The organism is Desertibacillus haloalkaliphilus (genome assembly GCF_019039105.1).
Lineage (GTDB): Bacteria > Bacillota > Bacilli > Bacillales > KJ1-10-99 > Desertibacillus > Desertibacillus haloalkaliphilus.
Map to the genome: position 1 here is coordinate 115344 of NZ_JAHPIV010000006.1, position 57671 is coordinate 173014.

A 57671-nucleotide genomic window follows, 5' to 3' on the forward strand; every position below is an offset into this window, starting at 1 on the left:
ATGCTCCTGACAAAAACGCGTCATCGATTGACTACCTTGTCGTGCGAACCTAGCTTTGAAACTACCAGGCTTATAATAGATTCCTGAGTGAATCACACCACTGTTATGTCCCGTTTGATGCTCTGCTAGTTGCTTCTCTTTTTCAATCACGAGCACCTTCGCATTTGGGTACCGTTCATACAAAGCCATTCCAGTTGAAAGGCCTACAATCCCTCCACCTACGATTGCAAAATCAAACATTGTACTCCCTCCAGTTATTTATTTTTTTAAATCAATGACTGAGTTAACTAGCGTTTCAAATCCATCAATCCGACATTCGACGACGTCACCATCACGAATCACGACCGCTCCCGGCGTACCTGTTGAAATGATATCACCTGGCAATAACGTCATTACTTGTGAGTGAAATGAAACTAAATCCCACGGTCGGAACGTCATATTTTCAACAACATTCTTTCGATGCAGTTCACCATTAATCATCGTTGATACTTCCAGTGTTAACACATCTTCAACTTCATCAGCTGTCACTAGCTGTGGTCCAAAACTAAAGAATGTATCAAAGCTTTTCGACCGAGTTAAGTACCTTGGGTTTCGCTGCAAAATATCTTCAGCAGTCATATCAATGATCGTTGTAAAACCAGCAATTACATCTTTTGCGTTTTCAGCAGAAACGTCTTTACATTCCTTGCCGATGATAATCCCAAGTTCAGCTTCAGCTGTCGTTCGCTCTGACTGCTTTGGAATGTTGATCGTATCTTTCGGGCCAATAATGGTTGTATCCGGCTTCATAAAACTTGCCGGCTCGGTATTCGGTGACTTTTCACTTAAATCAGCCGCATGCTCTACATAGTTCAGACCAATGCCCCAAATTTTTCGTGGATGACGGTATAACGGTCCGAAGTCTACGTCAGCTTGAGGAATGGCTTGCAAACCATCACCTAGAACCCCATCACGTTGGTACCACGTGTTGATTTGCTCTAACTCGCCTTTTTCAATGATCGCAAACACATCTGTCGACCAGTTCTTATCTAGTTGCTTATTAATCTCTTCAATTAGATAAACGTTTCCTCCATCTACAATAGCTGCTTTTTCTGTTTGGTTATGTTTTACAGTAGCTAATCTCATAACGATTTCCTCATTTCATTTTAGTATTAGTTTAGTAGTTGATTCATTGCTCTAACATCTACGACCCGTCTGATTCACTTTCTTGTGGCTGCATCTGTTTCATTACTGAGATTAAGTTATTTTTCGTACGCAAAATGTGATACTCGATCGCTGTACGCAACTCTTGCGGATCATCACGCATAACCGCCTCGTAAATCATCCGATGCTCCCGTTGAGTTTCAGGGTAATGATCGACAAGCAAACTCGGGGCGATTGGCGAAATCCCCAGGCTCTCCACCATTGTATGCACCCGCGTCCACGGGCAGCCTTTTCGTAATGTTTTATGGAAATTAGCATTTAAATTCACATAGTAATCATTCGTCTCAGCAGTAAGCTGTAACGATTCCATCTTTATTAAAGTACTCCCTAGTTCTTCTTTATCTTCTCGTGTTAAATACGGTAATGACTTTTCAACCGCTAATCCTTCTAAAAATGAGCGGGTATGATATATTTCTTCGATATCCTCAACCGTAATTGGGGTGACGATGGCCCCACGATGTGGTTCAATTTTGACAAGCCCTTCGATTTGCAATTGACGTAACGCTTCACGAACAGGCATACGGCTAACTCCTAACCTCGTTGCCCACTCTTCTTGTTTAAGTCGTTCTCCTTTTTTCAATGTGCCGTCTAGAATGGCTTGCCTTAAACTTGTTGTCACATAGTATAAAACCGTGGCTTTGTCTTTCATTTCATTACCCAATTACAAACCACCTCTTACAATTGAATTAGGACTCTCTCTTAATTAGAGAGCCCTTTTTTAGAATACCAAAGTTTCCGATTACTCGATAACCCCCTGCTCTTGGTAGTAACGCTCAGCTCCTGGGTGCACTGGTACATTGGCAATCCCTTCTGTTGCTAATTGGACATCAAATTGCTCAAACACACCATGAGACCCTTTAATGTCATCTAAGTTTTCCCACAATGTACTTACAAGTTCATATGCAACTTCATCAGACATTCTTGCGTCTGCCACAATAAAGTTATACTGAGCAACGGTTTTCACATCATAATCTTGGTTTTCATAGGTTCCAGCCGGAATGTCTAATTGAACGTAAAACGGATTATCTGCCATTAATTCATCAATCTTATCCTGTTCCATGCTTAATAACTTTCCATCAGCTGTTGAAAGCATCTCTGATACGGCAGATGTCGGTATCCCAGCGTTCACCATCGCCGCGTCAATTTGATTATTTCTCATTAAGTCAGTCGCTTCAGTAAAGCCAACAAAGTTTGTATTTACATCATCAAACGTTAACCCATAAAGCCCAATTGTACGCTCTGCCTCTGTCTCAGTCGCACTTCCAGTTGCACCTGGTGCAAATTGCTTTCCTTCAACATCGGCGATCTCCTCAACTCCACCGCCATCCCTTGCTACGAAATAGTTGTAGTTTGGATATAAGGCGGCAATCACTCGTAAATCTTCATATGCACGACCATCAAAGGAAGCATCGCCATTATAAGCGTCAATAGCAACCCCAGCTGTTGTCCAGCCAACATCGGCTTCACCTTGCTGGATAAAGTTAATGTTTTGAACACTCCCATTTGAAGCTTGTGAGCTTGCTGTTATATCTTCAATCTCATTGGACCACAAGTCAGAAATGATTGAACCAGATGGATAGTAAATCCCTGTTGTAGTCCCTGTTGCAAAGTTAATGCGATCTTCCCCACTACCACCTGCACCATCTGAGCTACAGCCTGCAGCTAGTAAAGAAGTACCTAAAATGAATGGAACGACTAATTTTTTGAACATAATTTCCTCTCCTCCTATGGTTTCGTATATTTTTATGTCTAACATAAAGTTAATTCATAGATTCATAGTGGCTTAAGATGCTGCCGGCTTCATACTTGCCGGTTGTCGCTTCTTCTGCCTCAACCCTTGCGAGATAATAAGCAATAGCAACAATGCAATACCTATTAAGTCATAAATGAGCGCAGGCTCAATTAATAGGAATGCACTCGTAAATAAGAGCAGGCGCTCAACAAGATTTACCCTTGTTACGAGCCAACCTTGTAAGGCTGATGCAAGTGAGACAACCCCAACAAGCGCAGTTAGCAGTGCAAGAAAGCTCGCAACGACACTCTCACCATTAAACAGTAGGACCGGATTAAATAAGAAGAAAAACGGAATGATAAACCCGGTAATCCCAACACGCATCGCTGTCCAAGAGACTTTATTAGGAGAAGCCTTCGCGATCCCAGCAGCTGCATAAGAAGCAAGCGCCACTGGAGGTGTAATACTTGATAATGCTGCATAGTAGAATGCAAACATGTGAGCCGCTAAGACAGGAACGCCGAGCTCGACTAACAGTGGCGCCGAAACTGTAGCTACAATAATGTAAGCAGCAGTTGCCGGTACACCCATCCCCATCACAATACTAACAAGCATTGTTAGTACAGCAGCTAAAAATACACTCTCTCCTGCAAAATGAAGGATGTTATTCCCTAACACTAGACCTAAGCTTGTTAATGAGACCGTCCCAACGACCACACCAACAATTGCACAAGCAACACCAACACCAACAGCTGCCTTTGTCCCTTCTTCTATCGAACGAATAATTGTTTTCATATCCATTCGCGTTGACTTTCTTAACCAACTTGCAACAACTGTGGAAAAGAGCGACCAAACAGCCGCGTATAATGGCGTAACCCCATACACCAATAAGCCAACGAGGACAACCAGGGGAATCAGCAAGTGCCCGCCTTCCTTTAATACCTTAAGCGCATTCGGGATATTTTCCTTTGAAATCCCTTCTAGTCCTAACTTTTTTGCTTCAAAGTGAACAACCATAAAGACCGTCACATAATATAAAATTGCTGGAATAATCGCTGCCAAAATGACTGTTGTATAAGGAACACCAATGAACTCCGCCATAATAAAACCGGCTGCCCCCATGATTGGTGGTGCAAACAACCCCCCTGTTGAGGAAACGGCTTCTACAGATCCTGAAAAGTGCGACTTGTATCCAGTACGCTTCATGAGTGGAATGGTCACCGATCCAGTCGTAACAACGTTACCTACAGCACTTCCATTTACCATTCCCATAAAGCCACTTCCGATAACTGAGACCTTCGCCGGTCCTCCAGCTGATCGACCAGCAATGGTTAGAGCCAAGTCATTAATAAAGTCTGTAAAACCACTATTCTTAAGAAATGCACCAAAGAGAACGAACAGGAAAATATAGGTCGCAGAAACACCTAAAGCAATTCCAAAAATCCCTTGCGTACCCCAGAACATAATGTCTATGATCCGGTTGACACTGAATCCGCTATGACCTAACGGCCCGGAGAAGTAGACCCCAACTAAATTATAGAGAAGAAAAACAGCCGCAATGATTGTCAGCGCATTTCCAATTGCTCTCCGACTCGCCTCAAACACCATCAGTATTCCGATCCCGCCAAAAAAATAATCAAGCGGCACATGAACGCCGGCTCTATTTCTTGCAAAATCATCAAACGTGAGAAGCAAGTAACCAACTGAGACCACGGTTAGCAAGATACAGACGATGTCCCATGCGGTCGGCAATTTCCGTTGCTTATTTTTCTTTTTATTTGCTGGAAATAGTAGAAAGGTAAAGACTAACAAAAAGCCAAGATGCCATGCTCGTAACTTAATCGCTTCCAACACACCAAAGCTTGTCACATAAATTTGAAACAAAGACCAAATAATTGCAATAACTGTGATGACCTTAAGCATTGGTCCAACATAGGACCTAATGTTAGAATCTGAGTCAAGCTTTTTCACCAGTTCTTCTTGATTCACTTCAGTAATGTCTTGTTTTTTCTTAAAAATACTCAAGCATTTCCCCTCCCTCTAAGCTAAATTAGATCTTTTTCACAAACGCGCTCACACCATTTCGGATCCATAACCCTCTATGTGCATACGCGGCGACCTCATTCACCCTCACCAATCTCTCTTTTTAAACCAAAAAGTATAAAAACGCTTACATTGTATCCAATAAAAACTGGAATCTCACACTATATTTAAGTGACAAAACCCACTAACAATCGTTAATAGCGATCACAAAGGGTTCTACCTCCAATTAACATAAACACCATTTCAAAAGTAGTAAATGTATATTGGATACAAAATGAAGTTTACCACACGCCGCAACACGATGCAATAATATTCAGTAAATTCCCTCATTTTTTTGTTCTAAACTTAACAAAACCAGTGAAACAGTAAGTTTAAGGATCAATTCACATGAGATAACGTAAAAATAATTACATCTCTATCATTTCTAAAATCAATACCTTTTGTAAATTGGATCCAAAAAGAGTCACAGTAGAAAAAAGTGCGAGTAAGATAACTACTTTGCTCCTCATCCTTGCCAGCGCACTCCGTCCCCTTGTCCACAACAACCAAAAACGACCTGCTGCCACGCAACAAGTCGTTTTCTCACATATCTAAATATCTAATACCGTCGTTCATTTCTTTCACAAGATCACTTCGATTGTTGCGACACCCCTTGCTGCTTACGATTTTTCCTAACCAATAACATAAACAGAATCACAATAATCACTTCTAACAATAAGCCAAGTGTTGCCCACGTAAATGTGGAGAAATAAAACAACTCCCCCGTATTTCGAAAGAAAAGATTTGCACATAACGCTAATAATATTACGATGGGTACAAGCGTGAATTTAGACTTCTTTTTTGTAAGTAGTGCGACGGCACGTTTGATCCCATATAAGACAAGGGCCATTTTTGCAAACACCGTTGGAAAATAAAGCGCAACGAGCACTAAATCAAGGCGATCAAGAAACTCGGTTAAACGAATATGTTGCACTATACGGTACGTTGGGTACAGATTATAGCGAATCACTTCTGCACCGATGACAGCAATTGAAGATAGGATAAGCACAAAGAGTAAAAAGAGGCCAACCCCTGCCCCGAGTATGACAGAACGCTTCGCATCTTTAAACGGTTTTACCGTATGAATGATTAGTAGGATAGCAACAACTTCCCCTACCCAGGCAAACCCTATAAATGACGCTTGCAATAGCGACGGGATCGCTTCCAACTGTAAAGCCGGCTCAAAATTACTAAATTCAAATTCGTTAATTAGCGAAATAGGAATGAACACTATGACTGGAATAAAAACCAAAAAAATCACTTCAGTAAATCTTGCAATCACTTCTAAACCAGACCATGCAAGATACAGTACAGCTGCAATAATCAAGATACTAATCACAAACCTTGGCGTAAGTGGCAACAAGGTGGACATGACAAACGAAGAAATGATCCGAATGTCACGAATAAATAGATGTGCAAGCAATAAAATAAACGCCATCGCTATTAACTTCGTGATCCATGAGTTTGTATCCCAAATCGTTTGTATGTCTTTTAGTTTATTCATCCCAAAGAACGCAAGTTGAATGATAATGAATGCAAACACAAACAACACGACCGGAACAGCCCATGAATTTTGCATCGCAAGGTCAGCAAACGCTTGCGGAATATTAACAAGTGCCAGCGCAACAACCATATTCGCAGACATAAAGGCGACTTGAAGGTTTGAGATCTGCTTTTTCATTTTCCAACCACCAATTCTGTCCAGGCTCCAAACGTTGCCGATAACCATTCTATATAAACAAATAGCTTATCACCTGGAATAAGGTATAGTGAAACAATCGCAACAACTGCTGAAGTCGATAAATAAAGAACCTTCTCTCCTTGGTGTTTTTTAAACGATTTTCGCCCAAACAGATAGGTGATAAGTAATGACACCCATATAAATACTACTTCTATCATTGGCTGTTCACTCCTTTACACCAATCCCTTTACTCGTTAACCCAGTCGCTTGAACAGGCGATTCCACCGTGATTTCAATTTCAAGCTCAGGTAGTAATTCTCGCCAGTGCTCCTTCCATTCCTTCCATTTGTTAGGTTCACGACGCCTTAGTAACCAACCTAATCCAAACGTATCAATTCCTCTTGAAAGGGTCGCTGTAAAGATTTCATTAACATGACCCTCAATTTCTTCTTTTAATGCTTTTTCGACTGTATCAAACACACTTGGTTCCTCTAAGTTTAAATCGGATTGGTTTTCCAAGATCATTGCTTGTGTATCAATCGTCACTAAAAACTTCGGTTTATCATTTTCAATTTCGTAATCAATGGTTGCGGTCTGATCTTTCATCCAGATATTAAGGTAGTTTCTATCACCAACAGGTAACGTGACATAATTACCATGCATCAGTTCCATCATCCATGATACACCTTTACTCTCCTTTTCTGTTGTGATAAATTCAAGCTGATCTTCTTTAAAAATGCCCACTCGCTTAATTTGCACTTGCTCGGACCTAGCTTCCGGGTTCGGATTATTGTTTTCAGCAACATCAACAACGGGTAACATTGGGTCCATCCCGTCACGCTGAAAATCCTTTAAAAATTCACCAATCGACTGTTCATAGCGGGCGTTACCAATTTCGCGAATCGCCTCAGCACCGAGCTGTTCGAGCTCTGGGTTAACAGCTATTACATCAATCGCCTGGCCCTCAGTCATAAACACATTTGTCGTCAAGCGCCCTTCAATGTTGCGAGTAAGTACATCAAGTTTTTTCCCTAATCCTGCTTTAGCAGCATCTTTACCGAACAAAATGACACGGCGATGACCATAGCGCAAGCTACGAGACAACCGTTGCTGCAGGTCATCTTGGGCACGACGAACACTTTCTCCAACACCTGCATCGACATAAAATGGATCGCCTCCTGTTGTACCACCGCCGCCACCCTCACTACCGGCACCACCCATCGCACCAGGTAATGGGATTTGTTCACCGACGATAAATTTTCCACTTTCAAGGCGGTCAATACTCGTGGCACTAACGACCGCGACATCATTTACTTCAATTCGATCCCAACAACCGACTTGTACAAATAGCACAATAAAAATGAGTAATAGCAGTAACCTTTTCTTCATGCGCTTCCCTCCAGCATTTGGAGTGTTTAATTATCATTCGTATCTGGGGATGGTTTTAAATTGACCGATTCACGCTTCATATTGTTTGCGACAATATGTTTCGGTCGTTTCTCCATTGCCCACCATGGTGTACGAATGAATACATCTTTTAATTCATTAACAGAAAGTGGTGCTAATGGTGCTAAATATGGAACGCCAAATGAACGTAATTTGCATAAATGAGTTAGTAAAAAGACCGTCCCAATGATAATGCCAAATAAGCCAAAAATCGCTGCTAAAATCATCATCGGAAACCGTAATAACCGAATCGAAATCGCCACATTAAAGCGCGGAATCGTAAACGAAGCAATCCCCGTTAAGGAGACAACGATAACCATTGGTGCAGAAACGATCCCCGCTTCTACTGCCGCTGTTCCAATGACGAGTGCCCCTAAAATACTAACCGCTTGGCCGATCGTTTTTGGCAATCGTACTCCCGCTTCACGCAAGGCTTCAAAGGCTAATTCCATTAAAATCGCCTCAACAAAGGCTGGAAACGGAATCGCTTCCCGACTTGCCGCAAACGTAAATAACAGTTTGGTCGGGATCATCTCGTAATGAAACGTCGTCAAAGCGATATATACAGCTGGTAAGAATATGGCAACTGATAAAAAGATAAAACGAACCCAGCGTAAGAAAATCGAAATATAAAAACGACTATAATAATCCTCACTTGCCTGAAATAGCTGCCAAAACGTTACTGGCATTACCATTGCAAAGGGTGTACCATCGATTAAGATCGCGACTCGCCCTTCTAACAAGTTCGCCGCAACGGTATCCGGTCGTTCTGTGATTTGAATTTGTGGAAACAAACTTGATGGATTGTCTTCAATTAACTCCTCGATATAACCACTTTCAAGCACCCCATCGATCTCAATCCGGTCAAGACGACGTTGCACCTCATCGACAAGTTCTTGGCTAGCAAGGCCATCTAAATAAGCAACAACTAATTTCGTTTGCGTTTCTGTCCCTACCTTTCGATTAAGGTATTTTAAATTTTTCGTCCGTAGCTTTCGACGTAGGAGAGCAATACTTGTTGCTAAATTTTCATTAAACCCTTCCCGTGGCCCCCGAATACTTGATTCTGTTTCTGGCTCTGTAATTCCACGCGTTTCAAAACCGTTTGCTTCAAATAAAATCGCTTCATTGATGCCATCAACAACTAACGCCGTATTACCGCTAACAACTTCATCAACGATATCTTCGATGAACGTCTTCTTTGAGATCTCCGCGATTGATACGAGCTGTTCCTCAATTGTCGCAATGGTTACGTCTTTACCTTCATACTCATACAATTCATGAATCGCATGAAACTCTAGACTCGCCGTATCGACAAGCCCATCAATAAAAATGAGATACGCATATTTCGGACCAATTTTCAGCTTACGAAAAACGACATCTGAGCAGTCTTTCAGCTTTTTTTCTAAATTGGTCTTATTTTTCACTATATCAACACCAAGCGGCTGCTTGAATATTGGCTTTTTAATATGTAAACACCTCGCTTTGCCGAGACTACTAAAAAAGACCAGCTCCCCTTTTGAATTGCACTTGATCAAAGCCACTGAAACATCCGTCTTTCTACAGCGGCTTCCCTTTCTGAGGATGTATTTGTTATCATCTCCAAAGCAAGGTAGCTTATCCATAAAAATGTCAGCATAACTGCAACTTAGAATCCTCATTAATAAGCCAGTCCAACACAAAAAAGATTGTTCCCAATAGGTAACAAATCACCATTTTTGAGAACAATCCTTTTAAAATAAATCTAGCTGTCTTGGGGCCAGTCCCTCATATTCAATGCCGAGAAGCTCAATCAATTGCTTTGCATTGCCAGCCGCATCTCCCCCTGAATTGTTGTTAAACAAGACGTAGATATCTTCTGTTTGCTGTTGAAGCTGTTCGAGGTTTTTCTTCCATTCAAGCAATTCCTCTTCGTTATACTTATACAGATAACGAACATCCCGCCAATTGCCGGTGCCCGGGTCGTTCCAGCCGTACTGATTGCGTCCATGCATCCGAACTAAGCTGACGTTTGAATCTGTCGGCTTTAAAACGGTTGGCACAGAGCCACTCCCTGCTTGCGGTTCATCACAAATGCTGTGGATCCAACCCTCTTGCTCCATAAAAGCTAATGTTTTCTCCCGAAAGTTAGTTGAGAACCATGACTGATGGCGAAATTCTAACGCAGCTGGCAATCCCTCTAACTGCGCTTTACAATACCTCAACAACTGAACATGCTCTTTCTTACAATCGAACCACGGCGGAAACTGACAGAGCACCATCGCTAGCTTCCCGGTGCGAATGAGTGGCTCTAATGAATCAACAAACGCTTCGTACATCTGCTCACGCGAATCAAATGGACTTTGCCCACGATTATGACCGGTGATTCCCTGGTACGCTTTAACGATAAAACGAAAATCATCAGGCGTCTCACGGACCCATTTTTCATAATTGCGGTGCGGCTGAACGGCGTAAAACGAAGCATCAACTTCAACGATTGGAAAGTGACCACTGTACGATTTAAGCTTTTCCTGTTGACTGCCATCACTCGTATAAAGGTCATCATGGTCTCCCCAGCCAGTCAAACCAATATAAATCATCACTGTACTCCTTTCTACTTAGTTGGTTAGGGGGGTGAGCAACTCACGGAGGCATCTTTTACTCCAATGTTTTCCTAATGACTAATGGCTAACTTAAGTTGGGTAGTTTGGTAGGCTTCGGGCAGCTCTTTGCTGCACTGTTCACCCTAATGTTTTCCTAACAACTAACTACTAACCACTAACCGACTAATCCCTAACCACTAATTACTAAAATGTGGTTTAAATTCCTCTAACCTAGAATAGATATGTATTGATGTTCACTGCTTCCTGAAATACTTCGGTAAGGGGGTTTTTTAATATGGATAAAGAGCAAATTCAATTTTATCACGAGAAAGACCAAAAAAACATCTGGCACGGGATGCGTCCAGCGAAAGTAAAGCAATCACTAATCGCTGCAAAAGCTGATGGCGCTTGGGTGACCGATATTGAGGGAAATCGGTATTTAGATGGGATGGCGGGGCTATGGTCTGTCAATGCTGGGTACGGCAGAAAAGAGATTGCTGAAGCTGCTTACGCGCAAATGCTTGAAATGCCTTTTTACCCGCTCATGCAAAGTCACACAGCAGCCATTGAATTAAGTGAAAAATTGAATGAATGGCTTGATGATGATTATGTCTACTTTTTTTCTAACAGCGGTTCAGAGGCGAATGAAACAGCCTTTAAACTCGTCCGTCAATATTACGAACAAAAAGGGGAACCAAACCGACACAAATTCATCTCTCGTTATCGCTCTTATCACGGCAATACGATCGCAACATTAGCCGCCACTGGGCAAGCCCAACGGAAGTATAAATATGAACCACTTGCACCAGGCTTTTTACATGTCTCCCCACCAGATTGCTATCGCTGTCCATTTGGAAAGACAAAGGACAGTTGTAACCTCGAATGCGCATCAGAAATCGAGCGAACGATGACGTGGGAACTAGATGATACAGTAGCTGCAGTGATTATGGAACCGGTCATCACTGGTGGCGGTATCCTCGTTCCTCATGACGATTATATGAAAAAAGTTCGCGAGATTTGCGATGAGCACGGTGCCTTATTGATTTCTGATGAAGTTATTTGCGGATTCGGGCGCACAGGGAAAAAGCTTGGGTATATGAACTACGACGTAAAGCCGGACATTATTACGATGGCTAAAGGACTCACAAGCTCTTACCTCCCTCTATCAGCAACCGCAGTAAAACGAGAGATCTATGAGGCTTTCCAAGGCGAAGACAAACACGACCACTTCCGCCATGTCAACACATTCGGCGGTCACCCTGCAAGCTGTATCGTTGCGATCAAAAACTTAGAAATTCTTGAGAGCGAAAAGCTCGTCGAACGCTCGGCCGAACTCGGTGAACGCCTGCTCGATGAGATGAGCGAGCTAAAAGATCTTCCACAAGTAGGTGATATCCGCGGAAAAGGCTTGCTCCTTGGCATTGAACTCGTTAAAGATAAGCAAACAAAACAACCAGCCGATGAAGACCTCCTAAAACGCATCGTCGCTGCCTGTAAACAACATGGTCTCATTATCAGTAAAACGTCTGACACCGTCGCCGGATTCAACAACATCCTAACCCTCTCTCCACCACTATCAATCACAGACGACGACTTCACTTTCATCGTTAAAACAATGAAAGACGCAATCAAATCAGAACTCGGAAGCTAACTGATTGAAAGCACAATTTAACCAGGGTCCCCCCTTTGCTCAAAACTTAGAGGGGCCCCAGGCAAATTTTTTAAAACGTCATCAAACTGCAACGTACCCTAGATGAAGAAAGGAAGATTGCGATTGCCATGAATGATTATCCCCAAGCTGTTATCGACAAACTAGAAAGCATTAAGGAAGAAGGTGGGATTGAACGCTACACAGACCAGCGCCACACCTATATCATCCTCGCACTCGGCATGCGTCCAACTGGAGGGTATAGCATCGAAGTTACGAGCATTCGAGAAAAAAACGACAAAGTCGTCATCCAGGCTCGCGAAATCGCCCCTGGTCCTTATGACTTCGTCACCCAAGTGATCACCTATCCAACGAAAGTTGTCAAGTTAGATCGCACAACCTTACCCGTCTTAGTCATTTGGCGAAATGGCCAACAAGAAGCTACCCTCGTCTAGCCACCGTCCACCTCAGGCACAATATGTCTTTGTCTTTTTATTGTGCCTAAACGAGGTGCTTAGGCTGACTTATCGGACAACCTTTTTGCTAGCGCACTCCGGGGCCCTTTACCCTTCAACGATATAGCTGATCTTCAGAAGGGACCTATCCCTCTAACTCAATCTAAGGCAGCGCGAGTAAGACTACTTCAATGACTTACCCTCCTTGCTGGCGCACTCCGACCCTTTACCCAAACCGCCAAACACTATGACTTAAATTTCGATATCGAAAACTCCGATGAAGCAAGCTCGCTTTTTGCTCATCTGACGCTGCTCCCATCGCATAAAAAATCGGCACAAAATGCTCGACTCCAAATGACGGTACAGCCATCTGCGCAGACGGTGCTTGCTCTCGGTAGGCAAACAGCGCATCAAGATCCCATTTTAAAAGCTTCTCTTCTAACCACTGATCAAACTGAACTGCCCATGTATCAACGACACCATCATCTTGCCCCATATTAACAACGCCAAGATTATGAACGGTACCACCACTACCAACGATTAATACATCCTTTTCTCGTAGCTCCGCCAGTGACTGTCCGATCTCATACTGACTACGAGGATCGAGGTGCGGATTCACTGACATCGATATGACCGGAATATCTACTTCTGGATACATGAGTTTCAGCACAACCCATGCACCATGATCTAAGCCGCGCTTCGGGTCAACTTCATAACTTATGCCATGCTGTTGAAAACGATCAATAATCTCTTTTGTGAGTGTCGGCTCCCCTTTTGCAGGATACTTCATTTCGAATAACTCTTGAGGAAAGCCACCAAAATCGTAAATCGTATCAAATGTCTCAACATCACTTACTTTTTGAGTGAGCGACTCCCAATGGGCTGAAAATAAGACAATTGCTTTTGGACGTGGCAGTTCATCAGCTACCTGTTTTAAATATCTCGTGTATTCATTATTTTCAAGTGCTAATAACGGTGCTCCATGTGCAACAAACAAAGATGGCATCATTTTGAATTGAATCTCCTTTCGGTTCACTGCTTTTTCTTGATTATACCGAAATATCGGTGGGCTTGTACAACAAACGGCTCTTGTGAAGGACATTTCACATGGCTCTCACTCTTATTTTGTCCTTCATTACACCGATGAAGGACATTTCTCTCGACTCCTACCCTCAGTTTGTCCTTCATTACACCCATGAAGGACATTTCTCATGATTTTCACTCTCATTTTGTCCTTCATAACATCGATGAAGGACATTTCTCATCTCTTTCACTCTCTGTTTGTCCTTCATAACCGCCATCAAAGACATTACCCTCTACTTCTGCTCTCATCTTGTCCCTCATCACACCCGATGCCCTCACGGAGCCTCATCGTCGTCTCCTCCGCTATTTTACCTCATATCCGCCTCTGCACTCCCAACCCAAAAAAAAGCACCGCATAACGCGGTGCTTCATTCCTTAACCGATTGAACCTTCCATTTCGAATTTGATGAGGCGGTTCATTTCTACGGCATATTCCATTGGTAGTTCTTTTGTGAATGGCTCGATGAATCCCATAACGATCATCTCTGTTGCTTCTTGCTCAGAAATACCGCGGCTCATCAAGTAGAATAATTGATCTTCAGATACTTTTGAAACCGTCGCTTCGTGCTCAAGCGTAATGTTGTTGTTTAGAATCTCATTGTACGGAATTGTATCTGATGTTGATTCGTTATCCATGATTAACGTATCACACTCAATCTTAGATTTTGACCCTTCAGATTTGCGTCCGAAGTGTGCAATCCCACGGTACGTAACTTTACCACCGTGTTTTGAGATTGATTTCGATACGATTGTTGATGAACAGTTTGGCGCAAGGTGTAATACTTTCGCACCAGCATCTTGGTGCTGTCCTTTACCTGCAATCGCAATCGAAAGGATCGTACCTTTTGCACCTTCACCTTTCATAATAACCGCTGGGTATTTCATCGTTACTTTTGAACCGATGTTACCGTCAACCCATTCCATTGTTGCATTTTCATAAGCAACGGCACGCTTTGTAACAAGGTTGAAAATGTTTGGTGCCCAGTTTTGGATCGTTGTGTAACGGCAGTATGCATCTTTGTTAACGATGATCTCAACAACCGCACTGTGTAGTGAGTTTGTTGAGTAAACCGGCGCCGTACAGCCCTCAACATAGTGAACAGAGCTATCTTCATCAGCGATGATTAACGTACGCTCGAATTGCCCCATGTTTTCAGAGTTAATACGGAAATACGCTTGTAGAGGTGTATCTGTCTTCACACCTTTTGGTACGTAGATGAATGATCCACCAGACCAAACCGCAGAGTTTAATGCCGCAAACTTGTTATCTGACGGAGGAATCACTGTACCGAAGTACTCACGGAAAATTTCTTCGTGCTCTTTTAGCGCTGTATCTGTATCTGTGAAAAGAATACCTTTTTCTTCAAGGTCCTCTTGCATGTTGTGGTAAACAACCTCAGACTCATATTGCGCAGATACCCCAGCAAGATACTTCTGCTCTGCTTCAGGAATCCCTAACTTATCAAATGTGTTCTTAATTTCCTCAGGAACTTCATCCCAAGATTTCTCTGATTTCTCAGATGGCTTAACGTAGTACGTGATGTCGTCAAAGTCTAATTCAGCAAGGTCGCCGCCCCATTGTGGCATTGGCATTTTGTAGAATTGCTCTAATGACTTAAGACGGAACTCAAGCATCCACTCAGGCTCTTCCTTCATTTTTGAAATCTCTTCAACAATCTCACGAGTTAAGCCTCGCTTCGAACGGAAAATCGAAACGTCTTTATCAGCAAAACCATATTTATATTCTCCGATTTCCGGCATTTTCTTTGCCATGAGAAAACCTCCCTTTAAATGTTTGCATGCTTTTTTTAAAAGCTTGCCGACAGGTGAAGTTGGGTTGCTCTGCACTCAGTAGGAATGTCAGGGCAAATCAATCTTCATTTATACGAAGCTGATTAACCATCTTATCCTTAACCAGCCCCTTCTAAAAACGTACGCTTAGTTTTCTTCTTTCAGTCCTTTTTCCATCGCTTTCCAAGCTAATGTTGCACATTTAATTCGAGCCGGAAACTTAGCTACACCTTGTAAGGCTTCAATGTCACCAAGGTCAAAGGCTTCATCGTCGTAATCTTTGCCTAGCATCATATCTGAGAAAATCTCAGACATTTTCATCGCTTCTTCCACCTCTAACCCTTTAACGGCTTGCGTCATCATTGAAGCAGATGAAAGGCTGATCGAGCAACCTTCACCGACGAATTTGGCATCTGCAATTTTACCATCCTCAACCTGCATTTGCAGTTGAATACGGTCCCCACACGTCGGGTTGTTCATGTTGATCGTGACTGAGTCACCATCAAATTCACCACGATTGCGCGGGTTCTTGTAATGATCCATGATTACTTGTCGATAGAGGGTATCAAGATTACTATTTAAAGACATCGCCAAAATACTCCTTTGTTTTCTTTAGTCCAACAACGAATTCATCAATTTCTTCCTTCGTGTTGTAAAGGTAGAAGCTTGCTCGTGCTGTTGCTGTAACATCAAGCCATTTCATTAATGGCTGCGCACAGTGGTGACCAGCGCGAACAGCAATTCCTTCTGCATCTAGGACGGTTGCGACATCATGAGGATGAACATCATCACAATTAAATGTAACAAGGCCAGCACGATGTTTTGGACCGTAGACAGTAACACCATCTACCTCTGAGAGCTGCTCAAGCGCGTACTCAGCAAGTTCATGCTCGTGAGCTTCGATTTGATCAAGGCCAATCTCCTCTAAAAAGTCGATCGCTGCCCCTAGCCCAATCGCTCCGGCAATAATTGGTGTTCCACCTTCAAACTTCCACGGAAGCTCTTTCCATGTTGACTCGTGAAGACCAACAAAGTCGATCATTTCACCGCCAAATTCAATTGGCTCCATGTCAGCAAGAAGTTGTTTTTTTCCGTAGAGAGCACCAATCCCAGTTGGTCCACCCATTTTATGACCAGAAAAAGCAAAGAAATCACAGTCAAGATCTTTGACATCGACCTTCATATGAGGTGTACTTTGCGCACCATCCACGACCATCACTGCGCCATGTTTATGGGCGATTGCCGCAATTTCTTTCACTGGATTGATCGTTCCAAGCACGTTTGAAACGTGCATCACTGAAACAATTTTCGTATTATCTGTAATTGTATTTTCAACATCACTGAGAGCAATCGTTCCGTCTTCTTGAAGTGGAAGATACTTCAGCGTTGCGCCTGTTGCTTTGGCTACTTGTTGCCAAGGGATGATATTACTGTGATGTTCCATTGGGGTAATCACAATTTCATCGCCTTCTTTAACATTTGCGCGTCCATAGCTTGCGGCAACGAGGTTAATTGCTGTTGTCGTCCCACGTGTAAAGACGATTTCCTCAGTTGACGAGGCATTGATGAATGCTCGAACCTTTTCTCTTGCACCTTCATAGCCATCGGTTGCTAACGTCCCGAGTGTGTGAACGCCACGGTGAACGTTTGAGTTATATCTACGGTAATAATCGTCAATCGCCTCAATCACTTTAATCGGCTTTTGAGATGTTGCAGCACTGTCTAGGTAGACTAGCTTGCGTCCATTGACTTCTTGATCAAGAATCGGAAACTGTTTTCTGATCTCTTGAACATTCATTACTTAACTTTCCCTTCAATAACTTCCGTTAAGCGTTCTTTTACCGTTTCAACTGGTAATTGACCAACAACCGGAGCAAGGAAACCATGAATAACAAGACGCTCAGCTTCATGTTTTGGAATCCCACGGCTCATGAGATAGAACATTTGCAACGGATCGATACGACCAACAGAAGCTGCGTGACCTGCTGTTACGTCATCTTCATCAATTAAAAGAATTGGGTTTGCATCCCCACGTGCTCTTTCACTTAGCATTAACACACGCTCTGTTTGTTCACCGTTTGATTTCGCTGCACCATGTTCAATCTTTGTAATACCGTTAAAGATTGAGCTTGCTGACTCACGCATAACACCGTGTGTTAAGATGTAGCCTTCAGAGTGCTTACCATGGTGAACGATGTTTGTTGTGAAGTTTTGCTTTTGCTCACCGCGACCGATCGATACTGTCTTACTATCAGCAAATGATCCATCACCGATTAAGTGCGTTGTATTTTCAGAAACGGTGTAGCCATCATTCATTTGTCCTAATGCCCACTCAACCTTCGCATCACGTGCTACATATCCACGACGGTTCACGTACGTTGTTACACCTTGTGCGAAGTTATCAACGGCACCAAATGACACCTTAGCACCAGGTGCTGCATAGACTTCAGCAACGATGTTAGCTACCGTTTCAACTTGATTATCAAATGAAACATAGTTTTCTACATAAGTTACTGAACTGTTATCTTCAGCAACAACGATCACGTGGTTGAAAAGACCAGCTTCAGGGTTCTCTTGCCAGAAGATCGTTTGTAATGGTTCTTCAAGTACGACATTTTTAGGGACGTACACGAATACCCCACCGTTTAATAACGCTGCATGAAGAGCTACAAGGCGGTTTTCATCAACATGAACAGCATCAGTCATGAAGTACTTTTCAAGTAAGTCACTGTGCTCACGAGCTGCTGTTGCAATGTCTGTGAAGATGACGCCTTTAGATTTTAAGTTATCGCTTACTTGCGTGTAAATTGGCGTTGCATCACGCTGAACGATTAAGTTGTGCTCTTTTACGTTCTCATCGATAAGCGCTTTTACATCCTCATGAAGTTGATCAAAAGAAGTCACTTGGTCCGCTTTTGCCACCTCATGTTTGAATCCTGTAAAATTCCAGTTATCGATTTTTGTCTTATCCGGCTTTGGCATTTCTACTTTTTCTGCTAGCTCTAAAGCTTTCAAGCGGAAGTTTAACAACCATTCAGGCTCTCCGCGGTCTTTAGAGAAATTCTTTATATACTCTTGATCGAATGCTAATTTCGTATCAACTGACATCGTAATCCTCCTTGCCGCTTACGCTTCTGTTTCGACTTTTTCGTCTTCGATTCCTAGTTCTTCCTTAATCCAATCGTAACCTTCTGCTTCTAGACGCTCAGCTAGTTCTGCTCCACCTGATTTTACGATGCGGCCTTGCATCATCACGTGTACTTTGTCTGGTGTGATGTAGTTAAGTAGGCGTTGGTAGTGTGTAATGATTAAGCAACCAAAGTCATCGCTACGCATTTCATTGACACCTTTTGATACAACTTTTAGGGCATCGATATCTAGACCTGAGTCAATTTCGTCTAAGATCGCAATTTTTGGTTCAAGCATAAGCAGTTGTAGAATTTCGTTACGCTTCTTCTCACCGCCAGAGAACCCTTCGTTTAGGTAACGTTGTGCAAACTGTTGATCCATTTCTAAAAGGTCCATTTTCTTATCCATTTGACGGATAAACTTCATTAATGAGATTTCATCGCCTTCTTCACGCTTAGCATTGATTGCTGAACGAAGGAAGTCTGCATTTGTAATCCCACTAACTTCACTTGGGTATTGCATCGCAAGGAATAGTCCTGCTTGTGCACGCTCATCAACTTCCATTTCAAGTAGGTCTTCTCCATCAAACGTTACCTTACCGCTTGTGATTTCATACTTTGGATGGCCCATTAGCGCTGAAGCAAGTGTAGACTTACCTGTACCGTTCGGTCCCATGATCGCATGGATTTCGCCACCGTTTATTTCAAGGTTAAAATCTTTAAGGATCTCTTTACCTTCAATAGCTACATGAAGATTCTCAATTTTTAAATTTGGTGCTGCCATTCTCATTACCTCCAGTTATTAAACAATTTGCATTCCTTATAATATAAACGTTGCATAGCACAACTGTTTATTCTCAATCTATTCTCATTACAATCTTATAACATATCAAAAATTTGTTCAAGGGATATAACAACATAAAAAAACTTTTTATACACTTATGTTTAAAAAGTTGAAAATAGCGATTTTTCCTTTGTTTAGTTTCCCTTACTTTGACTATGTCATACGGAATTGCTGCGTCGTTTTACGGAATGAAGAAGAGACTCCTCCGTGATCGATACCCGGAATCAGTTTCCAATAAACGACCTTCCTCTATTTTCTTATACTTTGCGATAAATGTCTAATCTTAATTGCACATGTCAGCTTACATATACCGTTTTTACTCCCATCTTCAATTAATCTCATCGTCCTTGCTCCATCTTTCTCCCTTTCTATCGTGGTCCCTGTGGCACTACACCATTCTACCCCGTGCGCGCGATCCGTCCCAATATATTCAAAAAGAGCCAGTAGCAGCTACTGACTCTTTCTCATCTCTATTTTCCCTCGTTATTGCTATAATCTTTGATTTACCTACCGTGAAACTTGTGCAACCAAACGATTACATTGCTTGTAATCCTGCTCACGTGCTTTTTCGACTTTTAATCGTTGTTCAAGACTGCGGCTATATTCTGCATAACCGACTCCGTGTGACTGTTGCATTGCTTTTTCCATTTCGCTCGTATGAGCTACTTTTAACCTCTGGATAGTAAATCAATCCTTTCAAGAATTCTTTTTTCTTACACATATTATGATAGCACGGAGCACAGTCACGACCAATCGCGATTTTGTGTGATATATTCTCACATATACCGCTATAGATTGATTTGCTTATTATGAAAGGGGGCATTTAAAAAAATACACCAAATCGCTCCCGATTTCTTAATGTTGAGAAAACGACCAAGTAATCGCCGACTACTGCTTCATCTGACCGCTTAATTCAGTCATCGCTTCTTGAACAAGTGTAACTGCTTGGCTCATTGCCGCGCCACCACCAAAGGCAGCCGTTACACCAACTGCTTCAAAAATCTCTTCTTCAGTGCAGCCTTGGTCAAGGCAACCTTTGGTATGGTAGATAATGCAATATTCATCTTGCGAATAAATGCTGATGCCAAGCGCCATCAACTGCTTTTCCTTTTGCGAAAGCTTCCCTTCTGCAAAGCATTCCTCTGTAAAATCATTATACTTACTTGCGATATTAGGCATTTTTTGGGTGAAATGACCTAATCCCTCTTTATAATCTTGAAGAGCCATTTCAATACTGTTCATTCCTTGGTTGTCTTGCACGCGATAACCTCCTACATTTTAAAATAAGTATGACAATCAATAGTATAAGTTTTGATGGGCAAAATATTCAGGACGGATCGGTGAAAGGTATGGGTCAACAACGTAATTAGGATAAAGAAGTTCGTCGGTGCGGACATTGGTTTCGCTATTTACTCTAATTCCCTGCTTTTCTGATGTGGCGCGGACTCTCAGTACCTTATTCTGCCTTGCGGTCGTGTTTTTCAACTTAGTTCAGGCCTTTAGCGAATCCTCGGTCCGTTTAGTTTCCAAAAAGGATCTGATTTGATGCAGATAAGGCATCCTATGTCCGTTTCAAAAACCTAGAGGTTTCTTCCCAGCTGGCGCCTTCACCTTTTCGACAAAAAAACACCCGGATTGATTATAATCCGAGTGTTCGAGAAGTGCTTCCCTTTGGACTTATTCGTCCATAGGGATAACGGCACCTTGGTATGTTTCTTCAATAAATGCTCTGATTTCTTCAGAACGTAGCACATCAACTAATGCTTGAATTTCTTCACGCTCTTCTTCACCTGTGCGAACAACAACTAGGTTTGGTTGTAAGACATCTTCGCCTTCAAATGCGATACCGTATTGATCGATATCAACCTCACCTTCTAGTGCATAGTTCGTGTTAATAACAACAGCATCACCTTCACCACTTTGGAAAGATGGAGCAAGCATTCTAGCTTCAACTAGTGTATCGAAGTTTAAGTTTTTAGGATTATCAACAATATCTTCACGTGTCGCTAATTGACCTTCTTCAACATCAAGCTCAATTACACCCGCACGTTCGAAGATTGGTAAAATACGGCCATGGTCACTGAAAGAGTCACTCATGATGATTTGTGCATCTTCCGGAAGATCTTCTAGGCTGTCATACTCTTGAGAGTAAACACCGATTGGTTCAGCGTGAATCGCACCAACACTTGAGAATTCATAACCAAACTCTTCAATTTGCATATCTAAATATCCTGGTGTTTGGAAATAGTTCGCATCAATGTCACCGTCACGTAGTGCTTGGTTCGGTAAAACGTAATCTGTGAACGTAACGATCTCAAGGTCAATCCCTTGCTCTGCTAATAATGGTGTCGCTGCTTCTAATACTTCCGCATGCGGTACAGCTGATGCTCCGACAACTAATGAGACGTTTTCTTCTTGTGCTCCCTCATCGCCAGTTGTCTCGTCAGCTGTATTATCTTCGTCTGCCGTTCCACATGCTACTAGTGATAATGACAATAATGTTGCACTTGCAATACCAAGTAATTTTTTCATTTCTTTCTTCCCCCTTAAACTTATCGTTTATCTGTTCTATATGTGAGAAAATCGCCAATCCATTGAATGATGAAAACAATGATGATAATAGCGATTGTTGCCACCAAGGTTACAAAACTGTTGTTACGTTGGAAACCTTCTAAAAAGGCAAAGTGCCCAAGTCCACCTGCACCGATGACACCAGCCATGGCTGTATAACTGACAAGTGCAATCGCGGTAACAGTAATCCCTGAAATTAACGCTGGCATTGATTCAGGAATTAGCACTTTACGGATAATCTGTCCATTCGTTGCCCCCATTGATTGCGAGGCTTCAATAACACCTTTATCAATCTCACGGAGTGCAATTTCAACCATTCGCGCATAAAACGGTGCTGCACCAATGATTAGTGCAGGTAGCGCTGCATTTGCACCGAGCATTGAGCCGGTAATATAGCGAGTAAATGGAATTAACAAGATAATTAAAATGATAAATGGAATTGAGCGAAAGACGTTCACAAACGTACTAACGGCTTGATTGACTAGGCGATTCTCCCAAAGGTTGCCTTTACTCGTCAGATAAAGAACTAATCCAAGCGCAAGACCAAAGATAAATGTCGCCGAGACTGAAATCACAGTCATGTATAGTGTTTCTAACGTTGCTTCCCAAAGCCTGTCCCATTTCATGCTAGCAAATGCTTCAGTCATGGTCGATCACCTCCACTTCGACTTGTTGCTCGTCGATGAATGCGATCGCTTTTGTGATTTCCGCATCTTCACCGTCGATACGGACAAACAACGTGCCATAAGAGCCTTCTTGTGTTTGCGAAATTTTACCTTGTAAAATATTGACGTCGACATCAAACTTACGAATCAACCCCGTAATTAATGGCTTTTCAGCCTCATCACCAACAAAGGTCAGTTGAATGACTCTTCCAGATGGATTTTCAGCAAGCAAATGCTCGATCGTTTCTTTCGTTTCCTCTGGTTCTGTCACTTGTTTCACAAACTCCTTTGTCATCTCTTCTTGCGGTTTGCGGAAGACATCAAGGACCGGACCTTGTTCAACCACTTTACCAGCCTCCATCACCGCAACCCGGTGACAGATTTTACGAATAACATGCATTTCGTGAGTAATTAGGACAATCGTCAAATCTAGCTTTTGGTTAATATCAACAAGCAGATCAAGGATCGCATCAGTTGTCTTTGGATCAAGCGCTGATGTCGCTTCATCACAAAGCAAAACTTTCGGATTGTTGGCAAGCGCTCGTGCAATCCCAACTCGCTGTTTCTGTCCCCCACTTAGCTGTGACGGATAAGAGTCACCACGACCTTTTAAACCAACGAGCTCAATCAGTTCATCGACCCGCTTCACTCGTTCTTCTCGTTTCACCCCTGCAATTTCAAGTGGGAATGAGATATTTTCACGGACCGTTCGTGACCAAAGCAAGTTAAAGTGCTGAAAGATCATGCTAATTTCTTGGCGCGCCTCGCGCAATGCTTGACCTCGAAGGCTTGAAAGGTTCTTACCTGCAACATTCACATCGCCTTCTGTTGGGCGTTCAAGCATATTTAGCATGCGGATAAGCGTACTTTTTCCGGCACCACTATAGCCGATGATCCCAAAGATTTCGCCTTTATTTATCGTTAAGTCAATGTTATCTACTGCCGTTACAGGGCCGTCTTTAGTTTTGAAGATTTTTCGAATCCCTGCTAATGAAATCATGGTGTCCCTACTTTCTATATAATAATAATATTTATAAATGGATTTTAAGCTTAAAAAAACCTCTCCCTCATCGTTTGAGCAGAAAGGTTTTGATCTCGGTTAGCTGTCCTTTCTCTCATTTATCAAAGCCTACTGCTTTGCAGGAATTGGCACCTTTCTAACTTGATCGTTAGCGGTTGCCGGGTTTCATCGGGCCAGTCCCTCCACCTCTCTAAATAAGAGTTATTCTTCAATTTTCGCTAATACTTGCATGTATCATAGCACGCTGCTCGTTTTTGTGTCAATAAATTTTGATAGAATAGTAGCTTGGCAGTTAATTAAACGTTTGGTTAATATTAGGATTATAGGGACGGGGCCAAAAAGGACGCTTGGGAGGGACTCCCAAGCGCCTGCCTTACGTATTAACACCAGCCCATGTCGCACCCTTCTACGTACGACTTTTCTTTTTGACCGGCTGGTTTTTCATAGCGGAACACTTTATTGTGATCAAACTCAAACCCCTCTGACATCTCATACATGTTCCCTTGGTTCGTCATGACAATCTCACCGACTTTTGCTTTGTCAACATACAAGTTCATTTTGCCATGCTCAAACTTACCTTCAACTTTCCCTGTAATATCAACCTTCTGTAGCTGCTGCTTATCCATGAAGAAAACCTCCTTTGGTTCCCTATACACATACCATTCCCAAACACCAACCACTTCACTCAAATAAATATTACCACCCAAACGAAAACTTAACACCACAAACGAGCTTGAGTAGTTAGTTGTTAGTTGGTTAGGTAAAAAATGATCATACTTCAGCATACGCAATTGGCACCACGTCTAGAGTCGAGCGACTCATTCTTTAAGGACTTCCATGAGTAAACTAAAATGAACACCATCCAACCGTCATGCGGGCACTCCCCTAGCCCTTTCACCAAATGCCGTTCGTACATCCCCAAAAAAAGATCAGACCCAAAGCAAAGGATAAGCGAGACTCCAAATGGTGCTAACCATTTGCGTCGACGCTAGTCGACGTAGTGGAGACAATGCAGAAGGCGTTGAAAGCATGGGGTTCGCTTTCATAAGTATTCGAAATTGGCTCCACGTCTAGGGTCGAGCGACTCATTCTTCATTTTCCCACGTCCAGGGGACCCCAGAGAGACTTCACTACCAAAGAACTTCCTTGAATCAACTAAAAAGATCACAATACAACTCTCATGCGGGCACTCGCTCAGCCAACACCTACACAACATTCGGACCCACTCACAAAAAAAGAGGAGAAATTCTAGATGAGCAAGACCGCAAATGGTGTCAACCATTTGCGTCGACGCTAGTCGACGTAGTGGAGACAATGCAGAAAGCGTTGAAAGCATGGGGTTCGCTTTCATAAGTATTCGAAATTGGCTCCACGTCTAGGGTCGAGCGACTGCACTCACTTGGGAAGTAAGTATGCCAAATTCGCGGGCAACCTGTTTAGCACCATTCTTTCTTCATATAAAAAGAGCAACCCCACCACGGATCGCTCTAACAACTATGATTAGTCTTCCTTAATCATTTCCTCATATTCATCTGCAGACATTAACTTATCAACCTGAGACTTATCAGAAGGCTCAACAATGATCATCCAAGCTTTCTCATACGGAGACTCATTCACAAACTCCGGAGAATCATCAAGCTCTTCATTAATCTCAACCACTTTACCACTCACAGGTGCATAAAGCTCAGAAACAGTCTTAACCGACTCAACACTACCAAACGGCTCATCCGCCTCGATCTCATCACCAACTTCAGGAAGCTCAACGAACACGATGTCCCCAAGCTCAGATTGTGCAAAATCTGTAATCCCAATACGAACGTTATCGCCTTCCGTTTTTACCCATTCATGTTCTTCAGAATACTTAAATTCCTTTGGTAAATTCATGGTAATCCCTCCAAATTATGTGTTCAACGTAACTATATTACATTTACTCATTTGAGACAACTGCTCTAGACGAGCCCCTGATTCATCATTATCGCCTTATTTCTTCCATTGTTGTTCAAACTGTTCCTCTTTAAACCCAACAGTTACATGCTCACCATCGGTTACAATTGGACGCTTGATTAACATCCCATCAGACGCTAAAAGGTCCAGCAACTCATCTTCTGGTGCCGTCTTGACTTTATCCTTTAAGCCTAACTCACGATATTTCTTACCACTTGTATTAAAAAACTTCTTTAATTCTAGTCCACTTTTTTCATACAAGTCTTGCAGCTGCTCTCTTGTCGGTGGTTCGTCCACGATATGTACTTCGTTAAATTCAACGCCATTGTCCTCAAACCACTTCTTCGCTTTACGACAAGTTCCACATTTCGGATACCAGTAAAACGTTAACGCCATCATCCATCCCCCCTCTCACTTATATGATATATTTTCCATCATACTCACTTACGCTAAAGCAGGCAAGCAAACCGCTTGCCCGTTACACTTTCGCTACTCAACTTCCTTATCCTTCTTCGACTGTGAAATTGGCTCGTCCACTTTGTAGGCCTCCTGAATATGATCAGTCGTTAACTCACCGCTCACTTCTTTTGAAAATTCCTCGACGGCTGTCACCATCTCATCATAAATGATTTCATGCTTCGGCTTTTTCAAAAAAATCGCCCCCTCTTTGTTCGTATCTGTATTATATGAACAAATCGACGGTTTCCATTCACCTGGGCTTTAAAACATAGTAGCGACTCCGCACATTGCTTTAGGGCTGCTCTTTTTTGAGAGCAGCCCTTTGGAGAAAGTACCTTGGAACGAAGGTGTTCCAGTTTTTATTGAAAACAAGTTACTTAAACGACGTAGCGCTCTGCTTCAATCACTTTTGCAGCAATCTCACGCTTTTTCGCAATTACATTAATCGGCGTATAACGCGTTAATTTACGTAAAACAGATAGCATTGTGCGGAGTTGATCGCCTTCTTCCATCGCAACAATCGATTCTTTTGCATGTGCTTCAATCTTCTCGAAGGCTTCTTGGCAATACACTTCTGTTAGCAACAGCTTTTGTTGGTTAGCATCTGCGCCCGTTGCTTTGAACGCTTTTTCCGTACGGACAATGACAGACTCCATCGCATAAATTTCGCTCACAATATCAGCGACATTGACGAGTAGCTCTTGCTCCTTTTGCAGCTCTTTTCCGTATTTTTGTGCTCCTGTACCAGCAACAAGCAAGAAAATTTTCTTCGCCATTTTTAGTAAATATTTTTCTTGTGCTAACGGCTCTGTACCAACTTCCTCTGGCATCAACGTTAGCAGCTCTTGTTGCAAGGCTGTCGCTTGTTCAAGCAATGGTAGCTCGCCCTTCATCGCTTTTCGTATAATCGTCCCCGGAACGAGCATCCGGTTGATCTCATTTGTCCCTTCAAAAATTCGGTTAATCCGCGAATCACGATAAGCTCTTTCCACTTCGTACTCAGCCATAAATCCATAGCCACCATGAATTTGTACCGCTTCATCGACCGCGAAGTCTAGCACTTCTGAACCGAAAAATTTATTTAATGAACATTCAATCGCGTATTCAGCAATCGCATCAGCGACCGCCTTTCCATCATTTTGTTCTTCTTCCGTTAGACGGGCAAATCCATCTTCAATCAGCCCACCCGTACGGTAAATGGAGCTCTCTGATGCATACGTTTTTGTTGCGATATCCGCGAGCTTTTCTTGAATCAATCGGAAGCTTGAAAGTGACGTTTTGAACTGCTTTCGTTCGTTCGCATATTTGACCGCTAGCTCAAGTGCACGCTTGGTACCACCCACACAGCCAACTCCAAGCTTATAACGGCCAACATTTAAAATGTTAAACGCAATCACATGACCTTTGCCAACTTCACCAAGCAAGTTCTCCTTCGGTACAAGCGCATCTTCTAAAATTAATGTTCGTGTTGATGAGCCTTTGATCCCCATCTTCTTCTCTTCTGCTCCCGTTGAAACTCCTTCAAACTCTTTTTCAACGATAAAGGCGGTAAAATGCTCGCCATCAATTTTAGCGTAAACGACGAACACGTCAGCAAATGCAGAGTTCGTAATCCATTGCTTCTCACCATTTAAGACGTAATGAGTACCTGCATCATTTAGGACAGCAGTCGTTTTTGCGCCTAGCGCATCCGACCCTGAGCTTGGTTCAGTTAATGCATAAGCAGCGATTTTTTCACCTGTTGCAAGTGGTGGTAAATACTTTTTCTTTTGCTCTTCATTTCCGAAGAAAACAATCGGCAAGGAACCAATCCCAACGTGAGCACCGTGACTTAATGAAAATGAACCAGCACGTGAAAATTTCTCCGTGATCACCGATGAACTAATTTTATCTAAGCCAATGCCGCCATAAGCTTCTGGAACGTCCGCTCCAAGTAAACCAAGCTCACCTGCTTCAGACAGTAAACGGCGAGAAATATCAAATTGGTGATCTTCAATCTTTTCAATTTCAGGAACGACTTCACCGACAACAAACTCTTCCGTCGTTTTGGCAATCATGTCATGCTCTTCTGTAAAATCCTCCGGTGTAAACATTTTTTCTGTTTCAATGTCCTCAACTAAAAAGCTACCACCTTTTACAAATTGCTCTTTTGTATTTGCCATCTTTCATTCCTCCGCTTCATTTTATTTTCACGTGCTATCTATTACAAAATTTCAAACACACCAGCAGCACCCATTCCTCCACCGATACACATCGTTACAACACCGAACTGTTCACCACTACGTTTTAGTTCATGAATCAAACTTAACGTTAGCTTCGCACCGGAACAGCCTAGCGGGTGACCAAGTGCTATCGCACCACCATTGACATTCACTTTGTTATGATCGAGCCCGAGCGTACGGATCACCTGTAAGGATTGCGACGCAAATGCCTCGTTCAATTCAAACAAACCGATATCTTCTACTTGTAAACCAGCAAGCTTAAGCGCTTTTGGCACGGCTTCGATCGGGCCAATCCCCATCACTTCAGGTGGAACACCAGCAACAGCGAAAGACCGGAACTTCGCCATTGGTGTTAAACCATCTGCTTCAGCCTTTTCACGGTCCATCACCAACACCGATGCGGCACCATCACTCATTTGCGAGGAATTCCCCGCTGTGACTGAGCCTTTCGGATGGAAGGCCGGTCTTAATTTGGCAAGACCTTCAACCGTAGTTTCCGGGCGAACGCCTTCATCTTTTGAAAATGTGATCTGTTTTTCTTTTAATTTATGGTCACTGCCAACAGACCGTAGGGTGACGTCAACAGGTACAATCTCATCGTCAAATTTTCCAGCCGCAATCGCTTGTGCGGCGCGCTTATGACTTTCCACCGCAAACGCATCTTGATCGGCACGGCTCACTTCGTATTTATTTGCGACTTCTTCGGCTGTATAGCCCATCCCCATGTAATATTCAGGTGCTTCCTCCACAAGGGTTGGGTTCGGTGAAATCACGTGCCCACCCATCGGGATTAAGCTCATCGACTCCGCTCCACCGGCAATGATCGCACCGGAGTGACCGAGCATAATCCGCTCAGCCGCATAGGCAATGCTTTGCAGCCCTGAAGAGCAATAGCGATTGATCGTAATCGCTGGTGTTGTATACGGCAATCCAGCAAGGGCTGAAATGTTGCGAGCCATGTTCATCCCCTGTTCTGCTTCAGGCATCGCACAACCGATAATGACATCATCGATAACGCTTGCATCAAAGTCTCCCGCCCGCTTCAAGGTTTCTTTGACTGTCAGCGCCCCTAAATCGTCCGGCCTTACGTCTTTTAACGTCCCTTTTTTCGCTTTTGCAACTGGTGTTCTCGCACCAGAAACGATAACCGCTTCTTTCAAAGACTTTCCCCTCCATTCATGATTCTTTTATGTGTGTGAACCGTCTAGTTACGTAACGGCTTTCCTTTCGCTAACATGTGCTGCATCCGCTGCTGCGTTTTTGGTTCCGCGATCAGACTTAAGAAGGCTTCACGCTCCAAATCTAATAAGTATTGTTCATCAACATATGAGCCTTTCGGTACACGACCACCTGCAATAACAAAGGCTAACTGTTCAGCGATTTTTAAGTCGTGATCACTAATCTGACCGGCGAACTTCATCGTTTTTGCCCCTAGCTGCAAGGTCGCATAACCCGCTTCACCGACAACCGGAATCTTTTTACGCTGTGGTGGATGATAGCCTGCTTCAGCTAGTTGCAATACTTTTTGTTTTGCACTATAGATGCGGTGATCTCCATTGATCACGACATGGTCACGCGGTCCAAGGAAACCGTTTTTGGCCGATTCATCTGCTGATGTCCCGACTTTTGCCATTGCAATCGTTTCAAACACTTTATTAGCGATTGGCTGTAGATCGATATTTGCCCCTTTTGGCAAGTGTTCTAGCTGACGGAGATAGAGCTCTTTGTTACCGCCGCCCCCGGGAATTAAGCCGACACCGACTTCAACAAGACCCATGTACGTCTCAGATGAGGCATGAATGCTAGCTGCTGGCATGCAAACTTCTGCTCCACCGCCGAGGGCCATACTATGTGGTGCTGCGACGACAGGCTTTGCTGAATAGCGAATGTTTGCCATCGCTTTTTGGAACTGACGGACAACGAGATCGATTTCAAAGAAGTTTTCGTCTTGTGCTTCCATTAACATCATCATTAAGTTCGCACCGACACAGAAGTTCTTCCCTTCATTGGCGATCACGAGGCCCTGATAATTTTTTTCAACCTCAGCAATTGATTTGTTAATCATCTCGATTACATCTAAGCCGATCGAGTTATTTGGCGAGTGGAACTCAAGTCCAGCGACACCATCGCCAAGGTCAAGCAGTGTTGCTCCGCTATTTTTTAAAATGACGTTGCCATTCTCTTTAACGGTTTTTAGATGAATGTTCTTTTTGTTCTCTTGCTTGATCGCATAGTCGCCGTTGTGGAAGTACTCGTTACGATTTTTATAAAATGATGTTTGCCCTGAGGCGAGCATGTCTTTTACCCAAGCAGGGACGGTTTCGCCTTCTGCTTCCATTCGTTTGACGGATTCCTCAACACCGATCGCATCCCACGTTTCAAATGGACCTAACTCCCAGCCAAAGCCCCATTTCATCGCGTCATCAACGGCTGAAATGTCATTGGCAATTTTGTCACATTTTTCCGCTGAATAAATAAGGGTCGCTTTTAACGTCTTCCAAAGGAAATTGCCGGCACGGTCATCCGCATATACAAGCGCTTTCATTTTTTCTGGTAGCGTTTTGGTTTGCTTACTAGCTTCTGTCGCTTTCGTTTTTAATTTTTTACGCGGGCCATATTCGAGCGTGTTTGGGTCAAGCTCAAGAATTTCCTTGCCCTTTTCGGTTTTCTGTTTGACGAAAAATCCTTGCCCAGCTTTGCTACCGATCCAGCCTTTCTCCGCCATTTCTTTCATAAATGCTGGTGGGTTAAAGATTTCTTTTTCCTTGCCATCGACTTGTTCATAGACGTTGTTGGCGACATGTAAAAATGTATCTAAACCGACGACGTCAAGCGTGCGGAAGGTAGCACTTTTTGGTCTGCCGATCATTGGGCCGGTGATGGAATCGACTTCACCGACTGAATAATTGCCTTCGATCATTTCTCGTGCCGAAACTAACAATCCGTATGTGCCGATGCGGTTAGCAATAAAGTTCGGTGTATCCTTCGCTTCAACGACGCCTTTGCCGAGCGTGTCTTCAGCAAATGTTTTCATAAAAGATAAAATGTCTGGTTTTGTATGTGCGGTTGGAATGATTTCTAATAATTTTAAGTATCGTGGTGGGTTAAAAAAGTGTATACCTAAGAAGTGTTCTTTAAAGTCATCGGAGCGTCCTTCTGCCATCGCTTCAATGGAGATCCCGGATGTATTTGAACTGACGATTGTTCCTTGCTTGCGGTACTCCTCCACTTGCGCGAACACTTTTTGTTTAATATCGAGGTTCTCTACAACGACTTCAACGATCCAATCAACTTCACCAAGTCGATGAAGATCATCTTCTAAATTTCCGACTTCGATCATATCTATATTATCGTTCACCGTTAACGGCGCTGGCTTTTGTTTCAGAAGCTTTTGTTTTGCTGTTGCACTTAAACGGTTTCGAACTTGAGGGTCTTGTAAGGTTAAGCCTTTCGCTTTTTCTGCCTCCGTCAGTTCACGAGGAACGATATCTAACAACAGACTTGGAATGCCTACATTTGCAAGGTGGGCTGCAATTCCTGAACCCATCACCCCGGAACCTAAAACGGCCGCTTTACGAATTTTGCCACTCATTTCCTTCCTCCTTCTCAGATCTCTTGAATGAATACTCATTCATTTTCTCTACTACTAACTATAAAAGATTCTAAGATGAATTTCAATAGAATAATGTAAATTTTCTAAAATTTTACTATGAAAATAAGAGATATTTTCCAAATGGTCGTTCGCATAGGTGATTAGCTGTGAGACAAACTATAACTGCAAATCTTTTTTACTAAGGAGGGGGAACCCATATGCAACAGCAGCAACAACCAATGAATCAGCAAGGGCTTATGCCTCAACCACCAAGTGTCGTCACAACGAAGGACCACTTGTATATTAATGACATGTTGTCTTGGAATTTACTAGCGATGAAAAAAGCACACTTCTTTGCACAGCAATGTGTCGATCCAGAGGTAAAAAATGCGCTAGAGCAAGCAGGCCAAATGCACGAGCGCCATTACCAGCAAATTCTTGGTCACTTACAAAATAACCAACAACCACAGCAAGGTACGATGCAATAACGTCTAAAGGAGGTTTCAGAGCATGAATCAGAACTCGAAAATCGAAAATCCACAAACTCAGGTGCCAAAGTCCCCACAGATGAATGATCGCGACTTCATTAACGATCAACTATCGACGGAAAAATATATGACAAGCTCTTACAGCGTGGCGATGAACGAGGCAAGTCATGAGGGGCTTTACCGTGATATCGCGACCATTGCTAATGAGACGCAAGATTGCCAACGAAATTTATTTAACCTTATGTTCAAAAAAGGCTGGTATTCATTCGAAGCTGAGCCGCAACAAAAGCTAAACCAGTCCTATCAGCAATTCTCTGGCTACAACAACCAATTCCCATACAGCTAAAGGGTGCCTGGCACCTGCCAAAGTGAGCAAATGCTCGCTTTGGTTATTTTTTTGTTATAATTTATGCCGATTTTTCCCATATTGATAGGAGAGTTCACTTTATGTATCGAGGGGGAGCACTCATGTACAAATACATCTTCCTATTTCTATTTTCAGTCGGTGTTGCTAGTTTTGGTTTATACGCCTTTTATTTTGATGAATCATCAGAAAGCGTTCATCCTCCAAACCCACCTGAAGAAGAGGCGGATGATGCTGTCGCCGTTTTTCAAAGCAATCAAACACCCTTGTCAGAGCGTGAGGAACTTCACTCCTCTGTACGCACAAAAGGAGAAAGTGCTGAAGTTGCTCGTGATCATTCGCCAGAACTCGAATATACAAATAGATCCGCAGACGAGATCAAAGCATACTACACTGAAAAGTTTGAAGCCATTCAAGAAGAGGCTCTTCTTGGCATCGAAGATTTGATTCACGATGCGGTTGATGAGTTTACCGCCAAAGTCGAGGAAGGTAACGTCCCTGCTTTTGATGTGTACACCAAATACTATCAGAGAGGTAAAGAGCTAGAAGCTGAGATTGAAGAATCGTTTCAGAGTAAGTATGATAAATTGATTCATGAATTAAACCATCATGGCTATGATCATGACTTGGCAGAGGAATTAAAAGAACAATACGAAGAAGAAAAAAGCTCAGCTTTTGAATATATCATTGAGTCCGTTAGGGAGAAGATGGGGATATAAGGGTGCCAGGCACCATAAGGGGGTGCCTGGCACCCCCTTCTTCTCTATTATTTCTCTCTATTCGCTTTGTTCAATTCTTGAATGTCAGTAACAAGCGCCTTCATCGCCTCTTTGGCGTCGGGATATTCCTCGTTCCAGTGTTTCGCTAGCGGCGGCATACTTTTTGAAATATGTGAATACAACACCCAAGCTTTAACTTTTTCCTTTAATTCTGGTGTTGCTTCACCTAGTAATAGTTCTGTGTACTTTTCAAGTAAACCGTCCAGTTGTTCATTTAACTTCTCGTCCACCTAACCACTCCTTATCTCGTTTCCACTATCATCACAGTGTTTCCAATTTTATCATATCGACTCTTAGACCGAAACGCAATCATAACCGGTGCAAGAAGTGCACTCCGTTCGCAGCAGAACCGCTCACTCCCAAAACATGCAAATAAACAGCCCAAGCACACCGAATTCATCGGAATGTTCAAGCTGTTTTATCGTAATTTAGGCGAATGCTAGCTTTTTACGGTAATTAAAGCGTGTTTGGTGGGCAACTTCTTCAATCGCTTTGATTGCACCATACAGATCATCTTTTCCGCTAGTGCCAGCCATATAATGTTCAACATCAGTGACAATACTTAAAAACTCAAATTTCTCTACCTCTATTAAAACGGGGTAATCAATTCGATCAATGGCTAATACTGCATAAAAGGCCGTATCCCCGTGAAAAACCTTCATAAATGAATATTCACTTGAACCCTTTTGGATGGAGCCGATTAAATCATGGTCCATGCCTATTAGTTTTAGTAATGCCTCATCGCTCAAGACACCTGTACTCACCGGTTCAATTCGTACGTTCCCTTCCATTTGCTTTACTAACATTTTGAAAATTCCCCCTTCGATCAACGTTTACCCACATTATGAACCTATGAAACTAGTTTTATACATGTGAATGGGAAATTTTTTAAAAAATGGGTGCCTGGCACCGTTGTTGCGGTGCCAGGCACCCTCTCTAGGCACCCACTCTTACGCAGCGTCTTTGATTGTTTCATCTAACTGGAAATCGCTCACTTCACGATTTAGCTTTATCTTATAAGCAAATAATGCAAGCACTACTACCGTTCCAATTGTTGCACCAATATATGACGTTGTCATCGGAAGCCCGAATCCGATTGGTGCACTTAAGATAAATGTTAGAGACACCATTGTCATAAATGTTGCTGGGATCGTAGCGACCCAGTGGAATTTATACTGAATGGCTAGATACATCGCTCCTACGAATAAAGCAATCGCACTAATCGCCGCATTGGTTACCCCGAAGTATCTCCATAATAGTGTGAAATCAATCGTTGTTAAAATAAATGAAATTACAAACATTGGTAACGCGATCCATAAGCGACTAGCAATTTTCAATTGCGATACGTTAATATAGTCAGCAATAATCATTCGTGCAGAACGGAAAGCCGTGTCCCCTGAAGTAATCGGAAGTACGATAACACCGAGAACAGCTAATGTTCCACCAATCGCACCAAGCAATGTAAACGCGACTTCACTTACAACTAGACCAGCCCCACCTGAAGCAATTAAAGCACTTAGGTCTGTGCCATGGAATAGACTCATCGCAGCAGCAGCCCAAATCATTGCAATAATACCTTCAACAATCATCATTCCGTAGAATACTTTACGACCATTTCTTTCATTTTTCATCGTTCTTGAAATGATAGGTGATTGCGTCGCATGGAAACCAGAAATTGCTCCACAAGCAATCGTAATCATCAAGATTGGGAAAATCGCATCCCCTGCTGGGTGCATATTCTCAAACGTTAACTCTGGAATTGGAGCACCAGTTACAATTAACATTCCACCAATCCCAATGGCACTTAAGACAAGAAGTGCACCTAAAATTGGATAAACTTTACCGATAATTTTATCAACAGGAAGCATCGTTGCAAAAATGTAGTAAAGAAAAATAACCCCTGTAACGACACCAAGCGCCACCCAACCGTTCATTAAATCATATAAAAGTCCAGCAGGTGCTGTTACGAAAACGGTTCCAACAAGGAGTAATAAAAGAACTGCAATCGCATTTACGACATGCTTCATTGCCTTTCCTAAAAACTTCCCTGCAAGCTCTGGCAAGTGCGCACCTCTGTTACGAATGGAGATCATACCCGTTAAATAATCGTGTACAGCCCCGGCAAACACACAACCGACAACAATCCAAATAAAGGCTACAGGTCCATAAAGCGCTCCCATAATTGGACCGAAAATAGGACCAACACCAGCAATATTAAGAAGTTGAATAAGCGAGTTTCGATTGGTTCCCATTGGAATATAATCGACCCCATCTTCCATACTATAGGCAGGCGTTTGTCTCTGTTCCTTGATGCCAAATAACTTTTCGATAACTTTACCATATGTGAAATAAGCAATTATTAATAGTGCAATTGATAGTAAGAATGTAATCATCTCAAACACCTCTTCTCTTTTTGAATACGCTTTCATTATAACTCGACCAGCTCAAAATGTGTCGAATTTGTGATAACGTGTTAAAAAGGTGTTCTGAAATGTTCAAATCCATGTCTTACATGCACAAATTATAACTCAAGGCGCTCGCGTAATGACTTCACGTAATTTCTACTAACTGGAATTTCCTCGTTTTGGCCAACGACTTTCACTTGATATGCTCCATTAAACCATGGAATTAGCTCCTCAATTTTATCTAAATTCACGAGATAGCTTTTATGTGTTCGAAAAAAAGCATAGCCCTTCAGCTTTTCTTCTAAATCTTTTATCGGAGTTCTTGAACGAAACTTGCGATCCTTTGTGCAAATCATCGTCTCTCGACCCTCACGAAATAAGTAGGTAATATCAGTAGGGACTAGATAAACAATCCGCCCTTCATCTTCAACAGCAAGTTTTGCCGTAACCAGAGATTTTTCCTCTGTCTTATCCGAAGGTGTTAAGCGCTGCTTGACTCGATTGATGGTGTCATCCAATTGTTCCTCATCAAACGGTTTAACTAAATAGTCTAACGCCTGTACCCGAAATGCATTGACTGCATAATCGGGATAGGCTGTTGCAAAGATAATTAGAGGTACCTTTTTCATATTTCCAGTCGCTTTGGCTAATTCTAAGCCAGACATTTGTGGCATCTCAATGTCTACGAAGGCAACATCAGGCTCTTTTCTCATCACAACCTCTAGCCCTTTTTCACCAGAATCAGCCTCACCTACCACTTCGACCTCTTGGTAACGCTCTAGTAAAAATGTCAGTTCATCTCGACTATGTAGTTCATCATCGATAATGACTACTTTAAACGTTTTATTCATATCCATCATTCCCCCTTACTTTCAAAGGGATATGAAAAGAAACAGTTGTTCCTCTTCCCTTTTCACTTTCAATGTTTAACCCTGCTTTTTCTCCATACATCATTTGTAATCGTCGGTTAATGTTCACTAAGCCGATTCCTGTCCCCGTTTTTGAATGCACTCTCTCGTTACCTAGTTCATCGATTCGTTTTGTCCCCATTCCGATCCCATTATCTGATACCGAAAGAAGAACAACATCTTCCCCCTTTTCGATTTGAATGGAGAGATAACTATCATTTTGCAATGGTTTCAAGCCATGTTTAATCGCATTTTCAACAATTGGCTGCAACGTCATTGGCGGTACCTTTATCGGCAGTGCCTTTGGATCAACGTCATAGTGAACGGTTAGTTTATCGGAAAAACGTGCTTGTTCAATTTCTAAATAAGCTTTTACATGCTTCAGATCTTCCTCAATTGATGTTTGCGTTATTGTTGTCCCTGACAAGTTCTGTCTAAAAAAATGAGAAAGTGAAACAAGAAGCCTTCTTGCTTTCATAGGATCCGTTCGAATGAGTGCGATAATTGTATTTAGTGCATTAAATAGAAAATGAGGGCTTACTTGCGCTTGTAATGCTTTGATTTCAGCCTGTTTTGCAAGTTCCAAGTGTCGATCAACTTCTGAGAGCTCGAGTTGATGACTTAATAACGTCGATAAGCCTTTACTCAACTCAATCGTTGTCGGCGAAGGGCCTTTCTCTGTTTTAAAATAAAACTTTAATGTCCCTATCGTTTCTTCTTTTATTTTTAGTGGAGCAATAATCGCCGCATGTAATGGACAATCGCGTACCCCACAATTAATTTCATCCTGTCCTGCGATCACCACTTCTCCATCTTTCAATACCCGCTTCGTAGCTTGGGTTCTAATCCCTTCATTCCCAACATGATGGTCTTGCGCGACACCAGTAAACGCTAATATGCGTTCTCTATTTGTAATCGATACGGCATCTGCTTGGATCTCCTTTAATAAGATTTTACATGTTGGAAGAGCTGATTCTGTGGTTAACCCTTTTCGCAAATATTTTAATGTTAAATCTGCTAACTTTAATGCTTTTTGAGCTTGGAGTGAACCGATCTTTTCTTCTTCGTGAATGACGTTTCGGATAATTAATATAAAGATGGCTGTCCCAATTCCGTTTGCAATAATCATCGGAACTCCAATATCACCTACTAATAACAAGGCTTGGTCAAACGGCCTTGCGACGAGTAAAATGACACCCATCTGCACAGCCTCAGCAAGCATACCAACAACGAGTGCCGTTTGCAAAGAGATGATTCGATTGTTTTTATTACTTTTATAAAAGTATCCCGCAATCGCACCAGCAATGATTGTTGATAACCCACAAGCAAAAGCCGTAAAGCCTCCTAAAAAATAACGATGAACACCTGCTATCAACCCTGCACCGATGCCAACCTTCCAACCGCCTAATAAGCCTGCGACAACAACACCAATCACTCGTGAATTGGCAATCGCTTCCCCTTCCTCTATGCCAACCACCCAACGAAAGTACGTCGCTTGTTCAGGATTAACCTTCAACCCTGTATATGTACCAATGATTCCAAATAAACCAAACATCACAATTACACTGACCCTTGAATGACGCGCAATCTTTCGTTTTTCAATAAGGTGTCGTACAAATTTAAAACGAGTCATCACAAAAGCGACCGTAACGATAATTCCAAGCCGCTCAAGCATGACCAAAACTAATTCCCACATCGCCTCCACCTCCTTAGTTAAAGGGTGCCAGGCACCGTTGTTGCGGTGCCTGGCACCCTTATTTTGTCACCCTTATTTAATCATCTTCGTGAGTGGCTCAAATAGTTTACTCACGAAATGTGTCGGGCCGGGAGCGTCAGGAAAATAAAGCAGGAAGGCGGCGAGACAAACGGCGATTGCTGAAATAGCAATAAACGCGCGTTTTTCTTTCGTCTCATGCTTTTCAATTTTTGGCCATTCAAACCAAGTAACCACACCGACAACAACAGCAATAACAAACAGGTAGATAATCTCCATGTCTTCCACTTCCTCTATATTCTTCTATCAACCGGCACGCACCACATCAGACTCAACCGCCTCAAATTCAAGACTACCTCGCTGATAAGCCAAGACGACGTACGTGAACTTTCACGTCATATTCAATGTCTATTGTCGCAAATGTTCCATCCCAATTATCCCTTAATTCTTTCCATTCGTCAGGATATTGTTGATTAAAGACGATCCCAAATCCAAACACATCACTTTTTAGTTGTTTCTGGACTCGCTCAGCCGTCTCTTCTAAACGCCCTTGAATGCGCTCCTCAAGTTGTCTTTCTACTGATTTAAGCGTATCAATTTCTGATAAATTAAGACCGGTCGTATTTTGAATGACATCATCCTCAGAAATAGCTTGTACAGTCATTTTCAACTGACCATCCTGAATCTCCGGGATTAACTTCGTCTCCGCATGAATCATATACGTTGAAATAAATCCCTCTTCCTCCTCTGGCTCAATCGTAACCGTTGCTTTATCGATCTCATTTCTAAACCAAAGTAAGCCTCTCGTTAAGCCGACATCAATCACATCAATGAGGTGGCCTTCTTTAAAAATCGCCGAGCCTACTAACTCAATTTGCTGTTTACCCTGACTTGCTCCATACATATCATTTGCTAGATCGACGACTGGAATAACCGTCCCCATACGGTCTTCTTTGATCGATTGAAGAACATCACGAATGGTTACCATGATACCCAACCTCACCTCTAAAAGCTCACGGATCAACTCCGCACTACTCTTCTCTAGATGTGGAATTTCACTTAACAGCTTTTTTGCTTTTGTATGGCTAATGACTACGCGGTCACGTATTCTTGATTCTGGAAATCGCGTAAAATAATCTAGTTCATCACTAATTAGTCGACGTCGAACAAATTCCTCATCAAAAACGATGACACGATTGTGCCCCCAAAAAAGTTCTCGTGAAAATTTTTGTTGCAATACGGATATCGCTTCTGCTAGTGTATTTCCTCTTGCTGATTGGACAAAAGTCGTTTGATCTGTTGATCCACCACCTCCACTAGACAGTTCCCCTTCAAGGATCTTAACCTCAACCGAAATTTCAACTTCTTTTTGAGCCACATAATCGACCCCAGTTGCCAACACTAATGCAATATCATTAATTTCCTGACGATCCCAGCATCCGGTTGTCATCACAAGCACTAGTAGACTAACAAGCAAAAGACTATTTCTCATCTTATCCACCTTTTTTGAAGGATTAGCTATGAACCTGTTCATTCTCTTGTGAGCGGTTTCTCATTCTTTTTTTTACGATAACGACCACAAGTAAAAACAGCGGGATCAGTGTCTGGACAAACGGTAAGTAAACCGGGCTAGTCGCTCCAAGCAACTCCCGCATTTCGGTAAACGTCGGGGTCACCCACACACCGAAGATCACTAACAGCATCCCGATCGGAAAGACAACAGGTCGATAATTTGATAGATCTAACCACTGCGCGGTCCCAATGACAAGAGCATAATAAAATACAGCGATTTTCACATACGCCCCTGCCACCCATAACGCCATCACAACCGCTTCGACATTTTCAAAAAAATCAGCAATGCTAATGTAACGAGCGGCACTCATCAATGGATACGACAAATCCTCCGTAATGAGCCCAAACAATAGCATAACAACTAAGTTTGTCACCATTAATGAAAAAGAAATCAAGAGCAATGACATCACACTCCATCGCAAAGCCTTGTTAGGATTAGCAACATAGGGAAGCAAAAAACTAATTAAAAAAAATTCACTATACCAACTACTAGGCATTAGTGCCCCTAAGAAAGAAGGCGTGATTCCCTCTTCAAAGATTGGAAATATATTATCAAAATCAATTTCAGATAAAAGCAAAACAATAATAACAAAAATAATAAATAGTACAATTGGAACAAACATTTCAGCTGTTCTCGCAAGAACCTCTAGACCAGCTCGAACCGCTAATGCAGATACAAACACCATACTTGCAATCACAACGATCATTGGGGTCTCCATTAGAAAAATCCCAATCACAAAATCAGTATACTCTCGAATGATGACGCCATTAATATGTAGATAAAAAAGTAAAAATAACAGTCCTATGATTTTACCAGGGACTTTTCCGATAATCTTTGGACAATACTCGATCACCGTTTCTTTTGGAAAGTACGAATGTAACTTGATCGCAATAGCAATCGTTACAAAACCGGTACCCAATGCCCAAAATGGTGACAACCACAGGTCACGTCCGGCAGCTTCTGCAGAAATCGCCGGGATGACCAAAATAGCGGTTGCAATGATGGTTGGATACATCATGACCGCCATTTGAAACGATGAAATTTTCCCTTTTTCAATCACACTAATCACCCCCTCTGCTCGCACCAGGTCTTTGTTGCCCTGCCTGACGTGACTGTCCCGTGTCCCCTGTCAAATGCGGCCTTGAGTTCATTTTCCAAAGCGGTGCTCTCATCAACACATCTTTTAGATCTTTTTGTTTGATTGGTGCTAGTGGGGATAAGTACGGTACGCCAAATGAACGTAATGAGCACATATGAATGACAATCGTAATCACACCGAGCATGATCCCAAGTAATCCTAGTGTCCCTGCTAACACGATCATCGGAAAGCGCAACATTCGGATCGAAATACCTGCATTATAACGAGGGATGGCAAACGAAGCGATCCCTGTTACAGCGACAACAATCACCATCGGCGCGGACACGATTCCTGCTTGCACTGCAGCTTCTCCGATAATTAACGCACCAACAATGCTCACAGCTGCTCCAATTTGTTTAGGGAGACGAAGGCCGGCCTCACGCAGAACTTCAAACATGATTTCCATCAACAATGCCTCAACAAAGACTGGAAAAGGAACGACCTCTCGGGACGACGCAATACTGATGATTAACGTCGTCGGCAGCATTTCTTGATGATAAGCTAAAATCGCGACATAGATTGATGGAAATAATAGTGCCATCACAAGAAACAAATAGCGCAACCAGCGAATCGCACTCCCAATCAAAAAGCGTTCATAATAATCTTCTGACGCTTGCAACAGTGAATAAAAGGTTGTTGGTGCAACAAGAGCAAACGGTGAACCATTCGCAAAAATCACAACATGACCTTCTAGCAAATAAGCAGTTGCAGTATCTGGCCGCTCGGTACTAATCATTTGCGGAAAAGGTGAATAGGGTTGGTCTTCTATTAACTCCTCAATATAGCCACTATCAACGATCCCATCAATATCAATTCGCTCAAGTCGGACCTTCACTTCTTCAACTAACGTATTTTCAGCAACACCATCAATGTATGCAACCGCCACCTCTGTTTCAGTCAATTGACCAATCAGTTGCGTATGGATCGCGAGGCGCGGACTACGAATTCTCCTCCTTAGAAGCGAAAGATTCACATCAATCGCTTCGGTAAAACCTTCACGAGGACCGCGGACGACATGTTCCGCATTTGGTTCCTCAATCGAACGCGCTTCCCACTTTGCTAACCCAATCGCTATCGCTTGTACCGTTTTATCAATGAGTAGGACAGGATAACCAGCCGAGAGTTTTTGATAAATTTTATTAAAGCTCGTCAATTTCTCCGATTCTGAGACGGAAAGCTTTTGTTCAATTAAGCTGTCAACGAAAGTCGGTGATTCAAAATGACTGTTCATTAACGGTTTCAAAACATTGCTGTTGACTTCGTGTTCATCGATTAAACCAGAAATATAAATCAAGCAACAGCTGCGCTTACCAATGGCAAATGAGCGAAAGATCACATCAGAGCTGTTATGATAGGTCGAGCGAATCGTTTCGATATTTTCGTTTAAATCGATTGAGAGCAGTTCAGCCTTTTTTTCGTTCTCTACCTCTACCAACAAGGCCTGTTGTTTAGCAAGCAACTTTTGCTTCCGGTAGCTTCGCTTTTTTACTAACCCTCCGAATCGCCTCATACCACATCCCATCCTTCTCCGACAATTTACAACTAAAAGCTTTTGTTAGTTTGTGGCAATGATGAGAGAATTATGTACAGTGGTGGTGCCTGGCACCATTGTTGCGGTGCCAGGCACCACCACTGTACAAAAAAAAGCGTGAGGCCCCTTTTTGGAGCCATCACACTTTCGTTACGTATATTTTCTTAATTCTAATAAGCGGTACGTATGACTAACAACCACTTTTAATACGGCATAAGCAGGAACCGCTACTAACAAGCCGATAAACCCACCAAACCTTGCTGCGACTAACAACAGCAGGATAATTGTTACCGGGTGAATCGCAAGCTTGCGCCCCATCACTTGCGGGGCAATCAAGTTACTCTCAATTTGCTGGATAATCAGAATGGTGATAATCACCCATAACGCCATCCATGGTGACGTTAATAAACCAACAATTACACCAGGGATTGTCCCAATCCACGGTCCAACAAACGGAATCACATTCGTAAACATCGCAATCAAAGCGAGGATCAGTGAATATTCAAGACCGATAATATTATAGCCAATAAACGCCATCACCCCGACACAAAAGCTGACGATAATTTGCCCTTGAATATAGGAGCTTAACGCAAAGTCCATATCCTTTAAAATCCGACGACCCTCTTGCCGCTGCTTTTCTGGAAGCAAGCGCAACATTTGCTTTGGTGCCTTCTCCCCTTCCTTTAACATATAATAAAGGACAAATGGGATAATGATCAGCACAATCACGGTATTGGCTATAAGGCCAATGAATGCAGCTGCATTCTTTCCAATCGTTGAAACAAAGTCATTTAAATAGGAGACGACCGTCCCACTTATTTCTTCAAACGAAAAACCTTGATCAAGCTGGAAGCGTTGCACAAGATCGAACTCTTGGATGTTAATAATCATTTGCCGAGCCTCAGAAATCAAAATCGGTAAATCACGCACAAAATTATGGAACTGAGCCTGAAGTATCGGTCCAATTAATAAAAACACCATTACGATTAGCCCGATGGCAATAATGTAAATGAGAAGTATTGCAATCCCCCGCGGAATCTTCCATGACAAAAAGTCGACAATCGGCCGCAGTAAATAATACAACACTCCTGCCAACAAAATCGGTGCCGCTAATGTTTGCACGAGCACGACCACAGGATAAAAAATCCAATCCACTAACGAAGCTAAATAAATGATCGCAAAAATAATAATTAATCCATATCCAAAACGAAACGCTTTACTATCTGGCATCCGCACCACTCTCATCTTTATAAACTATGTATCCTATCGTTCCCCATGAATTTCTATTATAAACCATTTGTGGTGCCAGGCACCACTAAAAAAGGGGGGGGGTGCGCACGCTAAAGAGGCTGTGACAAAAGGTTGGTTTTTACCTTTTGTCACAGCCTCGAAGCAATAAGCGTAACCGCCACCATCTTTTAAAAGCCCGGTGTGAGTGGGTTTCTCGCACCGGGCTTGTGGCGAGTGAAGCCATTGCCGCCCCCTCGTCCTCAATACTTCCGCCAAGCCACATATTCTTTATTTAACAGCTTGCGCCGAGCAAACGTATGAGCCTGTGTAATCAATCGCTCGATCGTTCCAGTATTACAAGCAAGAATCCGTAAAATCACGCCACTTACCGGCAAGGCCGATACCCCGAAGCGGGCATCCGCATTAATATCCGCTAGCGTTTCATACAAGCGATCAATAAAGTCTTCATCCACATGTGGATGAACGATCATAAACATGCCCACATGTGTATAACCGTCCATTTGCATGAGACCACCCATCTCGTCATCAGGCTCAAGCATCAAGTGATCGAATACCACAAGCTTTCCATTTTGGTAGACTTTCAACTTAGAGCGGATCCAATCGTAGCGAAAATAGCTACCATCCGGTGACCATCCTGGCGTCATGATGTCGCTATAAAAAAGACAAGCGTCTGCTTCCATATGAATAACCGTCTCTTGACTAAAGCGTGCCTGCTCATAAGCAATCACTGGATCAGGGAGAAACTCAAGCACGCTGCCCTTTTGCAAGTTCACTGTCATTTGTTGAACGACTGGTGTTTTTGGGGTTTTATATATTTTAGTTGATGATTGCGTCGTGATCGCTAGTTTTGCGCCATCCTCTACATCAACTGTCGTTCGGTACGTATCCCCATCAACATAGCCCCCACCAACATCAATCATATAAATCGATGGCGAATCTTCTTCAAGATAGACAGGCCGAGTGATTTTAAGTGCACCTTCATAGAAGCAATCAGAAATAATCGTTTTTGGCCCTTTCTCTGTCGCGGTCAACTCTAATACGCCAGTATAGCTCATCCTTCCAATCCGATGAGCAGCGTATGTTTTTTAATCCAGTCGACCACCTCATCTAGCCCTGTTCCATCCTTTAAATTCGTAAACACATACGGCTTTTCACCCCGCGCTGAGATCGTATCTTGCTCCATAATCTCAAGGCTGGCACCAACATGTGGAGCCAAATCTGTTTTATTAATGACAAAAAGATCGGACTTGATCATCCCCTGGCCACCTTTTCGCGGAATCTTCTCGCCTTGTGCAACATCAATGATATAAATCGAAAAATCTACGAGCTCAGGGCTAAACGTCGCCGCCAAGTTATCCCCACCACTTTCAACAAATATCAAATCCAAATCACCGTGCTTTTCGTTCAATTCATCAATCGCGGCAAAGTTCATCGATGCATCTTCACGAATCGCCGTATGTGGACAACCACCTGTTTCAACTCCGATCACACGTTCATCTGGCAACACACCGTTTTTCATTAAAAATTGTGCATCTTCTTTTGTATAAATATCATTGGTTACAACCGCCATGCTTAACTCTTCATGCAACTGGCGCGTTAGTTTTTCAACGAGCATCGTCTTCCCTGCCCCAACCGGGCCTCCAACTCCAATCCGTACTGGTTCCATCGATAAAACTCCCCTTTTCTTTTTAAAAATTTTAAGACATAAATAACCGAACATGTAAGCGTTCATGACACATTTGTGCGACTTCTAACCCTGGACTAATCGCTCCGAAGTCATCCGTGGTTAACTGAAAAATATCTCTGACAGCCTCTTCAAGCAATGGCTGTATCTCGACTAAAAGCTTTTGCCCATCCGTTTGCCCAAGCGGAATACCGCGAACCGCATTTTGAACCAACGAGGAAACGGTCGTAAATAAATACGTTTCAATCGCGGTGTCCTTTGGGACCTGCAAGTGATGAGCGACCGCTGCAAATGCTAAGGCAGAGTGTCCATAGGCTTCCTTCTTTTTGATCTGATCAAGATAATCATTCAAAAATGATGACGGGTACAAATCGATACAGAGCTTCGCCATCCGTTCACCGATTCGTTTGTTACCTAGCCTTGTTTCACGCGCAAGACTTGACGTATATAAAAGCTGATCAAGTTCTAAAAATGCTGAAAGGTCACCTTCCTCTAGCGCTTCATAAGCGAGCCGACAAGCAAGACCATCGACAAAAACAAGTTGCTTTTTCACATAAATCGAAAGGGCCTCACTAAAACTGTTTTTATCGGTAATCACTTCGTCTTGAATATAGGTCTCTAATCCAAAGGAATGAGAAAACGCTCCTGATGGAAAATTTGAATCACTTAATTGCAAGAGCGGTACGAGCTTATTAATCATGACTATGTCCTATATGACGAAACGCTTCTTTTACTTTTCGTTTCTCTCTTTCATACGGAATCGCTAGCTCCTGTAGCAATTCTTCGACTAAATAATCATATTGAACGAGCATTTCATTTCCTTCGAATTGAGCTGGCATGTGGCGGTTACCCAACTGGTGCGCAATCTCACCCATCTGCTTGATGGATGTTGGCCTAATCGTTAACAAGTCATCCTCCTTCACCGAGACGACGATCATGTTCTTTTCATCCATAAATAAAACATCACCATCAACAAGGTCGCGGTTTTCACGTAAGCGAATCCCAAGTTCATTGCCGTGGTCTGTAACCACTCGTTGGATTCGTTTCACCAAGTGATCACTTTCTAAATACACACGCTCAACATGTGGTGCTCGTTTTTCTAATGTCGCTACATTCCCAATCACTTTATCAATAATCATCTTTCCTCACCTCAAAATAAAAAATATCGTTGCGCCATCGGAACAACCTCTGCTGGCTCACACGTAATCAGTTCACCATCGACTTTTACTTCATAGGTTTGTGGATCAACCTCTAGCTTCGGTGTCTCCCCATTTAAAACCATTGATTTTTTCGTTAGATCGCGAACACCTGAAACCGGTTTGACTCGCTTTTTTAATCCTAATTGTTCAGATACCCCTGCTTCATGTGCCGCCTTTGAAACGAATGTCATTGACGTTTTATATTTCGCACGACCGAATGAGGCAAACATTGGACGATAAAAAACAGGCTGGGGTGTTGGAATGCTTGCATTCGGATCACCCATGACGCTATGAGCAATCATGCCACCTTTTAAAATTAAATCAGGCTTCACCCCGAAAAACGCCGTGTCCCAGACGACGAGGTCAGCAAATTTCCCGACCTCAACCGAGCCAACATACTCGGAGATCCCATGGGTAATCGCTGGATTAATCGTATATTTCGCAATGTAGCGCTTCACCCGGAAGTTGTCTGCGCCACTTTCCTCTTCCGCCAATCGTCCGCGCTGCTTTTTCATTTTATCTGCGGTTTGCCATGTCCGACTGATCACCTCACCGACACGGCCCATCGCCTGCGAATCAGAGGAGATGATACTGAACACACCTAAATCATGTAAAATATCTTCGGCCGCAATCGTTTCCTTTCGAATCCGCGAATCAGCAAACGCGATATCTTCCGGCACACTTGGATCGAGGTGGTGACAGACCATCAACATATCTAAATGCTCTTCTAAAGTATTCACTGTAAACGGACGCGTTGGATTCGTTGATGACGGTAAAATATTCATGTGTCCCGCCGCCTCAATGATATCTGGTGCGTGTCCACCTCCAGCCCCTTCCGTATGATACGTATGAATCACGCGACCATCAATCGCTGCTAGTGTATCTTCAACAAACCCGCCTTCATTGAGCGTGTCGGTATGAATCGCAACTTGCACGTCATATTCATCAGCAACTTTTAAACTCGTATCAATCGCTGAAGCTGTCGTCCCCCAGTCTTCATGAAGCTTTAACCCAATCACTCCGGCTTCGACTTGCTCACTGACCGCCTTTACGTCGGATGCATTCCCTTTTCCTAAAAAACCTAGATTCATAGGAAACTCTTCAGCTGCCTCTAGCATGCGGTGAATATTCCATTCACCAGGTGTACACGTTGTTGCATTCGAGCCTGTCGCCGGGCCCGTGCCGCCTCCGATCATCGTTGTCACACCTGATTGCAGAGCCGTTTCAATCTGCTGCGGGGCTATAAAGTGAATATGAGCATCAATCCCACCGGCGGTCACAATCTTTCCTTCTGCTGCAATCACTTCCGTCGAAGCGCCGACAACGATATCGACATCATCCATTAATAACGGGTTGCCCGCCTTGCCAATTGCCGTAATGTGTCCATCTTTCACACCAATATCCGCCTTATAAATACCCGTCACATCAACGATCATTGCATTGGTGAAAACAAGATCGACACATTCCTCTCTGGTGGCGAGCGGGTGTTGCCCCATACCATCACGAATCACTTTCCCGCCACCGAACTTGACTTCATCACCATATGTCGTATAATCTTTTTCAATTTCTATGAACAGCTCTGTATCTGCAAGACGGACAGCGTCACCAACGGTTGGACCGAACATATCAGCATATTGTTTTCTCGACATTTGAAAGCTCATTTACTTCTCTCCCTCCTTTTTCAAAGACCCGTTTAATTGGTTGTTTAAGCCGTATATTTTTTGTTCCCCAGAAAAGGGCACAAGCTCAATCTCTTTTTCATCACCCGGTTCAAAGCGGACCGCTGTCCCTGCTGGAATGTTTAAATGCATCCCTTTTGCCTGTTCACGCGTAAATTGCAGGTAGCTGTTCACTTCATAAAAATGAAAGTGCGAACCGATTTGAATCGGACGATCTCCTTGATTTAACACCGTTATCGTGATTGGTTGTTTATTAGCGTTGCAGTCAATTGGCTCTTGTTTGACGATGTATTCGCCTGGAATCATGCTTTCATCCCCCTTTTTGTGATTAACGGATCGGATCATGAACGGTTACGAGTTTTGTCCCATCTGGAAATGTCGCCTCGACTTGAATGTCAGCGATCATCTCAGGAACGCCCTCCATCACATCCTCTCTTGAGAGAATCGTCGTCCCGTACTGCATCAACTCTGCGACGGTTTTCCCGTCTCGTGCCCCTTCAATCACTTCATACGTAATAATCGCTGTCGCTTCTGGGTAGTTCAGTTTTAGACCACGTGCCTGACGCCTGCGCGCCAGGTCAGCAGCAACGACGATCATTAACTTTTCCATTTCACGAGAAGTTAGTTTCATCTTGATCACCCTTTCTACATCGATTTATGAATATTTATATAATGAGAGTCAAGTCAATAAACCGAGGGCTTAGCTACCCCACTTTTGCTAAAGATAGAGGCCCTCGGTCCGGTTAAGCTGAACGCTTTTTTTCCAAATACATCTCGACCCACGGACGAATGGCAATATAGAGACCTGCGACAATCAGCCAAGTAAAAGCTAGGTACGTCCATCCTGTGAAAAACTGCAAACTATAGTTGTAGCCGGTGACAAACATGATCCCTGGGAAGAGGATAATGAGGAAAAACGTTAATCCAAAGGCCCAGCGCGTACACATTTTTATGTCTCTTTGTAACTGATTATCTTTCATAATTAAACAACTTCCCTTCTAGCGTTAGCACTTGTTTGAACCTCTGTCTGATCATCATCAAAGCTTTTGAACTTATCTTTTAACGACTCAAAATCAAATTCTTCTTTCGCGATTAATCCATGAGCGATTGCAATCGTACCGCTGACGATAAACACCGTTAAGTTCCCAGCAAGCATCGAATGTAATTCACCTAAAGACTGAACGCTAATATTCCCATACAGCATGTACGCTGTCGTAAACCAAACCGTCACCCCAGAAATCATCCCTAACAACGCACCATAAAAGCAGCCAGCGTTTGTCGTACGTTTCCACAACAATCCAAGTGCTAATGGAATCACGGCCGCACTAACGAAAATTCCCATCGCCATGTAAACGAATCCTAGACCGATTCCGACTTGGAAGAGCAAGATTGAAAGAATCCCCATCGCAAGACCAAAGCTTAAAGTCACGATTCGCGATACTTTTAATGTTTGTTTACTGCTTGCATTTGGATTAATTGATTCTCGGTAAATATCTGTAACAATAATGTTCGTAATCGCGGTAAGCTCAGCTGCCCCCGTCGACATGACTGCCATAAATAACATCACCAAAAATAAAATTGATCCCGCGGCCCCTAATAGATGAGCGGCCATGAGCGGGGCAGATGCATCTGGGTCCGTGACATTTAACCCTAGCCCTGCTGCACTAACACCTAAAAAGGTTGCAATCGCAAATGGAATCGAGAACCACGCGATCCCGCCATATATGTACGCTTTCGAAGCGGCACTATCCTTACTTGCAATCGCCCGTTGCCAATACGACTGATCAACAAACACCGCTCCGAAGTTACCGATAATATTAATCATTCCAAAGAATAACCCCGGAATCGACGCCATCGTTAACATCTGCTGTGACTCTGGTAAGGATTGTAGACCTTCATAGACGGTCGAAACCCCAAACTTCATATAAACAACTGTTGCAAAAACTGTAAGGATGACAAAAATCATGACCGTATTCAAATAGTCCGCGATAAAAGAAGCCTTCAGACCACCGATCATCGTATAAATCGTAAATGTTAATGGGATTAAAAACGCTGCGACATACACATTCATACCTGTTAACGAGTTAAGGGCAATCGCACCGCCGAGAATGACCATCGCTGTAACGATAATGTTGGTCATTAAAGCAAAAACCATCATCAATTTATGGTTCTTTTTATCAAACCGTTTGCCGATAAACTCTAGGAATGTATGAGCCTTCGGTGCTTTTCGTTTTAAATGAATCGCAACGATCGCAAAGAGGAGCACCTGTACACACGCACCAGCAGCATACCAGTAAGGACCACTAATCCCGTATTGAAACCCTGTTGACGAAGACATCATCAATGTCGCCGCCCACGTCCAAGCCGCTATAATTGAAGCACTTGCTAACCCGACACCAACACTACGTCCCGCCGTACTAAACTGTTCTGCCGTCATCGCTTTCCCGCGACGACGCTGCATAATAATCGTTAAACTCGTGAAGAAGACCCCGAAAACTAACAAAATCAAATACCCAACGCTTGGTGTTAACATACATGACCTCCATTTGTTTATTTATTTCACATCACATGTGTTATGCATGAGTTCTTTGATGAGTCTAAATAATTAAATAATTTAAAATCTTTAACGAGACCTAGTATAAGCACATCTCACCCTCACATCAAATGTTATGTCATATTTCCTTACATGGTATTTGAATATTGGGGTCAGACCCCTCCTCAAAAACCTCCACACGCCACGTCCTTTCAACATGCTCTGGCACCTCTAATCATCCCGTCGTTGCGGTACATTGGGCGTTATAAGAGCACAAAAAAACGAGGGGTCTGACCCTCGCTCTAATGCTCTATTCCATTTTCAATACTTTCAAAGACATCGTCTAGGGAATAGTACCCATGAGTCTCAAAGTCATCGTTATCATCCGCTTGGATCGTCCAAACGCCTTCTTTGAGCGCAAGCTTGCCTTCGTGGTCTTTTTCAAACGGCATGTTTACCATATAAACCTCGCCATCTTTCTTCACCGTATAGCCGATATAGTAACGTTCAGCCTCGCCTTCTTCTTCATAAACGCCAATATCGTCTAAGTCATACTTCTCCATTAATGGCTCCAACATGCGGTTCATATTTGTAAGAATCGTCTCTCTTGTCACAAACTCCACAACGTCCCCTCCTTTCACAAACGATTCATACGTACTATTCCCTGTTTTGCTCCCACTATGTGGGGTCTGACCCCCACACAACCACTGTCATTAGGATCCTGCTCTGGCACCGCAATAATCCCAACAGCCGCGGTAGCTGCGCCCACAAAAAAGAAGCAGTAACTGAGGGGGTCTGACCCCTTCAAGCTACTGCGCATGATCAATCATTTCTTGATATTTATGCTGTGGCCAGACCTCACCTTCATGAACCGTACCGTCAGCATATTCGACTTCAATCGAAATTGAACGTAAGTTGTCTGTTGTTTCGACCTCTAATTCCCAGACTTCATCGATATCATGGCCATAATCCGCCTGCTTGCCACTTGTTGCTTGCAATTCTGTTGTTTCTGTTTCACCTTGATCATCTGTAAGCTTTGCGGTCACACGTTGCGCTTTATAGAAATCAAACAAAACCTCAGGCTGAGCAAGTTGTGCCTCATAATGTTGCAATCCTGTTTGGTTTGTACTGTAGCTTGAACCAAGCATCGTTAGTGGCGTCGGTCGGTAATGATTCTCGTGCACGCGACGTGTCTCACTTGACCTCACCGTTTCACCTCTGGTCATCACTCGGTACTCATAATCATGTTCAGGATCGATGACAAGTGGTGCTCGGTACCTTACATCATCCACCTGTTCTGCCTCAACTTCGATCCAATCTGTTTCACTCAATTCTCTATATTGCAAAAGGACATTGGCATTTGCACCAATTTCCTGAAAGCCCCACTCTAACGTTAGCCGCAATTGCTCTGGCGATGAGCCTTCCTCATCTGGATAAAACGACTCATCGGTTACCCAGCGGCTTGCATTCGTTAACTCATGCATACTTCCAGTAAGGTGATTTACATCTGATCGAATCAATTCCACTGCCGATTGCAGGTGGTTGGACTCCATCGCCAATTGCCGATCTAAATGAAATGTACGAGTGATGAGATAAATATTTAATACCAAACTCGCTATAACCAAATAAATAATGATTTTATTGTACCTCTCCATCACACCGACCTCCCCTTTTTCATCGTTCCATCCATAACGTCTATCTTACCATTTTCTATTACCGTATGCGCACGTATTTATGATTCATTCTCTTAAGATGGGGTCAGGCACCACAAAAAGCCAATTACATCAAGGGTTACACCCACAAAAAGAAGCAGTGACAGGAGGGGTCTGACCCCTCCTGTCACTGCTTCCCATTCTATATTGATTGCGGTTCCGCGACTGGTTCTTTTGGCTTGCGTCGAACGAGGAATGTCGCACGGTCTCGGTATAAGAACACGACCGATAACACGAATGATAGGAAATCCGCGACCGGAAAGGCGATCCATACACCGATGACACCAAAGAAATGCGGTAAAATCAAGACGAGTGGAATTAAGAATAGAATTTGACGTGACATTGATAATACTAACGCTTGTTTTGCAAGCCCAAGCGCTTGGTATAAGCCACCGCTGACGACTTGAACACCGATCACGATCGCTAACGCGAACATGATCCGCATCGCATCGGCCCCCGCCGCAATAACTTCTGCATCTGCTGTGAAAACCCGCATAAAAGCATTTGGAAAGAGCATCATCACGACAAAGACAAGTGCCGAAAACACAGTCGTCAGCTTCAAGCCAAGCCATACCGTTTCTTTCAAGCGATCATCATTTTTCGCTCCATAATTGTAGCCGACAATCGGCTGCATGCCTTGAAGAATCCCCATCATTGGCATTAAAGCAAACATCGCGATTCGCTGAATGATCCCAAACACCCCAACATAAAATTCGCCACCAAAGCGAATCAGCATCACGTTGATGGCAACCATCATCACACTGCCACCCACTTGACGAACAAAGCTCGGGAAACCAACGACAACAATTTCTTTTATCAACGCGACATCTGGTCGCAAATAGATTTTACCAAGTTGAAGCGAGCTTCTTCCTTTCAAAAAGTATTGTAAAATAACAATAGAAATGGACGCTTGTGAAATCACCGTCGCAACTGCTGCACCTTGCACACCCATATCGAATCCAAAGATAAATAGCGGTGATAGGAAAATATTTAATACCGATGGAATGATCATCGTCATCATTGCAAAGCGCGCGTTTCCCTCTGAACGAATCACATTGTTAGTTGTAAACGCAAATAGGAAAAAGAACGCACCGAGCATGATTGGAAGTAAATAATCATAGGCGTACGGTAAAATTTCTGGGGTAGCCCCGAACAAGACAAGTAACGGTTCAAGGAACATAAAACCACCGATCATCGCGATAACACTTACGACAAAAACAATCGTCAGCACGTTTCCAAAAATTTCATTAGCCTCTTCCGTTTTATCAGCACCGAGGCGTCGCGAAATCAATGAGGCGCCCCCGATCCCGACCGCCCCTGCAAGTGAGGTAATGATCATCATAAGCGGAAATGCGACACTAACACCGGCTACGGCTTCGATACCAACGCCATACGAAATAAAAATCGTATCAACGACATTGTAGAGTGCCATGACAATCATCCCGACAATCGCTGGAATCGATAAATTCTTCAATAGCTTCGGGATCGGTTCCGTACCTAACCTTTCACTTTGTTGTTGTTTCATAGCTGTTCTCCTCTGTTTATAAAATTTTCTCTCTATTGATCCCTCATATTCTTTTGCATCTTCTTTAACCACGCCAATACAAGTTGTTTCTCTTCAACCGAAAAGCCGCGGACAAGCTCTTCTTCGATCGTACGAAGCTCATCCCACAGCCTTGCCTCCATGGTCCGACCAGCCTCCGTCAACTCAATCACTTTTGAGCGACGGTCCTCCCTGCTATCGACCTTCTCGATCAAACCTTTCTTTCTCATCGTCTCAATAATGCCATTCATCGACGACGCTTTGATGTAGAGACGGTTTTGCAGTTCAGATTGAAACTGATTGCCATGCTCAACGAGAAAATAAAGCACCTTTGCTTGTGAAACAGTTATATTAAACTCTGAAAGCTTTTGATTATAGCTATTTTGGATAAAATGCGAAACAATACCAAGTTGATAACCAACACTTTGTTCAATGTTACGATCCATAGTTTTTTGTTAGCCTCCTAAATAAATCAACTTAGCTATTATACATGATTATCTAGAGTAAATACATATTTAAAAAAATTACCAAATGATTTTCGTTCGGCTCCTAATAAAATTAATCCCTTGTCCTAAGACAACTCTAAAAAAGGATTGACATCCTATGTGATGTGCTGTTAGGCTGTTGATTGTGAAAAGAATAAAATTCTTCGTTAGGTGAGGCTCCTGTGATGGAGATACGCTACTGCCCAAAAATGTCCAAAGACGCCAATGGGTCAACAGAGATCATCGACTTAAGGTGGTATCTAACGTAGCTGGAATTTTTCCTATGCCGCACAGTGCTAAAGCTCTACGAATGGAGACTGATAAAACAAGCATCTCTGATGCCTTATTTAGGCATGATTTGTGGTGTTCATTTTTGGTTATGTATTAACCCATCTTCATTCGTATGAGGATGGGTTTTTTTGTTTTATTAAGTCCCTTAAAAGAAGTCAGTGGAACAGCGATAACGTTAATTCCCATTCACCATTTGTTTGAATACGATACAACAATGAAAATTTGTAAAGGAGGGACGTTTTATGAAGCGTTTAAATGAAGAAGATCGTAAATCCTATTTTGAAAGAATCGTAAACACATTAACTACAGAAAACATCGAGGACTTTCGCGACACCTTTTTAGAGTTACATCCAACTGATCAAGTCGAGCTTTTTCAATCATTAGAAAAAGAAACGCGTGCACTTGTCTATCACTATTTAGCTGCTGATGAATTTGCGGAAGTGTTCCAAGGGCTTGAACTCGAGGAGCAGCAAATGATTGTGTTTGAGCTTGATGAAATCTATGCGGCTGATATGTTCAACGAAATGCACGCTGATGATATTGCTGACTTTTTAAGCGAACTAAATGAGCCACATGCGAAGGCGATTTTAGCGGCGATGAATAAAGAAGAAGCTGATGATGTCAAAGAGCTCCTCTCCTATGAGCCCGAAACAGCCGGGGCGATTATGACAAAAGAGTTCATCTCGATCCGAGCAACCGATACAGCTGCGGAGGTCATTGAACACTTACGCCAGGAAGGGCCCGACGCTGAGACGATTTATTACCTTTATGTCGTTGATGCAAAAGATAAACTGGTTGGTGTTGTCTCATTGCGTGACCTTATCATCGCCCCAACGGATGAGCAAGTCGAAAACGTCATGAGTACGCGCGTCGTATCCGTTGAAGCGAACACCGATCAAGAGGAAGTGGCTAACATTATTCGTGACTACGACTTCTTAGCAGCACCTGTTGTCTCAAGCACAAATGAGTTAATCGGAATTATCACCGTCGATGATGTCATCGATGTTATCGAAGAAGAAACGACAGAAGATGTCGGTGAAATTAGTGCGGCGAGAGGGGCAACCGATGTCAATGTTAGCTCGTTTACGGCAGCGAGAAAACGTGCGCCATGGATTATTTTATTAATGTTCTTTGGACTTATTACCGCCGAAGTGATCGGTCAATTTGAAGAGACTCTTGAAGCGATCGTGCTATTGGCTGTCTTCATTCCATTAATTATGGACTCTGCCGGAAACACAGGGACACAGTCACTTGCCGTTATGGTACGTTCACTTGCAACAGGGTCTTTTGAAAAGAAAGGTCTCTGGCATACGATCAAACGTGAATTTGGCACTGGTGTCATGCTTGGATTGTTTTGTGCGATCGTGTTAGTGATTGTTATCCCGTTCTTATATGGGAGCTATATGCTCGCACTGATCGTTGGCGTTTCCTTATTCTTAACGTTAAGCATTGCAACAACGGTTGGAACGATCGTGCCGATTATTATTACAAAGTTAAAGTTAGATCCAGCGATCGCATCCGGCCCATTCATTACGACCGTTAATGACATTTTAGGCTTACTCATCTACTTTTCAATCGCAACATCACTCTTGCAGTATTTGTAGCTGGAGACACCCTAGCCGGGGAAAACTACATTATGAATGTCATTGAATAAGGGCATGGAGAAATGAACTCCATGCCCTTATTTTCAATTTTACTTTAAATGTAATACTTCAGATACTTTATCGGAGAGCTGCAAATGACTTTCCGTTACATAAATAGTGAGAAATAATATAAAGAATGATATAGACAGGAAAAGAATATATATGCTCCCAATTCAAAGGTTCATAAATCTCAATCCAAATAAAGAAAGGCTCAGCTACAAAGGCTGCTATGAATCCAAAAATGATCCCTTTTATGAATGGGTTTATATTAGGCTTTACTTGGAGAAAAAACATGGTAACAACAGGCATTAAAGATAAATCCCAAGGAATAAAGGCAGGGATAAAGGGAATTACTTCGTACTTATAAATCCAAAGCCCCAATTGAATGCCAAGAGAATCTAACCACGATGCTATAATCATCATAAAAAAACCAGCTGTTAACAAACGCAATGAACTTTCTTTCTTCCTAAGTATGAGCCAAGCAATCCAAGGAGTAAGCGTCAACCCAATTCCTACCCACCATTGCCAAGTAAATACAATAGATTCAATCCATATTTGTATTTGTTCGTTGTTTATTTTATGAATTTGTTCAAACAATTCCT

The 57671-nt window shown here is 42.8% G+C and carries 58 protein-coding genes and 2 riboswitches (2 of these 60 cut by a window edge); of the genes, 6 read left to right on the forward strand and 52 right to left on the reverse strand.

Features of this window, described 5'->3' with window-relative positions:
* From lhgD to KH400_RS08320, 10 genes are all read right to left on the reverse strand, one after another.
* Window positions 1-240, reverse strand: the 5' end (the start) of a protein-coding gene (lhgD, locus tag KH400_RS08275) for an L-2-hydroxyglutarate dehydrogenase (RefSeq protein WP_217223866.1). Its footprint begins 978 nt before the window's first position; only the first 240 of its 1218 coding nucleotides appear in the window; the start codon lies at window positions 238-240; its stop codon lies off the left edge, out of view.
* An 18-nt stretch (window positions 241-258) separates the two neighbouring features.
* Window positions 259-1125, reverse strand: a complete 867-nt coding sequence (locus tag KH400_RS08280; RefSeq protein WP_217223868.1) for a fumarylacetoacetate hydrolase family protein — start codon at window positions 1123-1125, stop codon at window positions 259-261.
* Between the two features lie 58 nt (window positions 1126-1183).
* The gene (locus tag KH400_RS08285) at window positions 1184-1864 is read right to left on the reverse strand and encodes a GntR family transcriptional regulator (RefSeq protein WP_246589461.1); all 681 of its coding nucleotides are present in this window, start codon (window positions 1862-1864) and stop codon (window positions 1184-1186) included.
* 78 nt (window positions 1865-1942) lie between these two features.
* Window positions 1943-2914: a TAXI family TRAP transporter solute-binding subunit gene (locus KH400_RS08290; RefSeq protein ID WP_217223870.1), complete on the reverse strand. Its 972-nt coding sequence runs from the start codon at window positions 2912-2914 to the stop codon at window positions 1943-1945.
* Between the two features lie 72 nt (window positions 2915-2986).
* Window positions 2987-4960, reverse strand: coding sequence for a TRAP transporter permease (locus KH400_RS08295; protein WP_246589462.1), 1974 nt, complete (start codon window positions 4958-4960; stop codon window positions 2987-2989).
* Window positions 4961-5606: 646 nt separating this feature from the next.
* Window positions 5607-6698, reverse strand: coding sequence for a GerAB/ArcD/ProY family transporter (locus KH400_RS08300; protein ID WP_217223872.1), 1092 nt, complete (start codon window positions 6696-6698; stop codon window positions 5607-5609).
* On the reverse strand, window positions 6695-6916 hold the full coding sequence (locus KH400_RS08305) for a hypothetical protein (RefSeq protein ID WP_217223874.1): 222 nt from the start codon (window positions 6914-6916) through the stop codon (window positions 6695-6697). Before KH400_RS08305 ends, KH400_RS08300 begins: the two co-directional genes overlap by 4 nt.
* 7 nt (window positions 6917-6923) lie before the next feature.
* A complete protein-coding gene (locus tag KH400_RS08310; RefSeq protein WP_217223876.1) occupies window positions 6924-8087 on the reverse strand; it encodes a Ger(x)C family spore germination protein in 1164 nt (387 codons plus the stop codon).
* A gap of 26 nt (window positions 8088-8113) precedes the next feature.
* Window positions 8114-9571 (reverse strand): spore germination protein, encoded by a 1458-nt coding sequence (locus KH400_RS08315; RefSeq protein ID WP_312889095.1) that lies wholly within the window; start codon window positions 9569-9571, stop codon window positions 8114-8116.
* 306 nt (window positions 9572-9877) lie between these two features.
* Entirely contained in the window at window positions 9878-10723 is an 846-nt protein-coding gene (locus KH400_RS08320; RefSeq protein WP_217223880.1) for a DUF72 domain-containing protein, read from the reverse strand.
* Window positions 10724-11021: 298 nt separating this feature from the next.
* Between KH400_RS08320 and KH400_RS08325 the strand changes: the two genes are divergently transcribed.
* Both KH400_RS08325 and KH400_RS08330 read left to right on the forward strand, forming a co-directional pair.
* On the forward strand, window positions 11022-12377 hold the full coding sequence (locus KH400_RS08325) for an aspartate aminotransferase family protein (protein ID WP_217223882.1): 1356 nt from the start codon (window positions 11022-11024) through the stop codon (window positions 12375-12377).
* Between the two features lie 128 nt (window positions 12378-12505).
* Entirely contained in the window at window positions 12506-12829 is a 324-nt protein-coding gene (locus KH400_RS08330; protein WP_217223884.1) for a protease complex subunit PrcB family protein, read from the forward strand.
* Between the two features lie 226 nt (window positions 12830-13055).
* On the opposite strand, the gene KH400_RS08335 is transcribed toward KH400_RS08330, so the two are convergent.
* The 18 genes from KH400_RS08335 to KH400_RS08420 all read right to left on the reverse strand — a co-directional run bounded on the left by KH400_RS08335 (window position 13056) and on the right by KH400_RS08420 (window position 32149).
* Window positions 13056-13838: a DODA-type extradiol aromatic ring-opening family dioxygenase gene (locus KH400_RS08335; protein ID WP_217223885.1), complete on the reverse strand. Its 783-nt coding sequence runs from the start codon at window positions 13836-13838 to the stop codon at window positions 13056-13058.
* Window positions 13839-14287: 449 nt separating this feature from the next.
* Entirely contained in the window at window positions 14288-15685 is a 1398-nt protein-coding gene (sufB, locus tag KH400_RS08340; RefSeq protein ID WP_217223886.1) for a Fe-S cluster assembly protein SufB, read from the reverse strand.
* Window positions 15686-15850: 165 nt separating this feature from the next.
* Entirely contained in the window at window positions 15851-16291 is a 441-nt protein-coding gene (sufU, locus tag KH400_RS08345) for a Fe-S cluster assembly sulfur transfer protein SufU (RefSeq protein WP_217223888.1), read from the reverse strand.
* Window positions 16278-17501, reverse strand: a complete 1224-nt coding sequence (locus KH400_RS08350) for a cysteine desulfurase (RefSeq protein ID WP_217223890.1) — start codon at window positions 17499-17501, stop codon at window positions 16278-16280. The genes sufU and KH400_RS08350 overlap by 14 nt, the downstream gene beginning before the upstream one ends.
* Window positions 17501-18811 (reverse strand): Fe-S cluster assembly protein SufD, encoded by a 1311-nt coding sequence (sufD, locus tag KH400_RS08355; RefSeq protein ID WP_217223892.1) that lies wholly within the window; start codon window positions 18809-18811, stop codon window positions 17501-17503. Before sufD ends, KH400_RS08350 begins: the two co-directional genes overlap by 1 nt.
* Window positions 18812-18829: 18 nt before the next feature.
* Window positions 18830-19615 (reverse strand): Fe-S cluster assembly ATPase SufC, encoded by a 786-nt coding sequence (sufC, locus tag KH400_RS08360; RefSeq protein ID WP_217223894.1) that lies wholly within the window; start codon window positions 19613-19615, stop codon window positions 18830-18832.
* A gap of 567 nt (window positions 19616-20182) precedes the next feature.
* Entirely contained in the window at window positions 20183-20323 is a 141-nt protein-coding gene (locus tag KH400_RS08365) for a YuzK family famiily protein (RefSeq protein ID WP_217223896.1), read from the reverse strand.
* Window positions 20324-20563: 240 nt separating this feature from the next.
* Window positions 20564-20917 (reverse strand): carboxymuconolactone decarboxylase family protein, encoded by a 354-nt coding sequence (locus KH400_RS08370; RefSeq protein WP_217224054.1) that lies wholly within the window; start codon window positions 20915-20917, stop codon window positions 20564-20566.
* A 435-nt stretch (window positions 20918-21352) separates the two neighbouring features.
* Window positions 21353-22207: a MetQ/NlpA family ABC transporter substrate-binding protein gene (locus KH400_RS08375; RefSeq protein WP_217223898.1), complete on the reverse strand. Its 855-nt coding sequence runs from the start codon at window positions 22205-22207 to the stop codon at window positions 21353-21355.
* A 20-nt stretch (window positions 22208-22227) separates the two neighbouring features.
* On the reverse strand, window positions 22228-22893 hold the full coding sequence (locus KH400_RS08380; RefSeq protein WP_217223900.1) for a methionine ABC transporter permease: 666 nt from the start codon (window positions 22891-22893) through the stop codon (window positions 22228-22230).
* Window positions 22886-23911 carry a methionine ABC transporter ATP-binding protein gene (locus KH400_RS08385; RefSeq protein ID WP_217223901.1) on the reverse strand — a complete coding sequence of 342 codons (1026 nt, stop codon included), beginning with the start codon at window positions 23909-23911 and terminating at the stop codon, window positions 22886-22888. The genes KH400_RS08380 and KH400_RS08385 overlap by 8 nt, the downstream gene beginning before the upstream one ends.
* Before the next feature lie 112 nt (window positions 23912-24023).
* Window positions 24024-24133: riboswitch (SAM riboswitch) on the reverse strand.
* Window positions 24134-24312: 179 nt separating this feature from the next.
* On the reverse strand, window positions 24313-24558 hold the full coding sequence (locus KH400_RS08390; protein ID WP_217223903.1) for a YusG family protein: 246 nt from the start codon (window positions 24556-24558) through the stop codon (window positions 24313-24315).
* An 874-nt stretch (window positions 24559-25432) separates the two neighbouring features.
* Window positions 25433-25816: a glycine cleavage system protein GcvH gene (gene gcvH, locus KH400_RS08395; protein WP_217223905.1), complete on the reverse strand. Its 384-nt coding sequence runs from the start codon at window positions 25814-25816 to the stop codon at window positions 25433-25435.
* Between the two features lie 96 nt (window positions 25817-25912).
* Window positions 25913-26272, reverse strand: coding sequence for an arsenate reductase family protein (locus KH400_RS08400; protein ID WP_217224055.1), 360 nt, complete (start codon window positions 26270-26272; stop codon window positions 25913-25915).
* A gap of 93 nt (window positions 26273-26365) precedes the next feature.
* Window positions 26366-26527: a hypothetical protein gene (locus KH400_RS08405; RefSeq protein ID WP_217223906.1), complete on the reverse strand. Its 162-nt coding sequence runs from the start codon at window positions 26525-26527 to the stop codon at window positions 26366-26368.
* A gap of 185 nt (window positions 26528-26712) precedes the next feature.
* A complete protein-coding gene (locus tag KH400_RS08410; RefSeq protein WP_217223908.1) occupies window positions 26713-28497 on the reverse strand; it encodes an acyl-CoA dehydrogenase FadE in 1785 nt (594 codons plus the stop codon).
* Between the two features lie 41 nt (window positions 28498-28538).
* On the reverse strand, window positions 28539-29717 hold the full coding sequence (locus tag KH400_RS08415) for an acetyl-CoA C-acetyltransferase (protein WP_217223910.1): 1179 nt from the start codon (window positions 29715-29717) through the stop codon (window positions 28539-28541).
* A gap of 44 nt (window positions 29718-29761) precedes the next feature.
* Window positions 29762-32149 (reverse strand): 3-hydroxyacyl-CoA dehydrogenase/enoyl-CoA hydratase family protein, encoded by a 2388-nt coding sequence (locus tag KH400_RS08420; RefSeq protein WP_217223912.1) that lies wholly within the window; start codon window positions 32147-32149, stop codon window positions 29762-29764.
* 218 nt (window positions 32150-32367) lie between these two features.
* On the opposite strand from KH400_RS08420, the gene KH400_RS08425 reads away from it, so the two are divergent.
* From KH400_RS08425 to KH400_RS08435, 3 genes are all read left to right on the forward strand, one after another.
* A complete protein-coding gene (locus KH400_RS08425) occupies window positions 32368-32637 on the forward strand; it encodes a hypothetical protein (protein ID WP_217223914.1) in 270 nt (89 codons plus the stop codon).
* A gap of 22 nt (window positions 32638-32659) precedes the next feature.
* Window positions 32660-32983, forward strand: coding sequence for a spore coat protein (locus KH400_RS08430; protein WP_217223916.1), 324 nt, complete (start codon window positions 32660-32662; stop codon window positions 32981-32983).
* 122 nt (window positions 32984-33105) lie between these two features.
* A complete protein-coding gene (locus KH400_RS08435) occupies window positions 33106-33720 on the forward strand; it encodes a hypothetical protein (protein ID WP_217223918.1) in 615 nt (204 codons plus the stop codon).
* 47 nt (window positions 33721-33767) lie between these two features.
* Here KH400_RS08435 and KH400_RS08440 read toward each other — a convergent pair whose 3' ends face one another.
* The 23 genes from KH400_RS08440 to KH400_RS08550 all read right to left on the reverse strand — a co-directional run bounded on the left by KH400_RS08440 (window position 33768) and on the right by KH400_RS08550 (window position 55096).
* On the reverse strand, window positions 33768-34010 hold the full coding sequence (locus KH400_RS08440) for a YusU family protein (RefSeq protein ID WP_217223920.1): 243 nt from the start codon (window positions 34008-34010) through the stop codon (window positions 33768-33770).
* 198 nt (window positions 34011-34208) lie between these two features.
* Entirely contained in the window at window positions 34209-34586 is a 378-nt protein-coding gene (locus KH400_RS08445) for a hypothetical protein (protein ID WP_217223922.1), read from the reverse strand.
* A 144-nt stretch (window positions 34587-34730) separates the two neighbouring features.
* The gene (locus KH400_RS08450) at window positions 34731-36173 is read right to left on the reverse strand and encodes a carbon starvation CstA family protein (protein WP_217224056.1); all 1443 of its coding nucleotides are present in this window, start codon (window positions 36171-36173) and stop codon (window positions 34731-34733) included.
* 128 nt (window positions 36174-36301) lie between these two features.
* Entirely contained in the window at window positions 36302-37036 is a 735-nt protein-coding gene (locus KH400_RS08455; RefSeq protein ID WP_217223923.1) for a LytR/AlgR family response regulator transcription factor, read from the reverse strand.
* Window positions 37029-38789, reverse strand: a complete 1761-nt coding sequence (locus KH400_RS08460; RefSeq protein ID WP_217223925.1) for a sensor histidine kinase — start codon at window positions 38787-38789, stop codon at window positions 37029-37031. The genes KH400_RS08455 and KH400_RS08460 overlap by 8 nt, the downstream gene beginning before the upstream one ends.
* 72 nt (window positions 38790-38861) lie before the next feature.
* A complete protein-coding gene (locus KH400_RS08465; RefSeq protein ID WP_217223927.1) occupies window positions 38862-39086 on the reverse strand; it encodes a hypothetical protein in 225 nt (74 codons plus the stop codon).
* 73 nt (window positions 39087-39159) lie between these two features.
* Window positions 39160-40299, reverse strand: a complete 1140-nt coding sequence (locus KH400_RS08470) for a Ger(x)C family spore germination protein (RefSeq protein ID WP_217223929.1) — start codon at window positions 40297-40299, stop codon at window positions 39160-39162.
* 22 nt (window positions 40300-40321) lie between these two features.
* Window positions 40322-41440, reverse strand: coding sequence for a GerAB/ArcD/ProY family transporter (locus KH400_RS08475; protein ID WP_217223931.1), 1119 nt, complete (start codon window positions 41438-41440; stop codon window positions 40322-40324).
* A gap of 1 nt (window position 41441) precedes the next feature.
* Window positions 41442-43028: a spore germination protein gene (locus KH400_RS08480; protein WP_217223933.1), complete on the reverse strand. Its 1587-nt coding sequence runs from the start codon at window positions 43026-43028 to the stop codon at window positions 41442-41444.
* Window positions 43029-43199: 171 nt separating this feature from the next.
* The gene (locus tag KH400_RS08485; protein WP_217223934.1) at window positions 43200-44279 is read right to left on the reverse strand and encodes an AI-2E family transporter; all 1080 of its coding nucleotides are present in this window, start codon (window positions 44277-44279) and stop codon (window positions 43200-43202) included.
* Window positions 44280-44539: 260 nt separating this feature from the next.
* Window positions 44540-45355 (reverse strand): urease accessory protein UreD, encoded by an 816-nt coding sequence (locus KH400_RS08490; protein ID WP_217223936.1) that lies wholly within the window; start codon window positions 45353-45355, stop codon window positions 44540-44542.
* Complete coding sequence (ureG, locus tag KH400_RS08495; RefSeq protein ID WP_217223939.1) at window positions 45352-45966, reverse strand: urease accessory protein UreG; 615 nt, start codon at window positions 45964-45966, stop codon at window positions 45352-45354. The genes KH400_RS08490 and ureG overlap by 4 nt, the downstream gene beginning before the upstream one ends.
* 31 nt (window positions 45967-45997) lie before the next feature.
* Window positions 45998-46684, reverse strand: coding sequence for an urease accessory protein UreF (locus KH400_RS08500; RefSeq protein WP_217223941.1), 687 nt, complete (start codon window positions 46682-46684; stop codon window positions 45998-46000).
* A complete protein-coding gene (gene ureE / locus KH400_RS08505; protein WP_217223942.1) occupies window positions 46677-47123 on the reverse strand; it encodes an urease accessory protein UreE in 447 nt (148 codons plus the stop codon). The genes KH400_RS08500 and ureE overlap by 8 nt, the downstream gene beginning before the upstream one ends.
* 11 nt (window positions 47124-47134) lie before the next feature.
* Window positions 47135-48844 carry an urease subunit alpha gene (ureC, locus tag KH400_RS08510; RefSeq protein WP_217223944.1) on the reverse strand — a complete coding sequence of 570 codons (1710 nt, stop codon included), beginning with the start codon at window positions 48842-48844 and terminating at the stop codon, window positions 47135-47137.
* Window positions 48845-49168, reverse strand: a complete 324-nt coding sequence (locus KH400_RS08515) for an urease subunit beta (protein WP_217223946.1) — start codon at window positions 49166-49168, stop codon at window positions 48845-48847.
* A 22-nt stretch (window positions 49169-49190) separates the two neighbouring features.
* On the reverse strand, window positions 49191-49493 hold the full coding sequence (locus tag KH400_RS08520) for an urease subunit gamma (RefSeq protein ID WP_217223948.1): 303 nt from the start codon (window positions 49491-49493) through the stop codon (window positions 49191-49193).
* Between the two features lie 112 nt (window positions 49494-49605).
* A complete protein-coding gene (locus KH400_RS08525; protein ID WP_217223950.1) occupies window positions 49606-49842 on the reverse strand; it encodes a hypothetical protein in 237 nt (78 codons plus the stop codon).
* Between the two features lie 2 nt (window positions 49843-49844).
* Window positions 49845-51395: a sodium:solute symporter family protein gene (locus tag KH400_RS08530; protein ID WP_217223951.1), complete on the reverse strand. Its 1551-nt coding sequence runs from the start codon at window positions 51393-51395 to the stop codon at window positions 49845-49847.
* A 302-nt stretch (window positions 51396-51697) separates the two neighbouring features.
* Window positions 51698-52018, reverse strand: a complete 321-nt coding sequence (locus tag KH400_RS08535; protein ID WP_312889098.1) for a DUF5634 family protein — start codon at window positions 52016-52018, stop codon at window positions 51698-51700.
* A 186-nt stretch (window positions 52019-52204) separates the two neighbouring features.
* On the reverse strand, window positions 52205-53050 hold the full coding sequence (locus KH400_RS08540) for a hypothetical protein (protein ID WP_217223952.1): 846 nt from the start codon (window positions 53048-53050) through the stop codon (window positions 52205-52207).
* 199 nt (window positions 53051-53249) lie between these two features.
* The gene (locus KH400_RS08545) at window positions 53250-54632 is read right to left on the reverse strand and encodes an MATE family efflux transporter (RefSeq protein ID WP_217223953.1); all 1383 of its coding nucleotides are present in this window, start codon (window positions 54630-54632) and stop codon (window positions 53250-53252) included.
* A gap of 32 nt (window positions 54633-54664) precedes the next feature.
* Window positions 54665-55096 carry a MarR family winged helix-turn-helix transcriptional regulator gene (locus KH400_RS08550; RefSeq protein ID WP_217223954.1) on the reverse strand — a complete coding sequence of 144 codons (432 nt, stop codon included), beginning with the start codon at window positions 55094-55096 and terminating at the stop codon, window positions 54665-54667.
* 195 nt (window positions 55097-55291) lie between these two features.
* Window positions 55292-55457: riboswitch (M-box (ykoK) riboswitch) on the forward strand.
* 211 nt (window positions 55458-55668) lie between these two features.
* Here KH400_RS08550 and mgtE point away from each other — a divergent pair.
* Window positions 55669-57030 (forward strand): magnesium transporter, encoded by a 1362-nt coding sequence (mgtE, locus tag KH400_RS08555; protein ID WP_217223955.1) that lies wholly within the window; start codon window positions 55669-55671, stop codon window positions 57028-57030.
* A 117-nt stretch (window positions 57031-57147) separates the two neighbouring features.
* On the opposite strand, the gene KH400_RS08560 is transcribed toward mgtE, so the two are convergent.
* Window positions 57148-57671, reverse strand: partial view of a CBO0543 family protein gene (locus KH400_RS08560; protein ID WP_217223956.1) — the 3' portion only. Its footprint extends 25 nt past the window's final position; 524 of the gene's 549 nt are visible here — the last part of the coding sequence; its start codon lies beyond the right edge, outside the window; its stop codon occupies window positions 57148-57150.

Excerpts from the sequence above, each read along its gene's own strand:
- KH400_RS08280 (WP_217223868.1), bottom strand. The coding sequence starts at position 1,125 with ATGAGATTAGCTACTGTAAAACATAACCAAACAGAAAAAGCAGCTATT.
- KH400_RS08290 (WP_217223870.1), bottom strand. The coding sequence starts at position 2,914 with ATGTTCAAAAAATTAGTCGTTCCATTCATTTTAGGTACTTCTTTACTA.
- KH400_RS08300 (WP_217223872.1), bottom strand. The coding sequence starts at position 6,698 with ATGAAAAAGCAGATCTCAAACCTTCAAGTCGCCTTTATGTCTGCGAAT.
- KH400_RS08305 (WP_217223874.1), bottom strand. The coding sequence starts at position 6,916 with ATGATAGAAGTAGTATTTATATGGGTGTCATTACTTATCACCTATCTG.
- KH400_RS08310 (WP_217223876.1), bottom strand. The coding sequence starts at position 8,087 with ATGAAGAAAAGGTTACTGCTATTACTCATTTTTATTGTGCTATTTGTA.
- KH400_RS08320 (WP_217223880.1), bottom strand. The coding sequence starts at position 10,723 with ATGATTTATATTGGTTTGACTGGCTGGGGAGACCATGATGACCTTTAT.
- KH400_RS08325 (WP_217223882.1), top strand. The coding sequence starts at position 11,022 with ATGGATAAAGAGCAAATTCAATTTTATCACGAGAAAGACCAAAAAAAC.
- KH400_RS08330 (WP_217223884.1), top strand. The coding sequence starts at position 12,506 with ATGAATGATTATCCCCAAGCTGTTATCGACAAACTAGAAAGCATTAAG.
- KH400_RS08335 (WP_217223885.1), bottom strand. The coding sequence starts at position 13,838 with ATGATGCCATCTTTGTTTGTTGCACATGGAGCACCGTTATTAGCACTT.
- sufB (WP_217223886.1), bottom strand. The coding sequence starts at position 15,685 with ATGGCAAAGAAAATGCCGGAAATCGGAGAATATAAATATGGTTTTGCT.
- sufU (WP_217223888.1), bottom strand. The coding sequence starts at position 16,291 with ATGTCTTTAAATAGTAATCTTGATACCCTCTATCGACAAGTAATCATG.
- KH400_RS08350 (WP_217223890.1), bottom strand. The coding sequence starts at position 17,501 with ATGAATGTTCAAGAGATCAGAAAACAGTTTCCGATTCTTGATCAAGAA.
- sufD (WP_217223892.1), bottom strand. The coding sequence starts at position 18,811 with ATGTCAGTTGATACGAAATTAGCATTCGATCAAGAGTATATAAAGAAT.
- sufC (WP_217223894.1), bottom strand. The coding sequence starts at position 19,615 with ATGGCAGCACCAAATTTAAAAATTGAGAATCTTCATGTAGCTATTGAA.
- KH400_RS08365 (WP_217223896.1), bottom strand. The coding sequence starts at position 20,323 with ATGGAAAAAGCAATGCAACAGTCACACGGAGTCGGTTATGCAGAATAT.
- KH400_RS08370 (WP_217224054.1), bottom strand. The coding sequence starts at position 20,917 with ATGAACAGTATTGAAATGGCTCTTCAAGATTATAAAGAGGGATTAGGT.
- KH400_RS08375 (WP_217223898.1), bottom strand. The coding sequence starts at position 22,207 with ATGAAAAAATTACTTGGTATTGCAAGTGCAACATTATTGTCATTATCA.
- KH400_RS08380 (WP_217223900.1), bottom strand. The coding sequence starts at position 22,893 with ATGACTGAAGCATTTGCTAGCATGAAATGGGACAGGCTTTGGGAAGCA.
- KH400_RS08385 (WP_217223901.1), bottom strand. The coding sequence starts at position 23,911 with ATGATTTCATTAGCAGGGATTCGAAAAATCTTCAAAACTAAAGACGGC.
- KH400_RS08390 (WP_217223903.1), bottom strand. The coding sequence starts at position 24,558 with ATGGATAAGCAGCAGCTACAGAAGGTTGATATTACAGGGAAAGTTGAA.
- gcvH (WP_217223905.1), bottom strand. The coding sequence starts at position 25,816 with ATGAATTTACCAAAGGAATTTAAGTATTCTGAAGAACATGAATGGGTA.
- KH400_RS08400 (WP_217224055.1), bottom strand. The coding sequence starts at position 26,272 with ATGGCGTTAACGTTTTACTGGTATCCGAAATGTGGAACTTGTCGTAAA.
- KH400_RS08410 (WP_217223908.1), bottom strand. The coding sequence starts at position 28,497 with ATGGCAAATACAAAAGAGCAATTTGTAAAAGGTGGTAGCTTTTTAGTT.
- KH400_RS08420 (WP_217223912.1), bottom strand. The coding sequence starts at position 32,149 with ATGAGTGGCAAAATTCGTAAAGCGGCCGTTTTAGGTTCCGGGGTGATG.
- KH400_RS08425 (WP_217223914.1), top strand. The coding sequence starts at position 32,368 with ATGCAACAGCAGCAACAACCAATGAATCAGCAAGGGCTTATGCCTCAA.
- KH400_RS08430 (WP_217223916.1), top strand. The coding sequence starts at position 32,660 with ATGAATCAGAACTCGAAAATCGAAAATCCACAAACTCAGGTGCCAAAG.
- KH400_RS08435 (WP_217223918.1), top strand. The coding sequence starts at position 33,106 with ATGTACAAATACATCTTCCTATTTCTATTTTCAGTCGGTGTTGCTAGT.
- KH400_RS08445 (WP_217223922.1), bottom strand. The coding sequence starts at position 34,586 with ATGTTAGTAAAGCAAATGGAAGGGAACGTACGAATTGAACCGGTGAGT.
- KH400_RS08450 (WP_217224056.1), bottom strand. The coding sequence starts at position 36,173 with ATGATTACATTCTTACTATCAATTGCACTATTAATAATTGCTTATTTC.
- KH400_RS08455 (WP_217223923.1), bottom strand. The coding sequence starts at position 37,036 with ATGAATAAAACGTTTAAAGTAGTCATTATCGATGATGAACTACATAGT.
- KH400_RS08460 (WP_217223925.1), bottom strand. The coding sequence starts at position 38,789 with ATGTGGGAATTAGTTTTGGTCATGCTTGAGCGGCTTGGAATTATCGTT.
- KH400_RS08465 (WP_217223927.1), bottom strand. The coding sequence starts at position 39,086 with ATGGAGATTATCTACCTGTTTGTTATTGCTGTTGTTGTCGGTGTGGTT.
- KH400_RS08470 (WP_217223929.1), bottom strand. The coding sequence starts at position 40,299 with ATGAGAAATAGTCTTTTGCTTGTTAGTCTACTAGTGCTTGTGATGACA.
- KH400_RS08480 (WP_217223933.1), bottom strand. The coding sequence starts at position 43,028 with ATGAGGCGATTCGGAGGGTTAGTAAAAAAGCGAAGCTACCGGAAGCAA.
- KH400_RS08485 (WP_217223934.1), bottom strand. The coding sequence starts at position 44,279 with ATGCCAGATAGTAAAGCGTTTCGTTTTGGATATGGATTAATTATTATT.
- KH400_RS08490 (WP_217223936.1), bottom strand. The coding sequence starts at position 45,355 with ATGAGCTATACTGGCGTATTAGAGTTGACCGCGACAGAGAAAGGGCCA.
- ureG (WP_217223939.1), bottom strand. The coding sequence starts at position 45,966 with ATGGAACCAGTACGGATTGGAGTTGGAGGCCCGGTTGGGGCAGGGAAG.
- KH400_RS08500 (WP_217223941.1), bottom strand. The coding sequence starts at position 46,684 with ATGATTAATAAGCTCGTACCGCTCTTGCAATTAAGTGATTCAAATTTT.
- ureE (WP_217223942.1), bottom strand. The coding sequence starts at position 47,123 with ATGATTATTGATAAAGTGATTGGGAATGTAGCGACATTAGAAAAACGA.
- ureC (WP_217223944.1), bottom strand. The coding sequence starts at position 48,844 with ATGAGCTTTCAAATGTCGAGAAAACAATATGCTGATATGTTCGGTCCA.
- KH400_RS08515 (WP_217223946.1), bottom strand. The coding sequence starts at position 49,168 with ATGATTCCAGGCGAATACATCGTCAAACAAGAGCCAATTGACTGCAAC.
- KH400_RS08520 (WP_217223948.1), bottom strand. The coding sequence starts at position 49,493 with ATGAAACTAACTTCTCGTGAAATGGAAAAGTTAATGATCGTCGTTGCT.
- KH400_RS08525 (WP_217223950.1), bottom strand. The coding sequence starts at position 49,842 with ATGAAAGATAATCAGTTACAAAGAGACATAAAAATGTGTACGCGCTGG.
- KH400_RS08530 (WP_217223951.1), bottom strand. The coding sequence starts at position 51,395 with ATGTTAACACCAAGCGTTGGGTATTTGATTTTGTTAGTTTTCGGGGTC.
- KH400_RS08540 (WP_217223952.1), bottom strand. The coding sequence starts at position 53,050 with ATGGAGAGGTACAATAAAATCATTATTTATTTGGTTATAGCGAGTTTG.
- KH400_RS08545 (WP_217223953.1), bottom strand. The coding sequence starts at position 54,632 with ATGAAACAACAACAAAGTGAAAGGTTAGGTACGGAACCGATCCCGAAG.
- KH400_RS08550 (WP_217223954.1), bottom strand. The coding sequence starts at position 55,096 with ATGGATCGTAACATTGAACAAAGTGTTGGTTATCAACTTGGTATTGTT.
- mgtE (WP_217223955.1), top strand. The coding sequence starts at position 55,669 with ATGAAGCGTTTAAATGAAGAAGATCGTAAATCCTATTTTGAAAGAATC.